This window comes from Streptomyces sp. NPDC030991 (genome assembly GCF_055571235.1).
This window is the reverse complement of sequence record NZ_JBVIFR010000020.1, coordinates 1-56,338: the sequence shown is the minus strand read 5'-3', so window position 1 is coordinate 56,338 and position 56,338 is coordinate 1. Positions and strand designations below refer to the sequence as shown.

At 71.2% G+C, this 56,338-nt stretch carries 51 protein-coding genes; 24 read left to right on the top strand and 27 right to left on the bottom strand.

Going from position 1 to position 56,338, the window contains the following annotated elements; all coding sequences use genetic code 11:
• Positions 1-5: 5 nt before the first annotated feature.
• From ACZ45E_RS30555 to ACZ45E_RS30545, 3 genes are all read left to right on the top strand, one after another.
• On the top strand, positions 6-857 hold the full coding sequence (locus ACZ45E_RS30555; RefSeq protein WP_468226759.1) for a 3-hydroxyacyl-CoA dehydrogenase family protein: 852 nt from the start codon (positions 6-8) through the stop codon (positions 855-857).
• A 192-nt stretch (positions 858-1,049) separates the two neighbouring features.
• Positions 1,050-1,373 (top strand): STAS domain-containing protein, encoded by a 324-nt coding sequence (locus ACZ45E_RS30550; RefSeq protein ID WP_404217455.1) that lies wholly within the window; start codon positions 1,050-1,052, stop codon positions 1,371-1,373.
• 220 nt (positions 1,374-1,593) lie between these two features.
• Entirely contained in the window at positions 1,594-4,137 is a 2,544-nt protein-coding gene (locus tag ACZ45E_RS30545) for an ATP-binding protein (protein ID WP_468226755.1), read from the top strand.
• A gap of 16 nt (positions 4,138-4,153) precedes the next feature.
• On the opposite strand, the gene nucS is transcribed toward ACZ45E_RS30545, so the two are convergent.
• On the bottom strand, positions 4,154-4,825 hold the full coding sequence (gene nucS / locus ACZ45E_RS30540) for an endonuclease NucS (RefSeq protein ID WP_468226752.1): 672 nt from the start codon (positions 4,823-4,825) through the stop codon (positions 4,154-4,156).
• A gap of 295 nt (positions 4,826-5,120) precedes the next feature.
• On the opposite strand from nucS, the gene ACZ45E_RS30535 reads away from it, so the two are divergent.
• A complete protein-coding gene (locus tag ACZ45E_RS30535; RefSeq protein ID WP_404145172.1) occupies positions 5,121-5,513 on the top strand; it encodes an SCO5389 family protein in 393 nt (130 codons plus the stop codon).
• Between the two features lie 86 nt (positions 5,514-5,599).
• Here ACZ45E_RS30535 and ACZ45E_RS30530 read toward each other — a convergent pair whose 3' ends face one another.
• On the bottom strand, positions 5,600-6,634 hold the full coding sequence (locus ACZ45E_RS30530) for an LLM class flavin-dependent oxidoreductase (protein WP_468226749.1): 1,035 nt from the start codon (positions 6,632-6,634) through the stop codon (positions 5,600-5,602).
• Between the two features lie 210 nt (positions 6,635-6,844).
• On the opposite strand from ACZ45E_RS30530, the gene ACZ45E_RS30525 reads away from it, so the two are divergent.
• Positions 6,845-7,174: an ATP/GTP-binding protein gene (locus tag ACZ45E_RS30525; RefSeq protein ID WP_468226746.1), complete on the top strand. Its 330-nt coding sequence runs from the start codon at positions 6,845-6,847 to the stop codon at positions 7,172-7,174.
• A 30-nt stretch (positions 7,175-7,204) separates the two neighbouring features.
• Here the strand turns inward: ACZ45E_RS30525 and ACZ45E_RS30520 are convergent, their stop codons facing one another.
• The 7 genes from ACZ45E_RS30520 to mce all read right to left on the bottom strand — a co-directional run bounded on the left by ACZ45E_RS30520 (position 7,205) and on the right by mce (position 16,927).
• Positions 7,205-8,074, bottom strand: a complete 870-nt coding sequence (locus tag ACZ45E_RS30520; protein ID WP_468226743.1) for an ABC transporter permease — start codon at positions 8,072-8,074, stop codon at positions 7,205-7,207.
• Positions 8,071-9,201 (bottom strand): ATP-binding cassette domain-containing protein, encoded by a 1,131-nt coding sequence (locus ACZ45E_RS30515; protein ID WP_468226741.1) that lies wholly within the window; start codon positions 9,199-9,201, stop codon positions 8,071-8,073. The genes ACZ45E_RS30520 and ACZ45E_RS30515 overlap by 4 nt, the downstream gene beginning before the upstream one ends.
• Before the next feature lie 134 nt (positions 9,202-9,335).
• Complete coding sequence (locus ACZ45E_RS30510) at positions 9,336-10,106, bottom strand: ABC transporter permease (protein ID WP_468226739.1); 771 nt, start codon at positions 10,104-10,106, stop codon at positions 9,336-9,338.
• A 1-nt stretch (position 10,107) separates the two neighbouring features.
• Complete coding sequence (locus ACZ45E_RS30505) at positions 10,108-11,055, bottom strand: ABC transporter ATP-binding protein (protein ID WP_468226737.1); 948 nt, start codon at positions 11,053-11,055, stop codon at positions 10,108-10,110.
• A gap of 83 nt (positions 11,056-11,138) precedes the next feature.
• The gene (locus ACZ45E_RS30500) at positions 11,139-12,074 is read right to left on the bottom strand and encodes a cellulose-binding protein (RefSeq protein WP_468226734.1); all 936 of its coding nucleotides are present in this window, start codon (positions 12,072-12,074) and stop codon (positions 11,139-11,141) included.
• Positions 12,075-12,257: 183 nt separating this feature from the next.
• Positions 12,258-16,244 carry a polarized growth protein Scy gene (scy, locus tag ACZ45E_RS30495; protein WP_468226732.1) on the bottom strand — a complete coding sequence of 1,329 codons (3,987 nt, stop codon included), beginning with the start codon at positions 16,242-16,244 and terminating at the stop codon, positions 12,258-12,260.
• A 242-nt stretch (positions 16,245-16,486) separates the two neighbouring features.
• Positions 16,487-16,927 carry a methylmalonyl-CoA epimerase gene (mce, locus tag ACZ45E_RS30490; RefSeq protein WP_468226730.1) on the bottom strand — a complete coding sequence of 147 codons (441 nt, stop codon included), beginning with the start codon at positions 16,925-16,927 and terminating at the stop codon, positions 16,487-16,489.
• A 138-nt stretch (positions 16,928-17,065) separates the two neighbouring features.
• On the opposite strand from mce, the gene ACZ45E_RS30485 reads away from it, so the two are divergent.
• The 3 genes from ACZ45E_RS30485 (at position 17,066) to ACZ45E_RS30475 (ending at position 20,632) form a co-directional block, all read left to right on the top strand.
• Entirely contained in the window at positions 17,066-18,268 is a 1,203-nt protein-coding gene (locus tag ACZ45E_RS30485) for an acetyl-CoA C-acetyltransferase (RefSeq protein WP_468226727.1), read from the top strand.
• Between the two features lie 39 nt (positions 18,269-18,307).
• On the top strand, positions 18,308-19,264 hold the full coding sequence (gene meaB, locus ACZ45E_RS30480; protein WP_468226725.1) for a methylmalonyl Co-A mutase-associated GTPase MeaB: 957 nt from the start codon (positions 18,308-18,310) through the stop codon (positions 19,262-19,264).
• A 162-nt stretch (positions 19,265-19,426) separates the two neighbouring features.
• Positions 19,427-20,632, top strand: coding sequence for an MFS transporter (locus ACZ45E_RS30475; RefSeq protein ID WP_468226722.1), 1,206 nt, complete (start codon positions 19,427-19,429; stop codon positions 20,630-20,632).
• Positions 20,633-20,698: 66 nt separating this feature from the next.
• Here ACZ45E_RS30475 and ACZ45E_RS30470 read toward each other — a convergent pair whose 3' ends face one another.
• Positions 20,699-21,343 (bottom strand): PepSY domain-containing protein, encoded by a 645-nt coding sequence (locus ACZ45E_RS30470; protein WP_468226719.1) that lies wholly within the window; start codon positions 21,341-21,343, stop codon positions 20,699-20,701.
• 137 nt (positions 21,344-21,480) lie between these two features.
• Between ACZ45E_RS30470 and ACZ45E_RS30465 the strand changes: the two genes are divergently transcribed.
• Both ACZ45E_RS30465 and ACZ45E_RS30460 read left to right on the top strand, forming a co-directional pair.
• A complete protein-coding gene (locus ACZ45E_RS30465) occupies positions 21,481-22,197 on the top strand; it encodes a response regulator transcription factor (protein WP_468226716.1) in 717 nt (238 codons plus the stop codon).
• Complete coding sequence (locus ACZ45E_RS30460; protein WP_468226713.1) at positions 22,194-23,627, top strand: sensor histidine kinase; 1,434 nt, start codon at positions 22,194-22,196, stop codon at positions 23,625-23,627. The genes ACZ45E_RS30465 and ACZ45E_RS30460 overlap by 4 nt, the downstream gene beginning before the upstream one ends.
• 55 nt (positions 23,628-23,682) lie before the next feature.
• Here ACZ45E_RS30460 and ACZ45E_RS30455 read toward each other — a convergent pair whose 3' ends face one another.
• The 4 genes from ACZ45E_RS30455 to ACZ45E_RS30440 form a co-directional block, all read right to left on the bottom strand.
• Positions 23,683-24,159, bottom strand: a complete 477-nt coding sequence (locus tag ACZ45E_RS30455; RefSeq protein WP_468226710.1) for a MarR family winged helix-turn-helix transcriptional regulator — start codon at positions 24,157-24,159, stop codon at positions 23,683-23,685.
• Between the two features lie 128 nt (positions 24,160-24,287).
• On the bottom strand, positions 24,288-25,064 hold the full coding sequence (locus ACZ45E_RS30450; RefSeq protein WP_468226707.1) for an AIM24 family protein: 777 nt from the start codon (positions 25,062-25,064) through the stop codon (positions 24,288-24,290).
• Positions 25,061-25,729 carry an AIM24 family protein gene (locus tag ACZ45E_RS30445; RefSeq protein WP_468226704.1) on the bottom strand — a complete coding sequence of 223 codons (669 nt, stop codon included), beginning with the start codon at positions 25,727-25,729 and terminating at the stop codon, positions 25,061-25,063. The genes ACZ45E_RS30450 and ACZ45E_RS30445 overlap by 4 nt, the downstream gene beginning before the upstream one ends.
• Positions 25,722-26,360, bottom strand: a complete 639-nt coding sequence (locus ACZ45E_RS30440) for an AIM24 family protein (protein ID WP_468226701.1) — start codon at positions 26,358-26,360, stop codon at positions 25,722-25,724. Before ACZ45E_RS30440 ends, ACZ45E_RS30445 begins: the two co-directional genes overlap by 8 nt.
• 127 nt (positions 26,361-26,487) lie before the next feature.
• Between ACZ45E_RS30440 and ACZ45E_RS30435 the strand changes: the two genes are divergently transcribed.
• The 4 genes from ACZ45E_RS30435 (at position 26,488) to ACZ45E_RS30420 (ending at position 28,354) form a co-directional block, all read left to right on the top strand.
• Complete coding sequence (locus tag ACZ45E_RS30435; protein WP_468226700.1) at positions 26,488-26,841, top strand: DUF3817 domain-containing protein; 354 nt, start codon at positions 26,488-26,490, stop codon at positions 26,839-26,841.
• Positions 26,838-27,134, top strand: coding sequence for an MTH1187 family thiamine-binding protein (locus ACZ45E_RS30430; protein ID WP_468226697.1), 297 nt, complete (start codon positions 26,838-26,840; stop codon positions 27,132-27,134). The genes ACZ45E_RS30435 and ACZ45E_RS30430 overlap by 4 nt, the downstream gene beginning before the upstream one ends.
• Positions 27,135-27,212: 78 nt before the next feature.
• Complete coding sequence (locus ACZ45E_RS30425) at positions 27,213-27,722, top strand: MarR family winged helix-turn-helix transcriptional regulator (protein WP_468226695.1); 510 nt, start codon at positions 27,213-27,215, stop codon at positions 27,720-27,722.
• A 221-nt stretch (positions 27,723-27,943) separates the two neighbouring features.
• Complete coding sequence (locus ACZ45E_RS30420; RefSeq protein WP_468226692.1) at positions 27,944-28,354, top strand: hypothetical protein; 411 nt, start codon at positions 27,944-27,946, stop codon at positions 28,352-28,354.
• Positions 28,355-28,398: 44 nt separating this feature from the next.
• Here ACZ45E_RS30420 and ACZ45E_RS30415 read toward each other — a convergent pair whose 3' ends face one another.
• Positions 28,399-28,740, bottom strand: a complete 342-nt coding sequence (locus tag ACZ45E_RS30415; RefSeq protein WP_468226690.1) for a DUF3817 domain-containing protein — start codon at positions 28,738-28,740, stop codon at positions 28,399-28,401.
• Between the two features lie 117 nt (positions 28,741-28,857).
• Here ACZ45E_RS30415 and ACZ45E_RS30410 point away from each other — a divergent pair, with 117 nt between their 5' ends.
• The gene (locus ACZ45E_RS30410; RefSeq protein WP_468226990.1) at positions 28,858-30,558 is read left to right on the top strand and encodes an acyl-CoA mutase large subunit family protein; all 1,701 of its coding nucleotides are present in this window, start codon (positions 28,858-28,860) and stop codon (positions 30,556-30,558) included.
• Positions 30,559-30,774: 216 nt separating this feature from the next.
• On the opposite strand, the gene ACZ45E_RS30405 is transcribed toward ACZ45E_RS30410, so the two are convergent.
• Both ACZ45E_RS30405 and ACZ45E_RS30400 read right to left on the bottom strand, forming a co-directional pair.
• Positions 30,775-32,187 carry a sensor histidine kinase gene (locus ACZ45E_RS30405; RefSeq protein ID WP_468226687.1) on the bottom strand — a complete coding sequence of 471 codons (1,413 nt, stop codon included), beginning with the start codon at positions 32,185-32,187 and terminating at the stop codon, positions 30,775-30,777.
• Positions 32,184-32,897, bottom strand: a complete 714-nt coding sequence (locus tag ACZ45E_RS30400) for a response regulator transcription factor (protein WP_468226685.1) — start codon at positions 32,895-32,897, stop codon at positions 32,184-32,186. Before ACZ45E_RS30400 ends, ACZ45E_RS30405 begins: the two co-directional genes overlap by 4 nt.
• A gap of 89 nt (positions 32,898-32,986) precedes the next feature.
• Here ACZ45E_RS30400 and ACZ45E_RS30395 point away from each other — a divergent pair, with 89 nt between their 5' ends.
• Positions 32,987-34,120, top strand: coding sequence for a UDP-N-acetylglucosamine--N-acetylmuramyl-(pentapeptide) pyrophosphoryl-undecaprenol N-acetylglucosamine transferase (locus ACZ45E_RS30395; protein WP_468226987.1), 1,134 nt, complete (start codon positions 32,987-32,989; stop codon positions 34,118-34,120).
• Positions 34,117-35,124, top strand: a complete 1,008-nt coding sequence (locus ACZ45E_RS30390) for a GDP-mannose 4,6-dehydratase (protein ID WP_468226682.1) — start codon at positions 34,117-34,119, stop codon at positions 35,122-35,124. Before ACZ45E_RS30395 ends, ACZ45E_RS30390 begins: the two co-directional genes overlap by 4 nt.
• A gap of 115 nt (positions 35,125-35,239) precedes the next feature.
• Here ACZ45E_RS30390 and ACZ45E_RS30385 read toward each other — a convergent pair whose 3' ends face one another.
• Complete coding sequence (locus ACZ45E_RS30385; protein WP_468226679.1) at positions 35,240-35,866, bottom strand: TetR/AcrR family transcriptional regulator; 627 nt, start codon at positions 35,864-35,866, stop codon at positions 35,240-35,242.
• A 321-nt stretch (positions 35,867-36,187) separates the two neighbouring features.
• Here ACZ45E_RS30385 and ACZ45E_RS30380 point away from each other — a divergent pair, with 321 nt between their 5' ends.
• From ACZ45E_RS30380 to ACZ45E_RS30365, 4 genes are all read left to right on the top strand, one after another.
• A complete protein-coding gene (locus ACZ45E_RS30380; protein ID WP_468226676.1) occupies positions 36,188-37,156 on the top strand; it encodes a tetratricopeptide repeat protein in 969 nt (322 codons plus the stop codon).
• 645 nt (positions 37,157-37,801) lie between these two features.
• Entirely contained in the window at positions 37,802-38,431 is a 630-nt protein-coding gene (locus ACZ45E_RS30375) for a DUF6230 family protein (protein ID WP_468226673.1), read from the top strand.
• A gap of 145 nt (positions 38,432-38,576) precedes the next feature.
• Positions 38,577-39,137 (top strand): DUF6114 domain-containing protein, encoded by a 561-nt coding sequence (locus ACZ45E_RS30370; RefSeq protein ID WP_468226672.1) that lies wholly within the window; start codon positions 38,577-38,579, stop codon positions 39,135-39,137.
• Between the two features lie 94 nt (positions 39,138-39,231).
• Positions 39,232-40,527 (top strand): hypothetical protein, encoded by a 1,296-nt coding sequence (locus ACZ45E_RS30365; protein ID WP_468226669.1) that lies wholly within the window; start codon positions 39,232-39,234, stop codon positions 40,525-40,527.
• Positions 40,528-40,630: 103 nt separating this feature from the next.
• On the opposite strand, the gene pyk is transcribed toward ACZ45E_RS30365, so the two are convergent.
• The 3 genes from pyk to pta all read right to left on the bottom strand — a co-directional run bounded on the left by pyk (position 40,631) and on the right by pta (position 45,470).
• Positions 40,631-42,061, bottom strand: a complete 1,431-nt coding sequence (pyk, locus tag ACZ45E_RS30360) for a pyruvate kinase (RefSeq protein WP_468226666.1) — start codon at positions 42,059-42,061, stop codon at positions 40,631-40,633.
• Positions 42,062-42,135: 74 nt separating this feature from the next.
• A complete protein-coding gene (locus ACZ45E_RS30355; RefSeq protein ID WP_468226664.1) occupies positions 42,136-43,362 on the bottom strand; it encodes an acetate kinase in 1,227 nt (408 codons plus the stop codon).
• Positions 43,363-43,394: 32 nt separating this feature from the next.
• Positions 43,395-45,470, bottom strand: coding sequence for a phosphate acetyltransferase (pta, locus tag ACZ45E_RS30350; protein ID WP_468226661.1), 2,076 nt, complete (start codon positions 45,468-45,470; stop codon positions 43,395-43,397).
• 292 nt (positions 45,471-45,762) lie between these two features.
• Between pta and ACZ45E_RS30345 the strand changes: the two genes are divergently transcribed.
• Positions 45,763-46,788, top strand: coding sequence for a 6-phosphofructokinase (locus tag ACZ45E_RS30345; protein WP_468226658.1), 1,026 nt, complete (start codon positions 45,763-45,765; stop codon positions 46,786-46,788).
• 28 nt (positions 46,789-46,816) lie between these two features.
• Here ACZ45E_RS30345 and ACZ45E_RS30340 read toward each other — a convergent pair whose 3' ends face one another.
• The 4 genes from ACZ45E_RS30340 to ACZ45E_RS30325 form a co-directional block, all read right to left on the bottom strand.
• Positions 46,817-47,515, bottom strand: a complete 699-nt coding sequence (locus ACZ45E_RS30340) for a helix-turn-helix domain-containing protein (protein WP_468226656.1) — start codon at positions 47,513-47,515, stop codon at positions 46,817-46,819.
• 100 nt (positions 47,516-47,615) lie between these two features.
• On the bottom strand, positions 47,616-48,443 hold the full coding sequence (locus ACZ45E_RS30335; protein ID WP_468226653.1) for a carbohydrate ABC transporter permease: 828 nt from the start codon (positions 48,441-48,443) through the stop codon (positions 47,616-47,618).
• Entirely contained in the window at positions 48,444-49,250 is an 807-nt protein-coding gene (locus ACZ45E_RS30330; RefSeq protein ID WP_468226984.1) for a carbohydrate ABC transporter permease, read from the bottom strand.
• Positions 49,251-49,347: 97 nt separating this feature from the next.
• Positions 49,348-50,715, bottom strand: coding sequence for an extracellular solute-binding protein (locus ACZ45E_RS30325; RefSeq protein WP_468226650.1), 1,368 nt, complete (start codon positions 50,713-50,715; stop codon positions 49,348-49,350).
• Positions 50,716-50,908: 193 nt separating this feature from the next.
• On the opposite strand from ACZ45E_RS30325, the gene ACZ45E_RS30320 reads away from it, so the two are divergent.
• Positions 50,909-51,952: a YncE family protein gene (locus tag ACZ45E_RS30320; protein ID WP_468226647.1), complete on the top strand. Its 1,044-nt coding sequence runs from the start codon at positions 50,909-50,911 to the stop codon at positions 51,950-51,952.
• Positions 51,953-51,959: 7 nt separating this feature from the next.
• Here ACZ45E_RS30320 and ACZ45E_RS30315 read toward each other — a convergent pair whose 3' ends face one another.
• Together ACZ45E_RS30315 and ACZ45E_RS30310 are read right to left on the bottom strand one after the other, a co-directional pair.
• On the bottom strand, positions 51,960-52,637 hold the full coding sequence (locus tag ACZ45E_RS30315; RefSeq protein WP_468226645.1) for a response regulator: 678 nt from the start codon (positions 52,635-52,637) through the stop codon (positions 51,960-51,962).
• A complete protein-coding gene (locus ACZ45E_RS30310) occupies positions 52,634-54,292 on the bottom strand; it encodes a sensor histidine kinase (protein WP_468226643.1) in 1,659 nt (552 codons plus the stop codon). Before ACZ45E_RS30310 ends, ACZ45E_RS30315 begins: the two co-directional genes overlap by 4 nt.
• A gap of 155 nt (positions 54,293-54,447) precedes the next feature.
• Here ACZ45E_RS30310 and ACZ45E_RS30305 point away from each other — a divergent pair, with 155 nt between their 5' ends.
• The gene (locus tag ACZ45E_RS30305) at positions 54,448-55,830 is read left to right on the top strand and encodes a cation:dicarboxylate symporter family transporter (protein ID WP_468226641.1); all 1,383 of its coding nucleotides are present in this window, start codon (positions 54,448-54,450) and stop codon (positions 55,828-55,830) included.
• Positions 55,831-56,338 lie beyond the last annotated feature (508 nt).

The window sequence follows — 56,338 nt, the reverse complement described above, 5'->3', positions numbered from 1 at the left end:
CGCACGTGTCAGGGAAGCTCGCCGTCATCGGAGCCGGTCTCATGGGATCCGGCATCGCCCAGGTCTCCGCCCAGGCGGGCTGGGACGTCGTCCTGCGCGACGTCACCGACGAAGCCCTCACCCGCGGCACCGACGGCATAAAGGCGTCGTACGACAAGTTCGTGAGCAAGGGCAGGCTGACCGCCGAGGACGCCGAGGCCGCGCTCGCCCGCATCACCACGACCACCGAGCTCGACGCGGTCGCCGACGCCGACATCGTCGTCGAGGCCGTCTTCGAGAAGCTCGAGGTCAAGCACGAGATCTTCCGCGCACTCGACAAGATCGTGCGCGCCGACACCGTGCTCGCCTCGAACACCTCCGCCATCCCGATCACCAAGATCGCGGCGGTGACCGAGCACCCCGAGCGCGTCGTCGGGGCGCACTTCTTCTCGCCGGTCCCGATGATGCAGCTCTGCGAACTCGTGCGCGGCTACAAGACGAGCGACGAAACCCTCGCCACCACGCGGGAGTTCGCCGAGTCCGTCGGCAAGACCTGCATCGTCGTCAACCGCGACGTGGCCGGTTTCGTGACCACCCGCCTCATCTCCGCCCTCGTGGTCGAGGCCGCGAAGCTGTACGAGTCGGGCGTCGCCACCGCCGAGGACATCGACACCGCCTGCAAGCTCGGCTTCGGTCACGCCATGGGACCGCTGGCCACCGCCGACCTCACGGGCGTCGACATCCTGCTGCACGCCACCGGCAACATCTACACCGAGTCCCAGGACGAGAAGTTCGCGCCGCCCGAGCTGATGCGCCGGATGGTTGACGCTGGTGACATCGGGCGCAAGAGCGGGCAGGGCTTCTACAAGCACGCCTGAGGCGGGCTCTGACGCGATGTCACCCGTCGGGGTGAATTCGGTATCGGTTCGCTTACAGACGGCAACTTCTGGCCCCCCGGTCCAGTCAGTTGCAGTGACATACCCAGATCACCTGGATCACCTGACCTTCGAACAATCAGCTGAGCGATCACCTCAGTAACCAAGTCCTTCTGCCTTTCACGGGGAGCGCATATGCACATCAGGGGCGACCACGCCGAGCTGGTCGTCGGGGGCCGCCTCGACGTCCGCAGCGCGGCGGACGCCCGTACGGTCCTGCACACCGCCGTCGACACCGGCCTCGGCGACCTCGTGCTCGACCTGTCCGAACTCGACTCGTGGGACGCGACCGGACTCGGCGTCATCATGGGCGCCCACCGGCGCGCCGGACGCTGCGGGCGCCGGCTCGTGCTGCGCGGGGTGCCGCCCCAGATGCAGCGCCTGCTGGTCGCGACCCGGCTGCACCGCATCCTGGCCATCGAAGGCGGCATCGGCGTCGAGTCGCTGCCCCGGGTATGAACCAATCATTCCTGGGGGAAGTGCCCACAATCCTCACGAGACTGTGACGTCTCGGACGGCACGGGACCCCGGCTGTTCGTAGATACTGACCCAAGGTCTAGGGTTCGGTCGCCCGCGGAATGACGAACCCGCCACGCGGGCACCGGACCAGAAGCGACAGCGCAGTGTGCACAGGCCGGGAGGGGCAAGCGGCGCACCACGCTTTTGGGGGGCTTTGACCATGGACCCGATGAACCGGGGACCGGAAGATTTCAGCCAGGACCGGCGCGAGGACATGTCCGCCGGCGGCGGCCGCCAGCGTCCGCCCCGTGATCCGCTGACACCCGACTTCGGCCAGCCGTCGCCCGCGCACGCACGCACCGTGCGGCTCGTCTCCGGCGACTACCTGCTGACCGTCAACCCCGTCGACGGCAGCGAGATCGAAGCCTGCCCGCCGGGGGAGCGCCCCGGCAGACCCGTCAAGTACGACGCCACGGAGCGCGCCGAGCTCGCGCGCGCCGCCCAGCCGCCGCTGCCGCCCGGGCCCACGCTGCCCCGGCTGCCGCTCCTGGAGCGCGAGGAGGAGCGCGAGCGGCTCGTCCGGCTCCTCGCGCGCGGCCGTTCCGTCCGCCTCACCGGCCCGTCCGGCGCCGGGCGCACCGCGCTGCTCGACCAGATCGCCGAGGACTGCTCCGAGATCGCGCCCGACGGCGTCGTCCGCCTGTCCGGACACCGGCGCACGGCCGGCGACCTGCTCAACGATCTGTTCGCCGCCGTGTACGACGCTCCTCTGTACCGCCCCGACCGCGCCCTGCTGCTCGAACTCGTCCACGAGATCGGCGCCGTCGTCGTCCTCGACGACCTCGAATTCGGCGGAGCCGCGCTCGAGGAACTCCTCGACGCGACGCCCGAATGCGCGTTCCTGCTGTCGGCGACGCCCGGGACCGCCGCCCCGTCCGTCGCCTGCCAGGTGGAAGAGGTCGTCCTCGGCGGCCTCGGCCGCGGCAGCAGCCTGGAGCTGCTGGAGCGTGCCGTCGGCCGCGTCCTCACCGACGAGGAGGCGCAGTGGGCCGGCGACCTCTGGTTCGAGTCCGAGGGGCTGCCGCTGCGGTTCGCGCAGGCGGGCGCCCTGCTGCGGCAGCGCGACCTGCTCCGCGCCGGCCTGGGCGCGTTCGACGCGTTCGGCTCCTACGAAGGGACGGACGCCGCACCGGTCGACGCGCCCTTCGACGCCGAGGACGGCCCTGACGTACCGCTGCCCTCGCTCGCCGACGGAGCCGCGCCCGCCGCGCTGCTCGCCTCCCGGCTGAGCGAATCGGCCCGCGCCACCCTGCGGTTCGCCGTCGCGCTCGGCGGTGAACTCCCGCACCAGGCGCACCTGCCCGCGCTCGTCGGGGACACCCACGCCGACGCGGCCCTCGCCGAGTTGGTCTCCTGCGCGCTCGTCACCCCCGTCGGCGGCCACTACCGCCTCGCGTCCGGGGTGCAGGTGCAGCTGGAGGCCGCGGGGTACGGCGACGACACCGTCGAGCTCGCCCGCGCCGCCGCCCGGCACTACGCCTGGTGGGCCGGGCACCCGTCCGTCGGACCCGAGCGGGTCGCCGCCGAGTCCGACGCCGTGCTCGCCGCGCTCTCCGTCCTCGTACCGGTGACGACGCAGCCCACGGAGGAGGAGCCGAGCGCCTCCGTCGAGCTGGCCCGCGCGGCGGCGCCCGCGTTCGCCGCGGGGCTCGCCTGGAGCGCCTGGGAGCGGGCCCTGCGCTCCGGCCAGGAGGCGGCCAGGCTCGCCGGTGACGTACCCGAAGAGGCGTACTTCCTCCACGAGTTGGGCGTTCTCGCGCTGCTCGGCGGCCACCTGGACCGGGCCCGCGCCGAGCTGGAGGCCTCCATCGGCCTGCGCGGCGTCCTCGCCGACAAGCGGGGCACGATCGCGGGACGCCGGGCCCTCGCGCTCGTCGCGGACCGCTCGGGCGGCGCGCTGCCCGGCGGGCGGACACCCGCGGGGGAGGAAGTCCCGGACGCGATGTACGAGGAGTCGGCGTCGCCGCCCGGCGGCGTCCCGGCCGCGTTCGCGCTGCCCGAGCCGCCCCGCGAACCGGACACGGTGGTGACCCGCCGGGCGGCGCCCGTACCCGCCCCCACGGTCGTCGGCGGCGCCGCGCCCACGCGGAAGTCGATCATCAGGGGCACCCGGCGCAATCTGGTCGCGGCCGGGGCCGGCGCGCTGCTCGTGGCCGTGCTGGGCACGGTCGTGACGCTCGGCGCCACGTCCGACAACGACGACCCGTCCTCCGACAAGGTGGGCACGAACCCGTCGGCGACGGCGGGGGAGAGGGACGGGGGTCCTGGCGCCGACAAGGCCGAGCCGGGTGGCACCGGCGGCGGCGCCGGTGGCGGCGGTGCACCGACGCCGACCGATCCCGGCGCGGACGGGGTCCCGGGCACCTCGGACGACCCGACGCCGTCGGCCGGCGCGGGCGGGCCGTCGGACGGACCGAGCGGTTCCAGGACGCCGGACGACCCGACGAAGTCGCCGGACAAGCCGACCTCCGAGCCGCCGACCAGCAAGCCGCCCACGTCGAAGCCGCCGACCAGCAAGCCGCCGACATCGAAGCCGCCGGTGACCCCCGAGCCGCCGGAGACGTCCGCGCCGCCGGTCACCCCGCCGGTGACCCCGCCGGGCACGTCCGACTCGGCCGGCAGCCCGATGAGCAGCGCGCCGGTGAGCAGCAGCGCGGTCGGCTCACCGAGCGCGAGCGGGTCCGGCGGCGGCGCCGTGATGTAGAAAGCGCCCGGAGGGGTCAGAACAGGCGGAGTTTGTCGTCCTCGATGCCGCGCATGGCGTTGTAGTCGAGGACGGCGCAGCCGATGCCCCGGTCCGTCGCGAGGACCCGCGCCTGCGGCTTGATCTCCTGGGCGGCGAAGATGCCGCGGACCGGCGCCAGGTGCGGGTCACGGTTCAGCAGTTCGAGGTAGCGGGTGAGCTGCTCGACCCCGTCGATCTCCCCGCGGCGCTTGATCTCGACGGCGACGGTCTGCCCGTCGGCGTCGCGGCAGAGGATGTCGACCGGGCCGATCGCCGTCATGTACTCGCGGCGGATCAGCGTGTAGCCCTCGCCGAGCGTGTCGATGCGGTCGGCGAGCAGCTCCTGGAGGTGTGCTTCCACGCCGTCCTTGATGAGGCCAGGATCGACGCCCAGCTCGTGCGAGGAGTCGTGCAGGATCTCCTCCATCGTGATGATGAGTTTCTCGCCCGCTTTGTTGATGACGGTCCAGGTGCCGGCCTCGTCCCCGGTGCCCTCCTTCAGGGTGCACGGGGGCGACATCCAGTTGAGGGGCTTGTAGGCCCGGTCGTCCGCGTGGATGGAGACGCTGCCGTCCGCCTTCACGAGGATCAGGCGGGGGGCGAGAGGGAGATGGGCGGTGAGCCTGCCCGCGTAATCCACGGAGCAGCGGGCGATGACAAGACGCATGGTCGGCAACGCTACTCGACGCTCACCGGTCCACGCGATTCGCCCACCTGTCTCCGGTCGACGCCCCGTGGGAGCCTGGAGGAGGCACCCCTTTGATCCTGGAACTCACCTGTTCGTCATTGGCCGGTTGTGTGCGAACCGTGCGCTCCACGCCCTGTTGCCGCCCGGGCGCGTTGCTTACCGTAGAAGCAGGAGGTCGCGGCGCGTGCACGCTGCGTGTTCAAGGGTCGTACGTCCGTGGGCTCCTGGTCTGTCCGTCAACCCCCGCTCCCCTGGGGGTCCGAGAGGAGAACCCATGTCGCTCGACGTCTCACCGGCACTGTTGGAACAGGCCGAGCGAGGCGAGGTCGACGAAGCGGAATTCGTCGACTGCGTCCGGACCTCCCTGCCGTATGCGTGGGAGATGGTCAGCTCCCTGGTGGCCCAGCTGAAGGTGGACGGCGGAGAGTTCGCCGACAACCAGACGCCGCCGCCGGACGAGCAGGCACGTGGGCAGCTGCTGCGTGCGCTCGCGAGTGACGCGATACGGGGCGCGCTCCAGCGCCACTTCGGTGTACGGCTCGCGTTCCAGAACTGCCACCGGGTCGCGGTGTTCCCGCAGGACCCGTCGGTGGACGAGACGCTGGCCCGCTTCACCTCGGTCCGCAACCAGCTGCTCAACCAGTCACCCGAATTCCGTGACTGCTGACGGCTGAACCGGAATGCCTGCCGTCCCGTACGCGGGAGGTGCATCAGTACGGGACGACAGGCAGGGTGGGTCAGGACCCGTCAGGATCAGCCGAGTTGCGGGAGCACCTCGGCGCCGAGCCGCCGCACGTTCTCCTCGGTCGACGCGAGGTCGCCCGAGCCCTCGACGAGGAGCGCGAAGCGGCTGATGCCGGTCCGCTCGGCCGTGGCCGCGAGCCGGTCCGCGCAGGACCGCGGCGTGCCGACCGGGTGGAGAGCGCAGAGCAGCTCCGTGTACGCGAGGGGGTCCCGCATCGCCCGGGCCCGCCCGTCCACCGTCACATGGGCGTCCAGGCCCTGCTTCAGCCAGCCCGGCATCGCCTTCAGGAGCGCCTCCCTGGCCTCCGCGCGCCGGTCCCCGATCTGGGCGACACCGGCGGAGACGTGCGCCGCCGAGGCTGTCTCGGCGGACGGGCGACCGGCCTCGCGCGCGCAGCGCCGCCACAGGCCGACCATGGCGGCCTTCTCCTCGTCGCCGATGTGCATGCCGAGGAGCATCGGCAGACCGCGCTCCGCGGCGAGCCGCACGCTCTTCGGCGACGTACAGGCGACGACGACCTCGGGGCCCGCCGGGTCCGTCTCGCCGATCGCCTCCGCGGGGCGCGGCACGACCGGCACCTCACGGAAGGCGAACCGCTCGTCGTCGCTCCCCACCCGGGTCTCGCGCAGCCAGCGCAGCAGCAGGTCGAGGGAGCCCGGAAAGCCTTGCTCGTACGCTTCGACGCCCGCGCCGAAGACCTCCAGGTCCACCCAGGGCCCGCCGCGTCCGACACCCAGCGAGAACCGCCCGTCCGAGGTGAGGTGCAGCAGCGCCGCCTGCTCGCCCAGGGCCACCGGATGCGCCGTCGGCAGGACGCTCACCGCCGTGCCGATCCGCAGGGTGCTGGTGCGGCCGAGCAGCAGCGCGGCCAGCGTGATCGCCGACGGGCACGTCCCGTACGGCACGAAGTGGTGCTCGGCGAGCCAGGCCGAGTCCAGCCCCGCCTCCTCGGCGACCTCGGCCGACCGCACCGCCCGGTGCAGCGCCTCCCCCTGCCCCTGACCCGGGAACTGGGCCGCCAGTACAAATGTTCCTACGCGCATCGCACTCCTGCCTTCCTTGGCGCCGACGCGGGCACTCCCCCTGAAGGCATTAACGGGTGACAAGTGCCAAGGGCACGGCTGGGCATGCAGATTGGCAGATTTTCCGGAGAACCTCGCCGGGCACGTGGGGGCGGTGACGGGCGTGTACCCCGGCCCCCTCGGCGTACGCTGGACGGGAACCCCCTCCCCGTACACACCGTGAGGTGAGCCGTGTCCCCGCGTCGCAACCGCCCCAAGGCGGGCGGACCGTCCGCAGGCAGCAGCGAGGAGGAGGGGCGGCGCTACGGCGGGTTCCAGTCCACCGAGAGCTGGCAGGGCGAGGAGTGGAGCGTGCGCCACGTGGCGGGCGCGAGCGCGGCGGGCAAGACGTACCGCTGCCCGGGCTGCGACCAGGGGATCCCCTCCGGTATCGCCCACGTCGTGGCCTGGCCGGAGTACGGCGGGGTGGACGACCGGCGGCACTGGCACAAGGCGTGCTGGAACGCGAGGGACCGCCGCACCACGAGGGTGCAGCGGTCCCGGAGCGCGCCGCGGTACTGAGAGCCTGTCTTCGAGCCCTGTCGGCGCTCCCTACACGTCGCGGCTGTTGAGCGTGAGGAAGGCGCCGCCGAGCGCCACCGCCGCGGCTACAGCCATGATCCACAGCGGGTCCCAGCCGGACGGGCCCGAGCCGCCGGCCACCGAGGTGTCGTAGAGCACGGCGAGCTGGCTGGGGATCGAGTACTCGAAGAGGGCCTGCTGGAGGTCCTGCAGCGACTCCGAGAACATGAACATCGCCAGCACGAGCGGGAGCAGCACGATGCCGATCATGATGGTGATGGCGCCCGCCGAGTGCCGCACCAGCGTGCCGACCGCGAGCCCGACCAGGCCGAGCAGCGCGACGAACAGGCCGACGCCGACGGTCGCCTTGAACCACTGCGCACCGGTGGGCGAGCCGGCGCCCAGGATGCCCAGTTGCACCGCGGCCACCAGCACCGCGAGCACCGTGGTCAGCACGAAGACCAGCGCGAAGAAGACGATGGCCTTGGCGGCGAGCACCCGGCTGCGGCTGGAGCAGGCCGTCATCGTCGTGCGGATCATGCCGGTGCCGTACTCCGACGCGATGGTCAGGACGCCGAGCGTGATCACGCAGATGGTGCTGAGGAGCACCCCGAAGAAGCCGAAGCTGAGCACCTCGTCGGGGCGGGGCTGCTCGGTGTCGGAGGCGGCGACGATCGCCGCGGAGGCCAGCCCGATGCCGACCATCAGCAGGATCATCACGCCGAGCGTCCACATCGTGGAGCGCACGGAGCGGATCTTCGTCCACTCCGAGGCCAGCGCGTCGCCGAGGTGGGCCCGGCGCACCGGGATCGGTGAGGCGTACCCGCCCGCGGACGCCGACAGGCCGGGCATCGCCGGGGGCTGCTGCGGGGCGGCGTAGGGCGTGGGCGGCGTACTCATCGGGCGTCCTTGTCCATGGTCGGGGCGGTAGCGGGCGGCTGTGGCGGCGGGGGCGCCGCCGCGTACGGGTTCTGCGCCGGGGCCTGCGCGGGCTGCGCGTGCGGCGGCGGCGGCGCGTACCAGCCCGGCTGGCCCTGCCCGGCGACCGGCAGCTGCTGCGGCGGCAGCACGCCGGGCGGCAGCGGCTGCTGGAAGCCCGTCAGCTGGTCGGTGGTCGAGCGGTAGTCGACGGCGCCCTGCGTCATCCGCATGTACGCCTCCTCGAGCGAGGCCTGGTGCGGCGAGAGCTCCCACAGCCGTACGTCCGCCTCGTGCGCCAGATCGCTGATGCGCGGCAGCGGCAGGCCCGTGACCCGCAGCCCGCCGTCCTGCTCGGGCATCACCTGGCCGCCGGCCTCGGTCAGCGCGGCGGTCAGCTTCTCGCGCTGCTGCGGCTCCGGGTCGGGCGTGCGGACCCGGGCGAAGCCGGCCGAGTTGTGCGAGATGAAGTCCTTGACGCTCATGTCGGCGAGCAGCTGCCCGCGCCCGATGACGATGAGGTGCTCCGCGGTCAGCGCCATCTCGCTCATCAGGTGGGAGGAGACGAAGACGGTGCGGCCCTCGGCGGCCAGCGACTTCATCAGGTTCCTGACCCAGAGGATGCCCTCGGGGTCCAGGCCGTTGACCGGCTCGTCGAAGAGCAGCACCTGGGGGTCGCCGAGGAGCGCGGCGGCGATGCCGAGCCGCTGTCCCATACCGAGCGAGAAGCCGTTCGACCGCCGCTTGGCGACGTCCTGGAGGCCCACGACACCGAGCACCTCGTCGACGCGGCGGGCCGGGATGCCGGCCAGCTGTGCCAGGCACAGCAGGTGGTTGCGGGCGGCCCGGCCGCCGTGCATCGCCTTCGCGTCGAGCAGGGCGCCGACCTGGCGCGGCGCGTTGGGCAGCTCCTTGTACGCGTAGCCACCGATGGTCACGTGACCTGAGGTGGGCCCGTCGAGGCCGAGGATCATGCGCATCGTCGTCGACTTGCCCGAACCGTTGGGCCCGAGGAAGCCGGTGACGGTCCCCGGCCGTACCTGGAAGGAAAGGTTGTACACGGCTGTCTTGGCGCCGTAGCGCTTCGTCAGGCCGACTGCCTCGATCATTCACCGCACCCATCGGAAGGTTCTGAAAGGTTCAGGACGTCGTGGCGCACGCCCCCGTAAGGGTTAGGAGGATATCCGGGCGCTGACGGTTCCGGCCAAGAGTGGGTAAAGGGATCGGCGGGTCCTGCGGTGCGTCAGGCGTCACGCCTCTTCAACAGCGCGTAACCGATGAGCAGCGCGGCCGCCACCCACACGAGCAGGATCGCGAGCCCGCCCCAGGGCCCGTACGGGGAGTCGTCGTTCGGCGCCGTGACCACCTGCATGATCTTCAGGCCCGCCTGGTCGGGGAAGTACTGGGCCACCTTCTTGGTCGCAGAGACGCTGCCGAGGATGGGGGAGACCAGGAAGAAGAACGGCATGAGGATGCCGAGGGAGAGCATGGGGGAGCGGAGCATCGCCGCGACGCCCATGGAGAACATCGCCATCAGCGTCATGTAGACGGCGGCGCCGATGACCGCGCGCAGCACGTTCGGGGCGCCCAGGTCGGTCCGGTGGGCGCCGAGCATCAGCTGGCCGAGGAAGAACGCCGCGAAGCTCGTGACCAGCGCGGTGCCGAGCGCGAGCAGCGCGGCGACGGCGACCTTGGAGAAGAGGAACGTGGCGCGCTGCGGGACCGCGGCCAGCGAGGTGCGGATCATGCCCGTGCTGTACTCGCTCGCCACCACCAGGACACCGAAGACCACGAGGGCCAGCTGGCCGAGGCTGAGCCCGGAGAAGGCGGTGAAGGTCGGGTCGAAGGTCAGCTTGTCCTCGGTGGAGAGGTTCTTGTAGTCGTTCTTCGACAGGGCGCTGATCAGCATGCCGAGGCCGACGGAGACGATGACGGCGAGGCTGAGCGTGAGGGCCGTCGAGTTCACCGACCTGATCTTGGTCCACTCGGACCTGAGGACCTGGGCGACGGCCATCTCAGGCCCCCTTCCTGTTGGCGCCCCACTGGGGGCCTGCGGCCTGCGAATGCGCGTGGTACTCGACCGACTCGGCCGTCAGCCGCATGAACGCCTCCTCCAGCGAGGCCTGCTGCGGGCTGAGTTCGTGCAGGACGAGGTGGTGGCCCGCGGCCAGTTCACCGAGCTCCTCGGCACAGTGCCCGTCGACCTCCAGCGCGCCGTCGCCGGCCTCGACGGCCGGGATCCGGGCCTCGCGCAGCACGTCCAGGAGGCGCTCGCGCTGCGGCGAGCGGAGCCGTACGTACGCGCGTGAGTTCTGCCGGATGAAGTCGGCCATGGACGTGTCGGCGAGGAGGCGGCCCTGGCCGATGACCACCAGATGGTCGGCGGTGAGCGCCATCTCGCTCATCAGGTGCGAGGAGACGAAGACCGTACGGCCGGCCGTCGCGAGGGACTTCATCAGGTTGCGGATCCAGTGGATGCCCTCGGGGTCGAGCCCGTTGACCGGTTCGTCGAACATCAGGATCTGCGGGTCGCCGAGGAGCGCGCCCGCGATGCCGAGCCGCTGGCCCATACCGAGCGAGAACCCCTTGGCCTTCTTCTTGGCGACCGCCGTCAGGCCCACCGTGTCCAGGACCTCGTGCACCCGGCTCCGGGGAATCCCGTTCGACTGCGCCAGACAGAGGAGGTGGTTGTAGGCGTTACGGCCGCCGTGCATCGCCTTGGCGTCCAGGAGCGCACCGATGTGTTGAAGGGGGTTCCTCAGCTGGGCGTAGCGCTTGCCGTCGATACGGACCGTGCCGGCGGACGGGTTGTCGAGGCCGAGCATCATCCGCATCGTGGTCGACTTGCCCGCGCCGTTCGGCCCCAGAAAGCCCGTCACGATGCCCGGGCGCACGGAGAAGGTCAGGTTGTCGACGGCTGTCTTCTCGCCGTACCGCTTGGTCAGCCCCTCGAGCTCGATCATGCGGTCACGGTAGGACGGCCAAAAGCCCCCTGCCACTCAGAAGTGGCAGGGGGCTCCTCGCGTTCGTGCCGACGCGGCTCGCCTCAGCGGGACTGCTGCGCGGGCACGCCCCGGGAGATCGGCTCGTCCTCGGCCGGCGTACCGGCGGCGGCGACCGCGGCGCCCGTGAGCGTCGCCAGCATCTCGCGGACGTTCGTCAGCTGGGCGTTGATCGAGTCGCGACGGTTCGTCAGCGCCGCCAGCTCGCGCTCCGATTCGCTGCGGATACGGTCCGCCTTGGCGTTGGCGTCCGCCACGATGTCCTCGGCCTGACGCTGGGCCGTCTCCACCGTCTGACGGGCCCGGCGCTCGGCGTCGGTACGCAGCTTCTCGGCCTCCAGGCGCAGCTGCTCGGCCCGGTGCTCGATCTCCGCGAGGCGCTTCTCGGCCTTGGCCTGACGGGACGCCAGGTCACGCTCGGACTGCTCGCGCCGCTTGGCCAGGTTCGTCTCGAAGTCGGCGGCGGCCTGGGCGGCCTTGGCGCGGGTCTCCTCGAAGAGGGCGTCCGCCTCCTCGCGCTTCTGCTGCGCGTCCTTCTGGGCCTCGGAGCGCAGCGTGGTCGCCTCGCCCTTGGCCTTCTCGACGATCCGGACGCCCTCGTCCTCGGCCTTGGACTTGCGCTCGGCGGCGAACGACTCCGCGTCGTTGCGCACCTGCTGGGCCGCGGACTCGGCGAGCTCACGGTGCTGCTCGGCGGCCCGGCGGGCCTCCTCGCGCAGGTCCTTCGCCTCCTCCTCGGCGAGACGGAGGATCTTCTCGACGCGCGCGCCGAGGCCGGCGTACGACGGCTCGGCGTCGTTCACCTGCGCCTGGGCGTTCTGCGTCTCGAGGTGGAGCTCCTCGATGCGCTTTTCCAGAGCAGTGATTCGGGCCAGAGCGCTGTCACGGTCGGAGACGAGCTTCGAGATGCGTTCGTCCACCTGAGCGCGGTCGTACCCACGCCGCACAAGCTCGAAGCCGTAGGGGGAAGTGTCGCTCATGGGGTTCCTGTCGAATGAGACCGGTGAGGTGATAGAGGGAATCCTAGGGGTCCGGGCGGCGTGTCATCGAGCAGATGCCCGTTTGATCTGGAGAATGACACTCCTTTTGAGTGGCGTAACGGCGGAGTGCTTGCCAGATACCAGCTCGAAGACCCGTGCGAAGCACGGCAGTCCCCTTCCTGGCTAGCCCTCCGACCCCTTGCCACCCGAACGTGTGGCCCCCGCTGTGGCGCCCGCCTTGACGCCACCGTCCTTGCCCCCGTTGCCGGAGGGCGTCTCAAAGGATTCCAACGCCTCCAGCACGTCCTGGACACGGGAGATCTCGGCATTGATGTCCTCGCGGCGCCTGACCAGGACGTCGAGCTCGCGCCGGCCCTTTTCGACCATGGCCGTGGCCTCGGCTTCCGCGTCGGCCTTGATCTTTTCCGCCTCGCGCGTGAGCCCGGCCTTTTTCTGCTCGGCCTCCTTGAGCAGACCCTCGGCCTTCTTCACCGCGGCGATACGGACCTTACCGGCCTCCGAATTGGCGTCGTTGAGCAGCTCCTTGGCCTTGGCCTGCGCCTCGGCGAGCTGCTCCTCCGCCGCCTTGACCAGCGCGTCGCACCGCTCGCCCGCGTTCTTCATGGCCTCCGACGACTCGCGCCTAGCGTGCTCGTGCAACTCCTCGATCTCGGTCGTGATGCGCTCGCGCAGCTCTTCGGCGCGCTCCCTGATCTGCGTCGCGTCCCGGCGGGCGCCGACCAGCAGCTCGTCGGCGTCCGTACGGGCCTTCTCCACCCGCGCGTTGCCCTCGACGGTGCCCTCGGCGAGCAACCGCTCCGCCTCCCTGCGGGCCGCGCCGACCATCGAGTCGGCCTGCGCCTCGGCGTCGGCGGTCGTCTTCTGCGCCGCCTCCTGCGCCTCACGGAGCAACTTGTCGGCCTCCACGGTGGACTCCGTGATGAGGGTGTCGACCTGCTCCGCGGCCTCCGTGCGCCGCTTGTTGGCGTCCTTGCGGGCCTCGTCCAGGGTGCGCTCGGACTCCTCCCGCGCGGCCGTCGTCAGCCGCTCGGCCTCCGCCGCCGCGTCCGCCTTGACCCGCTCGGCCTCGGCCCGGATCCGCTCGGCGTGCTGCTGCGCGGAGCCGACCGTCTCGGCCGCCTCGGCGCGCAGCCGCTCCGCGTCGCCGGTCGCGTCCGAGATCAGCTTCTCGGCCTGGGCGACGGACTCGGCCCGCACCCGCTCCGCCTCGGCGTGCGTGTCGCTGGTCAACTGCTCGGCGGCGGCCGACGATTCGGCGCGCAGCCGCTCGGCCTCCGTGGCCGCGGCGGCGACGAGCTCCTCGGCCTTCGCGGCCGACTCGGCGCGCACGCGCTCCGCCTCCGCGTTCGTCTCGGTCGTCAGCCGCTCCGCCTCGGCGGCGGACTCGGTGATCAGGGTGTCGGCCTGCGCGGCCGCGTCGGACCGGATCCGGTTGGCGTCCTCGCGGGCGTCCGCACGCGTGCGGGAAGCATCCTGGTCGGCGGCCGCGCGCAGGTCCGAGACCTCCGTACGCACCCGCTGGGCGTGCTCGGACGCCTCCGTGCGCAGCCGCTCCGACTCGGCGATGGCGTCCGAGACGGTGCGCTCCGCAAGGGCCTTGGCGGCCTCCGACTCGGCGCTCGCCTCGCTGCGGACCCGGTTGGCGTCCTCGGTGGCGCGCTCGCGCTCCGCGTAGGCGTCGGAGCGGACCCGGTCGGCCTCCTCCTGCGCCTCCAGCTTCGTGCGCTCCGCCGCGTGCTCGGCGGCGCTGCGCAGCCCGGCGATCTCCTCCTGGGCCTGCTCCTGGAGCCCTGCCACGGAGTCGCGGACCTGCTGGGCGGTCTGCTCGGCGGCCGACACCATCTCGGTCGCCCGGCGGTCCGCCTCCTCGACGAGCCGGGCGGCCTCGGCCTGCGCCTCGTCGACGCGCGCCCGCGCCACCGCGAGCAGCTCCTCGCTCTGCTCGCGGGCCCGCTCGCGCTCCTGGTCGGCCTCCTGGCGCGCGCTGCCGAGCGTCTCCTCGGCCTCGCGGCGGCGGCGTCCCGCCTCCTCCTGCGCGGCGGCCAGCGTCTCGGCGGCCTCCGTGGCGATCCGCTCCGCCGCGTTCTGCGCCTCGGAACGGATGCGGTCGGCGGACTCCTGCGCCTCCGTCTTGAGCCGCTCCGCCTCGGCGGCCGCCTCCGACCGCAGCCGTACCGCGACGTTCTCCGCCTCGGCGCGGGCCGTCGAGGCGTCCGCGGCGGCCTCCGTGCGCAGCCGCTCGGCCTCGGTCTCGGCCTGCGCCTGCAACGTCCGTACGCGCTCGGCCGCCTCGGACCTGAGGCGCTCGCTCTCGTCGGCCGCCTCCTTGCGCAGCCGGTCGGCCTCGGCGCGCGCGTCGTCCAGCGCGGTCTCGGCCGCGGTCAGCCGCTCCTCGGCCTCGGTGTGCAGCCGGGTCAGCTCGCGGGCCGCCTCGTCCTGCCGGGCGCTCATGGCCTGTTCGGTCTCGTCCTTCAGGGCCTGCGCGGCGCGCTCCGCCTCGGACCGGACGGACTCCGCCTGCTCCTCGGCCTCGGCGCGGTACCGCTCGGCCTCCGCGCGCGTGCGCTCCAGCGTCTCCTCGGCCTGCGTGCGCAGGGACGTGGCCCGCTCGATGGCCTCGGTGCGCACCCGCTCGCTCTCGGCGGTCGCCGCGGTCCGCAGCTCGTCCCCGTCCGCGCGCGCCTTGGACAGCAGCTCCTCGGCGGTCCTGGCCGCCTCCTCGATCTGCTGGACGGCCTCGCGGCGGGCCTCGGACCGGATCCGGTCGCCCTCCTCGACGGCCTCGGCGCGCAGCTGCTCGGCCTCGCCGCGCAGCCGCCGCGCCTCCTCCTGGAGCTCGACGGTCTTGGCGCGGTACTCCTTGGTGTCGTCCTTCGCGGTGCCCTTGAGCTGCTCGGCGATGTCGTGCGCCTCGGCGCGCAGCCGGTCCGCCTCCGCCTCGGCCTCGGCGCGGATCCGCTCGGCCTCCTCGGTGGCGGCCTTCGTCGTCGACTTCGCATCCTCGGACGCCTTGTTCAGCACGTCCTCGGCGGTCCTGGCGGCCTTCGCGAGCTGCCCCGCGGTCTCCTCCGCCGTGACCGTACGGGCCTTCTCCTGGGCCTCCGCGATCAGCTGCTCGGCCTCGGCGCGCGCGGTGGCGACGAGCTGCTCGGCCTCCGACTTGGTGGCCTCGGCCTCCTTGGTGGCCTCCGCGACGAGGCGGGCCACCTGCTCCTTGGCCGTACGCGTGCGCTGCTCGTTGGCCGACTCGGCGCCCGAGAGCTGCTTGGCCGCGGCCTCCTTGGCCTCGCTGAGCACCTTCTCGGCCTCGGCGCGGGCCTCGCGCAGCGCGGTGTCGGCCTCGCTGATGCGCTGCTCGGCGGCGCGGCTCAGCTCGGTGGCCTGGCGGCGGGCGGCGTCCGACTCGGCCGTCGTCGTCGACCGCAGCTGCTCGGCGTGGTCGGTGGCCTCCTGCGCCTGCGTCGACGCCGCGTTCAGCAGCCGCTCGGCGTCCTGCCGGGCGCGGGCCAGGATCGCCTGCGCCTGGGCGCTCGCGTTCTCCGCCTCGTCGTTCAGCCTGCGGCGGGCTTCCGCGGCGACCCGCTCGGCCTCGGCGCGGGCGGCGGCCAGCGCCTGGTCCGCCTCGGAGCGTGAGTCGTCGAGGAGGCGCCGGGCCTGCTGCTCGGTGCGGGCGCGCAGCTGCTCGGCCCACTGCACGTTCTCGTTGACGTGGGTCTCGACGGTGCGGCGGCGCTCGGCCAGCTCCTGGTCGAGCTGCTGGCGCCGGCTGACCGCCTCGGCGTGCAGCTCCGCCTGGAGCCGCGACTGCTGCTCCGCGTGCTCCTGGAGGATGCGCTGCGTCTGCGCGCGGGCCTCCCGCAGCTCGCGCTCGGCATCGGCACGCAACTGCTCGGCCTGGATCTGGGCATTGCGAAGCAGCTGCTCGGCCTGGTAGCCGATGTCCGCCCCGTCATAGGCAGGCCGGGTCGCGAGGCTGCGCCGCGCCTCGTGCAGCTTGGCGCGCAACACCTCCACCTGGTAGCCCAGGTCCTCGGCGTGCTGGACGGCCTTCTCCCGCTCGGTCTTCAGCCGGTCCATCTCGGCTTCGAACCGCGAGAGATGGTCGGTCTCAGCCGGCTTGTGGCCGCCTTGGCTCTCGTAGCCCCGCACTGCGCGGTCCCATCCGTCCCCTGGTCGCAAGTACTTCCTTACGAGCCCCGTCCGTCCGCCGAACGGGGGCTCCCGGGGAATGGTGTCAGATCAAGAACGGCGGCGCCCCGGGCTTGCTCTCGGCCAGCCCGACTGCTCCGACCCTCGTCCCCCGATACCCGGACCCCGGCCCACGGCTGTCCCGTCGTCCCGTGTGCACGCGACAGCCGCCCCCCAACCCTACCGGCCCAAGTATGTGGAGGTCAGTGCTCCGCCGTCTCCCCGGGGGCGGCGGTGACGAGTTCGGTCAGTACTCCGTGGCAGTCCTTGGGGTGCAGGAACGTGATGCGCGACCCCATCGACCCCCGGCGCGGCTCGTCGTACAGAACGCGTACTCCCTTGTCCCTGATGTCTGCCGCGTCCGCGTCGACATCCGCCGTGCCGAAGGCGATGTGGTGCACCCCCTCACCGTTCTTGGCCAGCCATTTGCCCACCGCGGAGTCCTCGCGGGTGGGTTCGAGGAGCTGGAGGTAGGAGGCGCCACCGTCGCTCGTCTCGTTGATCTTGAGCATGGCCTCGCGCACGCCCTGCTCCTCGTTGACCTCGGTGTGGAACACCTCGAAGCCGTACGTGGCCCGGTAGAACTCGACGGTCGCGTCGAGGTCGTGGCAGGCGATCCCGATGTGGTCGATTCGCGTCAGCATGGGGTAAGTGCAGCGCGGTTCGCGGCGGTTACGCAACGTGCGCGCGATCACACTTGCCGGGCGATGACGTGCGGCTTACCGCTCAGTACATTCGGGTAAACCCTCGTTCACTCCTCATCCCTCAAGGGGCCGTGCCTCATGTCTGGAACGACCGGTACCACCTCAGTGATCGTCGCGGGCGCGCGGACGCCCATGGGCCGTCTGCTCGGCTCGCTGAAGTCCTTCTCCGGCGCGGATCTCGGTGGATTCGCGATCAAGGCCGCCCTCGACCGTGCGGGTATCGGTGGCGACCAGGTGCAGTACGTGATCATGGGCCAGGTGCTCCAGGCCGGGGCGGGGCAGATCCCGGCACGCCAGGCCGCGGTCAAGGCGGGCATCCCGATGAACGTCCCGGCGCTCACGATCAACAAGGTCTGCCTGTCGGGTCTGGACGCGATCGCGCTGGCCGACCAGCTGATCCGCGCCGGTGAGTTCGACATCGTGGTCGCCGGCGGCCAGGAGTCCATGACCAACGCCCCGCACCTGCTGCCCAAGTCCCGCGAGGGCTACAAGTACGGCGCCGTCGAGATGCTCGACGCGATGGCGCACGACGGGCTGACGGACTCCTTCGAGAACATCCCCATGGGCGCCTCGACGGAGAAGCACAACACCCGCCTCGGCATCGCCCGCCCCGAGCAGGACGAGATCGCCGCCCTCTCCCACCAGCGGGCCGCCGCCGCGCAGAAGAACGGCCTGTACGAGGCCGAGATCACGCCCGTCGAGATCCCGCAGCGCAAGGGCGACCCGGTCCTGTTCAGCAAGGACGAGGGCATCCGCGCCGAGACCACGGCGGAGTCGCTCGGCAAGCTGCGCCCCGCCTTCGCCAAGGACGGCACGATCACCGCCGGGTCGGCGTCGCAGATCTCGGACGGCGCCGCCGCCGTGGTCGTCATGAGCAAGACCAAGGCGCAGGAGCTCGGCCTGGAGTGGATCGCCGAGATCGGCGCCCACGGCAATGTGGCGGGGCCGGACAACTCGCTCCAGTCGCAGCCGTCGAACGCGATCCGGCACGCCCTGAAGAAGGAGGGCCTGGAGGTCGCCGATCTTGACCTGATCGAGATCAACGAGGCGTTCGCGGCCGTCGCGGTGCAGTCGATGAAGGACCTCGGAGTCTCCTCGGAGAAGGTGAACGTCAACGGCGGCGCGATCGCCCTGGGACACCCCATCGGCATGTCCGGCGCCCGTATCGTGCTGCACCTCGCCCTGGAGCTGAAGCGGCGCGGCGGCGGGGTCGGCGCGGCCGCGCTCTGCGGCGGCGGCGGTCAGGGCGACGCGCTGGTCGTGCGGGTGCCCAAGGCGTAACCGAGCTTGTCCGTACGTGCCTGAGTGAACGGAGCTGTGATGCAGGACGTCCCCACGCTGGTCGCCCAGGCGAGAGAGGGCAGGCCGCGCGCCGTGGCCCGGCTGATCTCGCTGGTGGAGGGGGCGTCCCCGCAGCTGCGTGAAGTCATGGCCGCACTCGCCCCGCTCTCCGGGAACGCGTACGTGGTCGGACTCACAGGATCGCCCGGCGTCGGCAAGTCCACGTCGACATCGGCGCTGGTCAGCGCGTACCGAAGGATCGGCAGGCGGGTCGGTGTCCTGGCCGTGGACCCGTCCTCGCCGTTCAGCGGCGGCGCACTCCTCGGCGACCGGGTCCGGATGTCCGATCACGCCTCCGACCCGGGCGTCTACATCCGCTCGATGGCCACCCGCGGGCACCTCGGCGGACTCGCCTGGGCCGCGCCCCAGGCGATCCGCGTCCTGGACGCCGCCGGCTGCGACGTCGTCCTGGTGGAGACCGTCGGCGTGGGCCAGTCCGAGGTCGAGATCGCCTCGCAGGCCGATACGAGCGTCGTACTGCTCGCCCCCGGCATGGGCGACGGCATCCAGGCCGCCAAGGCCGGGATCCTGGAGATCGGTGACGTGTACGTGGTCAACAAGGCCGACCGGGACGGCGCCGACGCCACCGCGCGCGAGCTGAACCACATGCTCGGCCTCGGCGAGGCGCGGGCCCCCGGCGACTGGCGCCCGCCGATCGTGAAGACCGTCGCGGCGCGCGGCGAGGGCATCGACGAGGTCGTCGAGGCGCTGGAGAAGCACCGGGCGTGGATGGAGGAGCGCGGGGTGCTTCTCCAGCGCCGGGCGGCGCGGGCCGCCCGCGAGGTCGAGACGATCGCGGTGACCGCCCTGCGGGAGCGGATCGGCGACCTCTCCGGCGACCGCAGGCTCGGCGCACTGGCCGAGCGGATCGTCGCCGGGGAGCTTGACCCCTACCGTGCCGCGGACGAACTCGTCGAGGGACTCACCGGGAACTGAACGGAACCGAACCGGGCTGAACCGAGCCGAGCCGGTTTCCGCTGTGCCCTTCTGTGGTCCCTGAGCCACTGCTAACGTGTCCGCATGACTTTCCTCCGTGCATAGAACTCCGGTGCGTCGACGCCCCGTTGAGTTCTCACCCGTGCCCGGAGGAAATCCATCATGTACGCCGCTGTCCTGCGGACCCCGTATGCCCTGCGCACCTTTGGCGCCGCCCTGCTCGGACGGCTGTCGTACGGGACCGTCTCCCTCTCCCTGATGCTCGCGGTCAAGGCCGCCACCGGCTCCTACGCCGTCGCCGGCACCGTCATGGCGGTCTTCGGCGCCGCCAGTGTCTTCCTGTCGCCGCTGCGCGCCCTGTTCATCGACCGGTACGGGCCGCGCCGCGCGCTGACCCCGATGGCCCTCGGCTACGCGGCCCTGCTCGGCGTGCTCGCCGCCCTGACCTGGCGGACCGGGGCGCCAGGGTGGCTGCTCGTCGCGGTGGCCCTGTGCGCCGGGGCCGCGACGCCGCCGCTGGGTCCGACGATGCGTACCGTCTGGTCTCAACTGCTGCCCGACCGCAGGCTGTTGCAGCGCGCCTACAGCCTCGACGGGGTCGCCGAGGAGCTGCTCTTCGTGTCCGGGCCGCTGCTCGTGGGCGTGCTCGTGCTGTTCGCGCCCGCCGCGCTCGGTGTCGCCCTGAGCGCCGGGCTCGTCGCGGTGGGCACGCTGGTCTTCGTGGCCTCACCCATGGTCGGGGCGGTGGTCCCGGCCGGTCCGCGGCGCCGGGAGCGGACCCGGGTCGTGGGCCGGATCGGGCGCCCCGTGCTCGTGACGCTCGGGGTCGGCATCGCGCTCGGCGCGGCCGATCTGCTCGTGCTGGCCTTCGCCGAGGAGAGCGGGCGGGCCGACGCGGCGGCCTGGGTGCTGGCGGCCCTGTCGGCCGGCAGCGCGGTGGGCGGCCTCGTCAACGGCGCCGTCGACTGGCGGATCCCCGCCCGCAGGCGGCTGACCCTGCTGGCCTTCGGTCTCGCGGCCGCCCTGGGGGGCGCGGCCCTCGCCCCCGGGCTGCTCGTCCTCGCGGTGGCGGCGGCGGTCGTGGGCCTGTTCGTCGCGCCGGCTCTGACGACCGCCTACCTCATCGCGGACGAGGCGGTGGACCCGGGCCTGCGTACCCAGGCGGGCGCCTGGGTCAACACCGCCGTGAACGCGGGGAGTTCGGCCGGCACCGCCGGTGTGGGGCTCCTGGTGGGCCGGCTCCCGCTGTCCGTCTGCTTCGCGGTGGCGGCGACGGCCCCGCTGCTGGCGGGGCTGGTCACGATGGTGCGGCGGGCACCGAAGCCGCTGCCCGCCACCGCCACCGCCTCCAGACCCTCCGGCGTCTGAGGGGCGGGGGCCGGGACCAGGCCCCCGTGACCCGCGCGCCGGCTCGGGGCGGGCGCCCCGGGCGGGTCAGTCGTCGTCGCCGTCGTCACCCTCGTCGTCCGCGGAGTGGTCCACCGTCACCGCGCCCGACCGGAGGTCCACGTGCCAGTCCTGCTGCTTCCCGTTGGCCGAGACCGTCTCGGCCTCCCAGGTCGTGACCGAGCCGTCGTCGTCCGCGTCCACCGAGGTCACCGTCCCCTTGGCGGCCGCGGCGCGGGCCGCGTCCTCGGCGGAGGTCGACGTGCCCTTCAGCGCGGCGGCGACGCGGGCCGCTTCGGCGGCGTCGTCGGAGTCGGCCTTCTCGACGTGCGAGCCGAGCACCTTGCCCGTGCCGGGGTCGACATCGACGTGGTGCCAGGTCCTGCCGCCGCTGATGACGTCGATCTCCCAGACCAGGCGGCCGTCGTCGGAGTCGAGATCGGCGCCCGACGCCGTGCCCGGTGTGTGCTTCAGGGCGGCGGCGATCGCGCCCTCGGCCCTGACCTTCGCGCCCTTCACCTCGTTGGCGTTCTCCTGCGCGTCGCTGACACCGTCGTCCTTGACCCGCACGCTCGACTGCGGGCCCGACGAGTCCGACGGCGCGCTGTCGGCGACGGCCACCGTGGTGGCGGTGCCCGCGCCCAGCAGAGCGACGGCGGCGATGGCGGAGACAACGGTCGTACGGCGCTTCATGAGGTGCTCCAGTTCGTCGTCCGGTGGAGTGCACCGGTCGGGTCCTTGCGACAGGAACCAATCTGCCCGAGCGATCCTGAAGCCCCGCTGAAGGAGCCTGAAGAGGTCTTCAGGTTCGGCCTGAGACCCTGGCTCACATGCCCCCACCCGTCTCCCACCACCACCCCGCCCTAGGCGCTGCGCGCCACCCCTCTCGAATCCTGATCGTCGAGGACGAGAAGCGGCTCGCCCTGTCGCTGGCCAAGGGGCTCACCGCCGAGGGGTACACCGTCGACGCGGTCCACGACGGACTCGAAGGGCTGCACCGCGCGACCGAGGGAACGTACGACCTGGTCGTCCTCGACATCATGCTGCCCGGCATGAACGGCTACCGCGTCTGCGCCGCCCTGCGCGCCGCGGGCCACGACGTGCCGATCCTGATGCTCACCGCGAAGGACGGCGAGTACGACGAGGCCGAGGGGCTCGACACGGGCGCCGACGACTACCTGACCAAGCCCTTCTCGTACGTCGTCCTCGTCGCCCGGGTGAAGGCGCTGCTGCGGCGCCGGGGCAGCGCCTCGCCGCTGCACACCGTGGGGCCGTACGAGGTGGACACCGCGGCCCGCCGGGTCACCCACGCCGAGCACGGTGAAGTCGCCCTGACCGCCAAGGAGTTCTCCGTCCTGGAGCACCTGGTGCTGCGGGCCGGCGAGGTCGTCTCCAAGGGCGACATCCTCGAACACGTCTGGGACTTCGCCTACGAGGGCGATCCGAACATCGTCGAGGTCTACGTCAGCGCCCTGCGCCGCAAGCTCGACGCCTCCCTCATCCACACCGTGCGCGGCGCCGGTTACCGGCTGGAGCTTCCCCGGTGAGGCGGGTCCTCGGCTCGGTGCGGGCGCGCGCGGCGCTCGCCGCCACCCTCGTCGTCGCGGTCGCCCTGGTCGCGGCCGGTACCGCCGTACTGCTCGCGCTGCGCACCAACCTCACCGAACAGGCGGGCAGCGCCGCCGACTCGGGCGCGCGCCGCGTCGCCACGGCCCTGGCCACCGGGGCCGCCCCCGACACCCTGGACCTGGACGACGAGGACCAGCCGGTGCAGGTCCTCGACGAGGACGGGAGGCTGCTGGCCGCCTCCGACGACCTGGAACGGATCGCCGGGGCCGGCACGAGCGCGGTCGAGCCCGTCGAGGCCGCGGCCGGCGACGAGGACGGGGGCGACGACGGGGCGGGGCGCGGCAAGGTCTCCGATTCCACCGGGTACAGCGGGGGCAGTGCGACCGTCGACGGCGAGAGCGCCGACTACCGGTTCGCCGCGGTCGAGGTGGAGGACACCGCGTACGGCGAGCTGACCGTGTACGCGGGCGCCCCGCTCTCGGCCGAACAGGGCGCCGTCTCCACGGCGTTGACCGCCATGCTGATCGGGTTCCCGGTGCTGCTCGTCGTCGTGGGCGGCGTCACCTGGCTGGTGACCCGGCGCGCGCTGCGGCCGGTCGAGGGCATCCGCGCCGAGATGGCCGCCGTCACCGCGTCCCAGGACCTGGCGCGCCGGGTGCCAGAGCCGGAGACCCATGACGAGGTGGCGCGGCTCGCGCGGACGACGAACGAGACGCTCGCGGCTCTGGAGGACTCCGTCGAGCGGCAGCGCCGGTTCGTCGCGGACGCCTCGCACGAGCTGCGCAGCCCCATCGCGAGTCTGCGCACCCAGCTCGAAGTCGGCGCCGCGCACCCGGAGTTGCTCGATGTGGAGGGCGCCGTCGAGGACACCGTACGGCTCCAGGAACTGGCCGCCGATCTGCTTCTGCTGGCCCGTCTCGACGCGGGGGAGAAGCCGGGCGGCGCGCAGGTCGACCTCGCCGCCCTGGTCCGCGAGGAGCTGTCCCAGCGGACCGGCGACCGTCTCCCGGTCGCCGTGGAGCTCCGAGGCGGGGCCCAAGTCACCGGGTCCCGTGGCCAGTTGGCGCGGGTGCTCGGAAATCTGGTGGACAACGCGCAGCGGCACGCCCGTACCGGCGTCCGGGTCACGCTGGCCCCGCGCGACGCTTCGGGGCGCTGGGTGGTCATCGGGGTCGCCGACGATGGGGACGGCGTACCGGAGGGTGAGCGGGAGCGGATCTTCGAGCGGTTCGTACGGCTCGACGACGCACGCTCCCGGGACGGCGGCGGGGCCGGTCTCGGCCTCGCCATCGCCCGGGATGTGGCCGTGCGGCACGGCGGCACGCTGACCGTGCGCGCCGCGCCCGGCGGCGGAGCCCTGTTCGAACTCGGGCTGCCTGTTGATCAGTTGGGGAAAACGGTGCGTTAGAAGGGGGTCACGGAGAAGGTCGGCGTTCCTCCGTGACCCAGGGGATTCGCAGCTGTCACGGTTTGCCGCGCTGCGAACGCAGATGGTCGGCGATGGGTGCGAGGGCCTTCTCCAGGTTGCCCAGATCCTCCGGCGGGACGAGGTCGACGAAGTGCTGGCGCACGGACGCCACATGGTGCGGGGCGACCTTCTGCATGGTCTCCAGGCCGAAGTCGGTCAGCACGGTGTAGAGGCCGCGCCGGTCCGACTCGCAGTTCTCGCGGCGCACCAGGCCCGCGTTCTCCATGCGGGTGATCTGGTGCGAGAGCCGGCTCTTCGACTGCAGGGTCGCCGCAGCCAGGTCGCTCATCCGCATCCGGTGGTCATCGGCCTCGGAGAGGTTCACCAGGATCTCGTAGTCGTTCATCGTCAGGCCGAAGGGCTGGAGATCCTTCTCCAGCTGGTAGTTGAGCAGCCTGTTGACCTCCAGGTGGGTGCGCCAGGCGCACTGTTCCGCGTCGGTCAGCCACTGCGGGGCCGTTTCGGTCTCCATGGAATCGATTCTACCTAAGAAGTTGAAAGGTGAACGAATGTGGGGGTTGTGACGCCTCCCACCCCCCGTGTTCAAGGACCGCACGGAAAGGGGTCACGCGTTCGACGTCACACTCCGCAGACTACCGCTCACAGCCCGAAGCGACGCTGGAGGTCTCCCAGCTGTCCGGGAAGACGCGGTGCCGGTGGCTGACCTGCGCCCGCACCCGGACCGCCGCCGGGGACGCCCGCCTGGTGAGGCACGTCACCCGTCATCCGCTCCGGCATCAGCGCCTCGCTCGACTGGAGCAGCACCGTCCCGGCGCCGACGAACTCGAACTGGTGCTCCTCGCCGGAGACCCCGCCGACGCCCGTCATCGCACGTAGACCGCCGATCACGCCGGTCAGATACGCGTGGTCGTAGTGGTGGCACGGCGAAGGACAGTCCGCCCAGCCGACCAGGGCCTGCGGGTCGACGCGGACGGGCGGTTCCATGAAGACCACGGGCCCGTTGGAGGCCGCCACGAATTTGCCGGTGCCAATGAGCGTCAGGAAGCCCGGCACGATCGACTGCTTCAGCGCGAGAGTTGGCTGAAAAGCAAGCAGATTGCCCGCTCGGATGGTCAGATTGCCGTCATCCAGGTCGTACGAGTTCACGTCGAAGGCCCGGTCCGCGAGGAGCATCTTGCCGCTGCCCTCCGCCACCACCCAGTCGCTCGCGTGCAACGGCGAGTGGAACGAGGTGCGCACGAGCCGGTCGAGCCGGCCGTGCCCGATGCCGTTGAACTCCATCCGCCCGTAGTAGGCGATCATCTTGCCCTTCTGCAGGAACCACTGACTGCTCTTGAGCTCCACACAGAAGGTGTACGCGTTCACGTTGTCGTCGACCGGCAACGTCAGGGGGTCGAAGACCACAGGGCCGCTCACAGCTTCTCCTCCGACGCCTGGACGTACACCGCGCCGCTCCCGCTGAGCTCCAGCTGGAACGCCTCGCCGCTGCCGCGGCCCACCATGTCCCGCCAGCCGAGGGCCGTGGACAGCTTGTTGCGCACGTCCCCGTGGTGGGCGACGTACGCCTGCGGATCGACGTGCACCGGGCTCTGCGGCGTGATCGGCACCTCAATGACGCCGCCGTGCGCCATCACCGCCACGGACCCCTGGCCCTTGAGCGTCGTCGTGAACAGCCCCTGCCCGCTGACCTGCCCGCGGACCATGCCCATGACGCCGCCCTGCGCGCCCATGAACATCGTCCCCTGCTGGAGCGAGCCGTCGAAGGCGAGCAGCCGGTCCGCCTCCACGTACAAGGTGTCGCCCGACAACGTGATCACCTGCACGTGATGCCCGCCGTGCCCGAACAGCACGGTCCCGCTGCCCTCCACGGTCATCAGCGGCGTCGCCTCATTGGCCACCCGCCGGCCGAGCATGGACATCACCCCGCCCTGCCCGCCCTGCACGTTGGGGGTGAAGGAGACGTCCCCCTTGTACGCGAGCATCGCGCCGCGCTGGCTGTAGAGGCGCTGCCCGGGCAGTACGGTCGCCTCGATCATCTTCGAGTTGATCTCACGGAAGTTCGACGGTGGCATCTCACACATCCCCGGCGATCGTGTTGCGCTCACTGGGCTGTACGTAGACGAGCCCGTCGCCCTCGAACCGGATCTGGAACGCCTCGCCGCCGCCCTCCCCGAAGAACGTACGGAAGGTGACGCCCGACTGGAACGTCTGGTGCAGGCTGCCCTGGTGCGCGATGTACGCGCCCGGGTCGACGGTCAGCGGGTGCTCGCGGCTGACCCGGAGCGCCACGGCGGGGCCGTCGCTCATGATCGCGGCCTGCCCGTGCCCCTCCACGGTCGTGGTGAACAGCCCGTTGCCCTGCGAGGCGCCGCGCATCCCGGTGAAGCTCGTGCCGGTGCGCAGCGCGGCGTCCGTGCACAGCAGATTGCTCGACTCGACGAAGAGCTTGTCGCCGCGCAGCTCCACCAGGTTGATCTCACTGGCCCGGTCCGCGAACCAGCAGGTCCCCTGCCCCTTCACCTCCATCACCACCATCTGCTCACCGGTGATGCGGCGCGTCACCATCCCGCGTATCCCCTCACCGCCGCCGCTGAGCTTCTTGAACGCCATCCGGCCGTCGTACGCGACCATCGATCCGTTCTTCGCCTTCACACTGTCGCCCGTCATGGAGACGGCGAGCATCTTGCTGCCCTGGAGCCGGAACGTTGCCACGGACCGAAGGTAACCGCCCCGGGGAGCCCGCCGACAGGCCCCGAGGGCGGCGATGCCACAATGAGGAACGCTTGTGCGCAGGTTCACAAGATCAACGCCCGCCCGCCGCTTCTGCCGAAGGTGCCCCGTGGACATCAAGACCGCCTCCGCCCTCCGCCGCCTCCGTCTGGTCTCCGCGCCGGAGGCCGTCTCCTTCCTCCTGCTGCTCGTCTGCTCGGTGCTGAAGCGGACGACCGAGTTCAACGCGGTGCCGGTGATGGGCGCGGTCCACGGCATCCTCTTCGTGCTCTACGTGGTCTTCTGGCTGGACGCCTGGAACCGTACGAAGTGGAGCTTCGGCCGGGCGGCCCTCTACTTCGTCCTCTCCGTCCTGCCGACCGGCGGCTTCTTCGCCGAGCGCAAGCTCAAGCGCGAGGCCGACCACGCGGTCAGCACGGTGATCGCCGCCCGCGCCCGCCAGGAAGGGATCGTCAACGCATGATCGTCGCCTTCTCCGTCACCCCGCTCGGCGTCGGCGAGGACGTGGGGGAGTACGTGGCCGACGCGATCCGCGTGGTCCGCGACTCCGGTCTGCCGAACCGCACCGACGCGATGTTCACCTCCGTCGAGGGCGAGTGGGACGAGGTCATGGACGTCGTCGGGCGCGCCGTCGCGGCGGTCGAGGCGCGGGCGCCCCGGGTGTCGCTGGTGCTGAAGGCCGACATCCGGCCCGGCGTCACCGACGGCCTGACGTCGAAGGTGGCGACGGTCGAGCGGCACCTTGCCGACGGCTGAACGGACTCCCGGCGCGGCCGACCGGCCAAAGAGCGAGACGGGGCTGACCACCATGTGACCGGCCGGTAAGGTCGAAGCGTGCCGAAGCCGCTCAGTCTTGCCTTCGATCCGATCGCCCGCGCCGACGAACTCTGGAAGCAGCGCTGGGGGTCCGTGCCCTCCATGGGCGCGATCACCTCGATCATGCGCGCGCACCAGATCCTCCTCGGCGAGGTCGACGCCGTCGTCAAGCCCTACGGACTGACCTTCGCGCGCTACGAGGCGCTGGTGCTGCTCACGTTCTCCAAGGCGGGCGAGCTGCCCATGTCGAAGATCGGCGAGCGCCTCATGGTGCACCCGACCTCGGTGACGAACACCGTCGACCGGCTGGTGAGGTCGGGCCTGGTCGACAAGCGCCCCAACCCCAACGACGGCCGCGGCACGCTGGCCACCATCACCGAAAAGGGCCGCGAGGTCGTCGAATCGGCGACGCGCGACTTGATGGCGATGGACTTCGGCCTCGGGGTCTACGACGCGGAGGAGTGCGCGGAGATCTTCGCGATGCTGCGACCGCTGCGGGTCGCGGCGCGCGACTTCGACGAAGAATGACAGCGCGCGTGGCGCGAGTGTGCGCTCCCACCTACAGGTGAACCCCCTGCCCTCCCGGCCCGCAGGAACGTTGGCCCTCCAGGAGCCCGTGGAACGCTCGGGGTCGGCTGTCGCCCGGCAGCCGGTAGCGACGTACCTCGCAGGGGGACACTTTGGTCGGCATTCCGCGTTTCGCGCGCCGTGCTCTCACCGCTGGAACCGCAGCCTTGATCGCGGCGGCCGTGACTCTGGGAGGAGCGGGCGCGGCGCAGGCCAGTGCCACCGGGACCACGGCGGTCGGCACCTTCAGCTATGACATGCACGGCGTCGGCGTCAAGGTCCCCGTCGGGTGTTTCCTGACCCACACCATCAAGGGGTCCGGGAGGCACATCAGAACCGAGTTCGCGGGGGTGGACTGCATCGGCCTGGCCGCCACGTTCTCCAAGTTCTGCAACTGGAGGATGGACTTCACGTACGCCGACACGAACGGGCGGACGTACCGGTCCTCGCGTGGCAGGACGCACAACGAGTGCAAGGGAGACCCGTTGCGCAGCAACGCGCCGCAGACCCTGCCGAAGTACGGCAAGGCGTGCGCGCGGTTCTACGTCAACGGCCGGCAGCGCGCGGCGCAGTGCCACTCCATCGTGCGGTGAGGTAGCAGAACAGCGCTATGGTCCGGCCGTCGGACGCCCGGCGGTCAGGCCGTGGCGGGACGGTGAGCGCTGTCCTTGCGGACGAGAGGCTCGACCTCGCGCGTCACCTTGCGCTCCACGAAGAACGCCGCGGTGGGAATCGTGCCCGCCAGAAGGACCCAGCCCATCCGGGCCAGGGGCATCTTGGCCTTCGTGCAGACGTCGAACGCGCACACCAGGTAGATGACGTAGAGCCATCCGTGAGCGATGCCCACCACCGTCACGAACGGGCCGAAGCCGTCCAGATGCAGCAGCCGCTTGCCGATGACACCCAAGGTCAGCAGGACGAGCAGAACAGCGGTGACATAGGCCATCACTCGGTAACGGGTCAGGACGCTCTTCTTCATGCGAACGAGACTAACCGGTCGCCTCGGACTCGCTGTCCCGGGTGCTGTCTCGCCGGTATGGCCGTCGCCCATCGACATTTACTAGGACGTCCAAGTAAATTGGTCGGCATGGGAAGCATGGACGCTGACGCCATCGCAGAGGGCCGCCGTCGCTGGCAGGCCCGGTACGACTCCGCACGGAAGCGGGACGCCGACTTCACGACGCTCTCCGGGGATCCGGTCGAGCCGGTCTACGGGCCCCGGCCCGGGGACACGTACGAGGGGTTCGAGCGTATCGGCTGGCCCGGGGAGTACCCGTTCACGCGCGGCCTGCATCCGACCGGGTACCGGGGGCGCACCTGGACCATCCGCCAGTTCGCCGGGTTCGGCAACGCCGAGCAGACCAACGAGCGGTACAAGATGATCATGGCGGCGGGCGGCGGCGGGCTCTCCGTCGCCTTCGACATGCCCACGCTGATGGGGCGCGACTCCGACGACCCGCGCTCGCTCGGCGAGGTCGGGCACTGCGGCGTCGCCATCGACTCGGCCGCCGACATGGAGATCCTCTTCCAGGGCATCCCGCTCGGCGAGGTCACGACGTCGATGACGATCAGCGGCCCGGCCGTCCCCGTCTTCTGCATGTACCTGGTCGCCGCCGAGCGGCAGGGCGTCGACCCGGCCGTCCTCAACGGCACGCTCCAGACCGACATCTTCAAGGAGTACATCGCGCAGAAGGAGTGGCTCTTCCAGCCCGAGCCGCATCTGCGCCTGATCGGCGACCTGATGGAGCACTGCGCCACCGCCATCCCCGCGTACAAACCGCTCTCGGTCTCCGGTTACCACATCCGCGAGGCGGGCTCCACGGCCGCGCAGGAGCTGGCGTACACCCTCGCCGACGGGTTCGGATACGTCGAGCTGGGCCTCGCGCGCGGCCTCGACGTGGACGTCTTCGCGCCTGGCCTCAGTTTCTTCTTCGATGCGCACCTCGACTTCTTCGAGGAGATCGCCAAGTTCCGCGCGGCCCGCAGGATCTGGGCCCGCTGGATGCGCGACATCTACGGGGCGCGGACCGACAAGGCGCAGTGGCTGCGCTTCCACACCCAGACCGCCGGTGTCTCGCTGACCGCCCAGCAGCCGTACAACAACGTCGTACGGACCGCGGTCGAGGCCCTCGCCGCCGTGCTCGGCGGCACCAACTCCCTGCACACCAACGCCCTCGACGAGACCCTCGCCCTGCCCAGCGAGCAGGCCGCCGAGATCGCGCTGCGCACGCAACAGGTGCTGATGGAGGAGACCGGCGTCGCCAACGTCGCGGACCCGCTGGGCGGTGCCTGGTACGTGGAGCAGCTCACGGACCGGATCGAGGCCGACGCGGAGAAGATCTTCGACCAGATCAAGGAGCGCGGGCTGCGGGCGCACCCCGACGGGCAGCACCCCATCGGCCCGGTCACCTCCGGCATCCTGCGCGGCATCGAGGACGGCTGGTTCACCGGCGAGATCGCCGAGTCCGCCTTCCAGTACCAGAAGTCGCTGGAGAAGGGCGACAAGCGGGTCGTGGGTGTCAACGTCCACCACGGCTCCGTCACCGGCGACCTGGAGATCCTGCGGGTCAGCCACGAGGTGGAGCGCGACCAGGTGCGGGCCCTCGCCGACCGGAAGGCGGCCCGGGACGACGCCGCGGTGCGCGCCGCGCTGGAGCGGATGCTGGGCGCGGCCCGGGACGGTTCCAACATGATCGCCCCGATGCTCGACGCGGTGCGCGCGGAGGCGACGCTGGGCGAGATCTGCGGGGTGCTCCGCGAGGAGTGGGGCGTGTATACGGAGCCGGCCGGGTTCTAGTCCGGGGGGCGGGCGATCCGCGCCGCGGGGGTCCGTGGTGCGGGTGTCCGTGGTGCGTGGGCGGCCTTCCGCCCGGTGGGGTTTCTCGCGCGGTTCCCCGCGCCCCCAGGGGCCGCGGCGAGCCGCACGCCCCAGGAGTGCGGGGGGACTCGCGATCAGCCCCCGCCGGGCCGCAGACGCAAGCCGACCCAACCCCGCGCCCCTGGGAGGGGCGCGTCACAGCGATCGGACCGCGTCGGCCGGGAACGTCACGCGGAACAGCGCCCCGCCCCCCGGCGCCTGTTCCGCCGTCAGCTCCGATCCGTGCGCCCGCGCGATCTGCCGGGCCATCGCCAGGCCGAGCCCCGAACCGGGCAGCGCGCGGGACGCCTCGGCCCGGTAGAAGCGGTCGAAGACATAGGGGAGGTCCTGGGCGGCGATGCCCGGGCCGTGGTCCCGGACCGTGATGTCCCGCGCCGACAGCGTCACCTCGACGGGGGCGCCGCCCGGCGGGGTGAACTTGGCGGCGTTGCCGAGCAGGTTCGCCAGGAGCCGGGAGAGCCGGGACGGCACGCCGGGCAGCGTGACCTGCGCCGCCTCCGGCAGCACCGTGAGCCGGAACGCGACCTGCGGCCAGTGGGCGTGCGCCGCCTCCACCGCGTGCGTCACCAGCGGGGCCAGCGCGACCTCCTCGACCAGCGGGCGCGGCTCCTCGTCGCGGGCCAGCTCGATCAAGTCGTTGACCAGGGACGTCACCTCATGGATCTGACGGCCCAGCGCGGCCGAGGCCCGGTCGCGCTGCGCGGGCGTCAGCCGCTCGGCCCTGGCCAGCAGCTCGGCGTTGGTGCGCAGGGCCGTCAGCGGCGTACGCAGTTCGTGGGAGGCGTCCGCGACGAGACGGCGGCGAGCCGTCACCGAGTCCTCCAGCTCACCCAGCATCGTGTTGAACGAGGCGGCCAGCCGCGTCACCTCGTCCCGCCGCCCCGGCGGCAGATCGATCCGCGTACGGGCGTCGCGCGTCGCCGCGATGCGCTCCGCCGTCGCCGTCAGCCGGGCGACCGGCGCGAGACCCCGCCGCGCCACCCAGTACCCGCCCGCCGCCGCGACCGCGACCCCCGCCGCGCTGATCGCGGCCAGCAGCGCCGTCGCCTGCCGCAGCCCCTTCGCCGTCGTGTCCGAGCGCAGCGCCACCTGAAGGGCCTGGTCCGCGCCCCCGGCCGGGTACGGCGTCGTCAGCATCCGCACCCGATGCCCCTGGAGGGCGAGGTCCGTGTAGTACGGGGCGCGCGTGCCCGCCGCGACCGCGCGCGTGGCGCCGGTGACCGGCAGCAGGTACGGCGGCCCGGGATCGTCCGCCGGGTCGGCGGGCACGAGCTGGGCGCAGGCCGGCGCCGCCAGGTAGCGGCACTCACCGGCCAGCACGCCCGGCGGCTCGCCCCGGTTCTGCCGCGTGGCCAGCGTCGCCGCCTGCGTGAGCTGCAGATCGAGCTGGTGGCCGAGCTCGTAGCGGATCACCGCGTACGAGGCCGCGCACACGCCCACCGTGATCAGCGCGACCGTGCCGCAGGCGAGCAGCGCGAGCCGGGTGCGCAGCGGCGTACGGTCCTTGATCCGGGCCCGGCTCCCGCCCCGGCCGCGGCCCCGGCTCACGGTGTGCCGAGCCGGTAGCCGACACCGTGGACCGTGTGCACCAGACGCGGTTCCCCGGGGCCCTCCAACTTCCGCCGCAGATACCCCACGTACACGGCGAGGGAGTTGGAGTCGGGCCCGAAGTCCCGGCCCCACACCGCCTCCTGGATCAGCTCGCGCGGCAGCACCTGCCCGGCGTTGCGCACCAGGACCTCCAGGAGGGCGAACTCCGTGCGGCTGAACTCCAGGGCCCGGCCGCCGCGCCGGCCCGTACGCGTCTGCGGGTCGAGGGTCAGGTCCCCGTGGGCGAGCGTGCCCGGCGAGTCGTCCGGCAGCGGATCGGGGGCCGCCCGCCGCAGCAGCGCCCGCACCCGCGCCGCCAGCTCGTCCAGCGCGAACGGCTTCACCAGATAGTCGTCCGCGCCCGCGTCCAGACCGTCCACCCGCTCGCTCACCGAGTCCAGCGCGGTGAGGACGAGCACCGGCGTGCGGTCCCCCACGGCCCGCATCCGGCGGCACACCGCGAGCCCGTCCAGGACCGGCATCATCACGTCGAGCACCACCGCGTCCGGTTCCCAGCGGGCCAGCGCGCTCAGCGCCCGCTGACCGTCCGGCGCGGACGCCACCCGGTAGCCCTCCACCGTCAGCGCGTCCTCGACGGCCGAACGGACCTCCGGGTCGTCGTCCACGACCAGGATCCGGGACGCGCCGTGCGCGCTCGCTGTTGTCATGGCACAAAGGCTGCCAAACCCCGCTCTTAAAACCCTCTTAGAGCGCCCCGCGACGCTCACTTCTCATGCGAAGCGACTCGCGCAGCGCCCTGCGCACCCCTCTGTCCGTCGTCATCGGCGCGGGCGGCACCGGCGGACACATCTACCCCGGACTCGCCCTCGCCGACGCGCTGCGCCGGGCCGCCCCCGACGCGGTGATCTCGTTCGTCGGCACCGAACGCGGCCTGGAGACCCGGCTGATCCCGGCCGCCGGGCACCGCCTCCACACCGTCGACATGATCCCGTTCGACCCCTCCCTCGGCGCCCGCCGCTACCTGCTCCCTGCCGACCTCGTGCGCTCCGGCGCCCAGTGCCGGACCATCCTGCGCGAACAGGGCGCCCAGGTCGCCGTCGGCATGGGCGGCTACCCGAGCGCACCGGTCATCGTCGGCGCCCGGATGGCCGGGCTGCCCAGCCTCATCCACGAGTCCAACGCGGTCCCCGGCCGCGCCAACCGGTTCGCCGCCCGCCTCACCCCGCACATCGCCGTCGCCTTCGACCGCAGCAGGGCCCATCTCCCGGGCGGCGAGCGGGCGTTCACCACCGGCATGCCGATCGCCGCCGCCCTCGCCGACCTCGACCGGCCCGCGCTGCGCGAGGCCGCCCGACGCGAACTCGGCGTCCCCGTCGGCGCCCGGCTCGTCCTCGTCAACGGCGGCAGCCTCGGCGCGGCCCGCCTCACGGAAGCGGCGGTCGGCCTGGCCGCGCGCTGGCACGGCCGCCCCGACCTCCACCTCCTCATCAAGACGGGCCCGGCCGCCCTGGAGGAGACCCGGCGCAGGCTGTCCGGCACCGACGCCGTCGCCGTGCCCTACCTCGACCGGATGGACCTCGCCTACGCAGCCGCCGACCTGGTGGTGTGCCGGGCCGGCTCCGCGACCGTCGCCGAACTCGCCACGGTCCGGGTCCCGGCCGTCCTCGTCCCCTATCCGCACGCGCCGGGCGACCACCAGACCCACAACGCGCGGGTCCTCTCCGACGCGGGCGCGGGACTGCTGCTGCCCGACGCGGACACCACGCCCGAGGCCCTCGCCGCCCTCACCGAACCGCTCCTCGCCGACCCGGCGCGGCTCGCGGCGATGTCGGCGGCCGCGCCATCGGGCCCGCACGCCAGGGCGGCCGACCTCCTGGCCCGACACGTACTCGAACTGGCAGGACACTCAAGGGAGTTGCAGCACATATGACCATCCGACCCACCACCTCCGCCTGGGCAGGCCGCACGGTTCTCGTCACCGGGGCCGAAGGCTTCATCGGCTCGACCCTCGTCGACCTGCTCCTCGACGCGGGCGCGCACGTCCGCGCCTTCGTCCACTACAAGCCGTACGCCGAGAAGGGCCACCTCGCCCACCTCCTCGACGACCCCCGTGTGGAACTCCTCGCCGGTGACGTCCGCGACCCGGGCCGGGTCTGCGACGCCGTCGCCGGCTGCGACACGGTCTTCCACCTGGCCGCGCTGATCGGCATTCCGTACTCGTACGACTCCCCGGGCGCCTACGTCCAGACGAACGTGGTCGGCACGGAGAACGTGGCCGAGGCCTGTCGCCGCCACTCCGTCCGCCGCCTCGTCCACACCTCGACCAGCGAGGTCTACGGCACGGCGCTCACGGCCCCGATCTCCGAGGACCACCCCCTCCAGCCCCAGTCCCCGTACTCCGCGTCGAAGATCGGCGCCGACATGACGGCGCTCTCCCACTGGCACGCCTTCGAGCTGCCGGTGACCGTGGTGCGGCCCTTCAATACGTACGGGCCACGGCAGTCGGCGCGGGCCGTGATCCCGACGATCCTGGCCCAACTGCACGCCGGGGTACGGGAGATCAAACTGGGCTCCCTCACCCCGACCCGCGACTTCACGTACGTCTCCGACACGGCGCGGGGGTTCATGGCGGTGGCCGCGTGCGACCGGGCGCTGGGCCAGGTGGTCAACCTGGGCACCGGCCAGGAGATCTCGATCGGCGATCTGGCGCAGGCGCTCATCGAGGCGTCGGGCCGCGACGCCCGGGTCGTCGTCGACCCGGCCCGGCTCCGTCCCTCCGGGAGCGAGGTCCACCGGCTGCTGTCGGACAACACGCGGGCGCGCGAGTGGGCCGGGTGGGAACCCGAGTTCTCGCTGGAGGAGGGGCTGAAGCGGACGTCCGCGTGGGTGGCGGAGAACCTCGGGCTGTTCGCGCCGGGGCGCTATCAGGTCTGAGCCGGGAGGGGGCACCGGACGCCGTTCACCGTCCGGTGCGAACCGTCGGGGAGGGCGGAACGACTCCCGGTACGCCGACGTGTGCCGGGGTTCTCCGGTGCCGACACCCGGGGCGTCAGCCCGACGCCGCCGCCAACCCGCCCAGCAGCAGCGCAGTGAACCGGCGTACCCACTCCCCGTCCACCGGCTCCGCGCTCACCAGCGTGCGATGGACCACCGCGCCCGCCGCCACATCGAAGATCAGGTCCGCCGTCGCCGCGGCGACGCACGGGTCGGGCGCCGCGGGCAGCTCGCCGCGGCGCTCGGCGCGGGCCCGTCCCTCCAGGACGAGACGTTTCTGCCGGTCCACGATCGAGGTCCGGATGCGTTCGCGCAGGGGTTCGTCCCGGGTGGACTCGGCGACCACCGCCATCAGCGCCGTCTTCGTCTCCGGCCGGTCCAGGATCGCCGCGAACTGGAGCACCACGCCCTCGATGTCGGCGGCCAGGGAACCTCTGTCCGGGAGTTCGAGTTCATCGAAGAGCACCGCCACCGCGTCCACCACGAGCTCGTTCTTGCCCGCCCACCGTCGGTACAGCGTCGTCTTCGCGACGCCCGCCCGCATCGCCACATCGCCCAGCGTCAGCTTCGACCAGCCGAGATCCACCAGCGCCGCACGCGTGGCCTCGAGGATCGCCTCGTCCGCCGCCGCGGACCGCGGTCGGCCGAGTCGACCTGGCGGGGACGGCGTGCGGCTCTGCATGGTCACCGACCATACCGGCCAGTAGGAAAGATGGCGCGGGTGAGGCAGATCACTCCGGGGGGCCCTCCGGTGCCGCACCCCGGACCAGTTACGCTACGACTCGTAGCGAAAGCTCGATCTCGTACGGCTGTCTCGGATCTGCACCCCGAGTCGTGGACGAACGAGCGGCAACCACTGGTGCCGGGTGGGGACCCGGTGCCGAAGCATCAGGAAGTATCAGGCCGAGTCCGCTCCGTGTCTCTTATTGCGTCTCGCAATCCGGCGGGAGGCGACGGAGGGGACCCGGCCCACAACCGACCGCGGAAGGGGGAGAATGCACGCATGCAGCCACGGAACATGTCCATGAGCGGAGTCGTCGATCTCGCCGCGGTGAAGGCGGCCCAGGAGGCCAAGGCCAAGGCGGAGCAGGCGCGCGCCGAAGCGGCCCGCCAGGGCGGTGGCGGGGCCGTCTCCCCGTCGAGCCTCGTCTTCGACGTCAGCGAGGCCGACTTCGAGCGCGATGTCCTGCAGCGCTCCACCGAAGTGCCCGTCGTCATCGACTTCTGGGCCGAGTGGTGCGAGCCCTGCAAGCAGCTGAGCCCGCTGCTGGAGCGCCTCGCAGGCGAGTACAGCGGCCGCTTCGTGCTCGCCAAGATCGACGTAGACGCCAACCAGATGTTGATGCAGCAGTTCGGGGTCCAGGGGATTCCGGCCGTGTTCGCCGTCGTCGCCGGGCAGGCGCTGCCCCTCTTCCAGGGCGCGGCGCCCGAGGCCCAGATCCGCGGCACCCTCGACCAGCTGATCCAGGTGGCCGAGGAGCGCTTCGGACTCACTGGCATCGTCGTCGACGGGGACGCGGAGGAGGCCGCACCGGTCGCACAGGTGCCGGTCGGTCCCTATGACGCGCTCCTCGAAGCGGCCGTCCGGGCCCTCGACGCGGGCGACCTCGCGGGCGCCGTCCAGGCGTACAAGAACGTGCTCAGCGACGACCCCGCGAACACCGAGGCCAAGGTCGGCCTCGCCCAGGCCGAGCTGCTCCAGCGCGTACAGGGCCTGGACCCGCAGGCGGTCCGCAAGGACGCCGCCGACAAGCCGGGTGACGTGGCCGCGCAGATCGCCGCCGCCGACCTCGACCTGGTGGGCGGCCATGTGCAGGACGCCTTCGGCCGGCTGGTCGACGCCGTGGCCCGCTCGGCCGGCGACGACCGGAACGCGGCACGGGTCAGGCTCCTGGAACTGTTCGAGATCGTCGGGGCCGACGACCCCCGGGTGACCACCGCCCGTACGGCTCTGGCCCGGGTTCTCTTCTGAGCTGGCAGTGACCTGTTCCTAAACCCCACGGCTTGTGATGCCGGGGTGAAAATTCTGCCCTCAGAGACGCACAGCGGCCGCGCTTTACCAAAACTTGGTAAACGCGGCCGCTGTTACTTGGAGTAAGTCGGAAGCGTCCTTCCGCCCGACTATGTACCGGAATCAACCACTTTAAAGTCTCCGTCGGGGGCACCCTGCGTTGCCGACCGATGTCGGCCAGTCGATGTTCGGTTATCCGTCCGTTACCCGTGAGTAACGATCCCCCTTGTGCGAGCGCCTGGAATGCACCACGATCGGGCACGCTCGGTCCACTCCCCACCATCCGACAGCCAATCGGACAAGTGGAGGTGGTGGGTCCCCACCGGGCAGGTCGGCGGTGAAGCCTTGGGGAGCGCCGTCGGTCTGGGACAGGGGGGTCTCGGCCATTTTTGGTTGAGCCTGTCCAGCGGGTTGCGCGTGATGGTTCAGGTGCGACCAGTGGTTGTCGCTCGGGGGTGATCGCCGGTGATCAAAAGGTGCGGATGCGCGCCTCCGATACGGGCGCTCTCCTTTCCGAGGACGTAGCACTTCTCCCATCCCTGCCCGGCTGAGCCGCCGAAAGTGGCAGTCAGGGCCGGAGATGTACGTCCGAGAAGGAGGAAAGTCATGAATTCCGTGACTCGTGGTGGAACCAGATGGAAGCGGTTCGCCGTAGTCATGGTGCCGAGCGTCGCGGCTACAGCCGCGATAGGTGTCGCCCTCTCGCAGGGCGCGCTTGCGGCATCGTTCAGTGTGTCGGGTCAGTCCTTCAAGGTGAAGGTCAAGGAGCTCGACGCCGATGGCATGATCCAGTACGGCGCGATCGACGCCGAGAAGAACGGGACCCCTCACCCGGTCTCGGTCTCCGCGTTCAACTCGGCCGACCTCACCGACATGTGCCAGTCCGTGGTGACGCACGTGCCGGGTCTCGGTGATGTCACGCTGAAGCTGAAGGCCGGTGGCGGCGGTAAGCCGGCGCACGCCGACACGATCTACATCGACGTCGCGCAGCTCAAGGCGGACGCCGAGTTCAGTGACATCAACATCGGTGTCGCCGCCGGGTCCTCCAGCAAGGGCCCCGGCATGAAGGGCGGCAAGGAGCAGTCCGACCCGAACGGATTCGCTCAGGAGGCGACGCACGCCAACCTGAAGGGCGTCGAGCAGACGGCCTGGGCAACGAGTGCCGGCACCTTCAAGCTCAACGGGCTGAACATGAGCCTGCACAGGGGCAGCGGCAAGGGCATCGAGTGCTTCTAGGCCTCACCGCCTAGCGATCCCTCAGCCGTAACGCGTCTCACGCAAGGGCGCGGGGGCACGGCCCGCACGATTCGGCCGAGGTCCCCGTGCCCGGAGCGCGCACATCACCACCGAACAAAACGCCAGTCCTGAGGAGCTGTACGACATGAGCGCCGAAGCGCAAGCAGGAATGGGCGACAGGTTCGGCCACGCACGCCGGACGTTCCGCACTTGGCGCGGGCAACGGCCCTTCTGGGCAGGCCTGTTGACCGTGCTCGGCGGCATCCCGATCATGTACTTCCCGTACGCGAACCTGACGCTCGGCACGATGACGATCCGGATGGCCACCACGGCCGGTGCCGGTTCGCTGATCATCGGTGTCCTGCTCGTCGTGCTCGGCCTCACGATGTGGTTCCAGTACCAGTCCCGCGTCTTCGCGGGCGTCGCGGCGATCCTGCTCGCCCTGGTCTCCCTTGTCGTCTCCAACTTCGGCGGATTCGTCATCGGCTTCCTGCTGGCCTTGATCGGCGGCGCCCTCGCCGTCTCCTGGACCAAGGACAAGCCGCAGGAGAAGGCGCCGGCAGCGGACGCCGACGATGCCGGGCCGGAGGATGCGGCCGCCGTGCCGCCCGTCAAGGGCGCCACCTACCGGGTCGCGGGCGCACACCACGACGAGTCAGGGATGAGCCCGGACAACGGGACGAACGGGAGGCACCGTGCCGGCTGACGAGGTGCACCACGAGGACTCCGCGGGGGAGTCCCGTGCGAGAACCGGGCCGCGGCATGCAGCACCGAGGAAGCATCTTTTCACCAGGTTGCACATGCCCGCGGGCAAGGCGATAGCCATCGCGGCCATGCCCACGGCCGTACTGATGGGGATCGGACTGACGCCCACACTGGCGTTGGCGGAGGACAACCCCACCAAGCTCTCGGTGGACGACTACAAGGCGTGCGCCGACGCGGTACAGGCGGAGCGCGACGCCAAGGACGGCAAGGCCGCCACCGACAAGGCCGCCACCGACAAGGACAAGGCCGGGGAGTCCGCGACCCCGACGCCGTCCGCCTCGGCGTCCCCCGAGAAGGACGCCGGCAAGGACAGCACCAAGGGCGAGGGCAAGGACGAGGCCACCTCCACGCCCGCGCCCACGGCCACCGCCGGGACCAGCTCCGCGGACGCCACGGAGAGCAAGGGCGCCACGGAGAACAAGGGCACCGCGGAGAGCAAGGACAGCAAGGCGGCTCAGGACACCGCCACGCCGTCCCCCTCCGCCTCCGAGACCAAGAACCCGCTCGATCCCCTGGGCCTCGGTGACGCGCTCAAGGACCTGTTCACGCCGAAGGACAAGGAGACGGCGAGCCCGGCTCCGACCCCGTCGGCCTCCCAGTCGCAGTCCTCCTCGACGGCCCCCGAGGACACCGGGGACACCAAGGACACCAAGGGCACCGAGGACTCCAAGGGGCTCGGCTCCGCCGTGAAGGACACCGTCGGCGGCGTCGGTGACGCCGTCGAGGGCACCACCGGTAAGGCCGGTGACACGGTCGAGAAGACCAAGGACGGCCTCGACAAGGCCACCGAGGACGCCAGGAAGAAGGCGGAGGAGGCGGCGACCCCGTCCCCGAGCGCCAGTGGCATCCCCGAGAACTGTCCTGTCGCCACCGACGCCGAGGGCGCCGACGAGAACACCCCGGTCCAGCTGCCGGACAAGTCGTGGCAGCTGGAGGCCAGCTCGCTCCTGCTGAAGGGCGCGGACTACCAGGGCCTCGTGGACGTCCGGATGGCCGACGGCTCCACCAAGCGCGTCATGAAGTACGTCATCTCCAACGGTACGGACATCGGGGACCTGCACCAGATCGCCCCCGGCCCGAACGGCAAGTCCTTCCACATCCGCTCGGACAAGGGCTCCACGTCCACCATCACGGGCGGCAAAACGACGATGTACACGGAGGAGCTCTCGGGCAATCTGCTCGGGCTCATCCCCGCGACGTTCAACGCGGAGAACCCGCCGCCGATCAACCTGCCGATCCTGTACTTCACCAACGTGAAGGTCACGCAGGCCGCGCAGTTCGGCGGGAACCTGCACGTGCCCGGTCTGCGCTCCACCATCGAGGACAGCTGACCCGCGCACCACCAAGAGCCCGTTCCGGGAGCCGCAGAAAACACCGAGGGCGCCCCCTGTTCCGTACAGGAGGCGCCCTCGGCGCGTGGTGCGCGGCTCCGCGTCAGTCGCGGGCGACGCCGCCCAGGTGGTGCACCCGGACCATGTTGGTGGTGCCGGGCACGCCGGGGGGCGAACCGGCCGTCATGACCACGACGTCGCCGTCGTTGAAGCGGTTCAGCTTGACCAGCTCGGCGTCGACCAGCTCGACCATGCCGTCCGTGTTGTCCACGTGCGGCACGACGTACGACTCGACGCCCCAGCTCAGCGAGAGCTGGTTGCGGGTGTCCTCGTCCGTGGTGAACGCCAGGATCGGCTGCGCCGCGCGGTAGCGGGAGAGCCGGCGGGCCGTGTCACCGGACTGCGTGAAGGCGACCAGCGCCTTGCCGTCCAGGAAGTCGGCGATCTCGGCGGCGGCACGGGCCACCGAACCGCCCTGCGTACGCGGCTTCTTGCCCGGGACGAGCGGCTGGAGGCCCTTGGAGAGCAGCTCCTCCTCGGCCGCGCGGACGATCTTCGACATCGTCTTCACGGTCTCGATCGGGTACGCGCCCACGGACGACTCGGCGGAGAGCATGACCGCGTCGGCACCGTCCAGGATCGCGTTGGCGACGTCGGACGCCTCGGCGCGCGTGGGGCGCGAGTTGGTGATCATCGACTCCATCATCTGGGTCGCGACGATCACCGGCTTGGCGTTGCGGCGGCACATCTCCACGAGGCGCTTCTGCACCATCGGGACCTTTTCGAGCGGGTACTCGACGGCCAGGTCGCCACGGGCGACCATGACGGCGTCGAACGCCGCGACGACGCCCTCCATGTTGGCGACGGCCTGCGGCTTCTCCACCTTGGCGATGACGGGGACCCGGCGGCCCTCCTCGTCCATCACCTTGTGGACGTCCTTCACGTCGGCGGCGTCGCGCACGAAGGACAGGGCGACCATGTCGCAGCCCATCTTCAGGGCGAAGCGCAGGTCCTCGATGTCCTTCTCGGACAGGGCCGGGACGTTGACGGCCGCGCCGGGCAGGTTGATGCCCTTGTGGTCGGAGATGACGCCGCCCTCGACGACGATCGTCTTGACGCGGGGGCCCTCGATCTCGACGACCCTGAGCTCGACGTTGCCGTCGTTGATCAGGACCTGGTCGCCCTTGGAGACGTCACCCGGCAGCCCCTTGTAGGTGGTGCCGCAGATCGACTTGTCGCCGGGCACGTCCTCGGTGGTGATGGTGAACTCGTCACCGCGCACCAGCTCGACGGGGCCTTCGGCGAAGGTCTCCAGGCGGATCTTCGGCCCCTGGAGGTCGGCGAGGACGCCCACCGCGCGGCCGGTCTTCTCGGCGGCGGCCCGCACCCGGTCGTAGCGACCCTGGTGCTCGGCGTGCGTGCCGTGGCTGAAGTTGAAGCGGGCCACATTCATACCGGCTTCGATCAGCGAGACGAGCTGCTCTTCGGAGTCGACGGCGGGGCCCAGCGTGCAGACGATTTTGGAACGGCGCATGGGGGCGATCCTATCGGTTTGTTTCGCTACGGAATATTCCGTCTGGTGGAATCTACAAATGGGCGGGCGGGTGCTCAGGCGTGGCGATTCTCCGCCGGGGCGACCAGTGCGTAGGTCTGCTGCGCGATCTCCAGCTCCTCGTCCGTGGGCACCACAGCGACGGCGACCCGGGCGTACTCGGGCGAGATGATCCGGGCTTCGTCGGAACGTACGGAATTGAGCGCGCCGTCGACCGCGAGCCCCAGCTCCTCCAGGCCCGCGACCGCAGCCTCCCGCACCGGGGCCGCGTTCTCACCGACCCCCGCGGTGAACACGATCGCGTCCACCCGGCCGAGCACCGCGTAGTAGGCGCCGATGTACTTCTTCAGGCGGTGGATGTAGATGTCGAAGGCGAGCCGCGCCTCCTCGTCGCCCGCGTCGACACGGCGCCGGATCTCCCGCATGTCGTTGTCGCCGCAGAGACCGACCAGGCCGCTCTTCTTGTTGAGAAGGACGTCGATCTCGTCCGCGGACATGTTGCCCACCCGCATCAGATGGAAGATGACGGCCGGGTCGACGTCTCCTGAACGGGTACCCATCACCAGGCCCTCCAGTGGCGTAAGACCCATGGAGGTGTCCACGCACACCCCGCCGCGCACTGCGGAGGCCGAGGCCCCGTTGCCCAGGTGCAGGACGATGACGTTGACCTCCTCCGGCTCCTTGCCGAGCAGCTCCGCCGCCTTGCGGGACACGTACGCGTGCGACGTGCCGTGGAAGCCGTAGCGGCGGATGCGGTGCTCGTCGGCGGTCTTCACGTCGATCGCGTAGCGCGCCGCGGACTCCGGCATGGTCGTGTGGAACGCCGTGTCGAAGACCGCGACCTGCGGCAGGTCGGGGCGGAGCGCCATCGCCGTGCGGATGCCCGTCAGGTTCGCCGGGTTGTGCAGCGGCGCCACCGGGATGAGCCGCTCCACCTCCTTGAGCACGGCGTCGTCGATCACGGTCGGCTCGCTGAAGAAGAGACCGCCGTGGACCACGCGGTGGCCGATCGCGGCCAGCTCGGGGGAGTCGAGGCCGAGCCCGTCCCGGTCCAGCTCGTCGGCGACCGCCCGCAGGGCCTCCTCGTGGTCGGCGATCGGCCGGTTCTGCTCACGGGGCTCCTCGCCCCCGCCGAGCAGCGGCGTGTGCTTCAGGCGTGAGGTCTCCTCGCCGATGCGCTCGACGAGGCCGGCGGCGAGCCGGGTGCCGTCGCGCATGTCGAGCAGCTGGTACTTCACCGACGAGGAGCCGGAGTTGAGGACGAGGACTCGGGTGGCGGTCACGGAAAGGATGCCTTTTCGTCGGGTACGAGGGTTCAGTTGGCCGGCGTCTGGGCCTGGATCGCCGTGATGGCGACGGTGTTCACGATGTCCTGCACGAGCGCGCCGCGGGACAGGTCGTTGACCGGCTTGCGCAGCCCCTGGAGGACCGGGCCGACGGCGATCGCGCCGGCCGAGCGCTGCACGGCCTTGTACGTGTTGTTGCCGGTGTTGAGGTCCGGGAAGATCAGCACGCTGGCCTGGCCGGCGACGTCCGAGCCGGGCAGCTTGGTGGCCGCGACGCTGGGCTCGACCGCGGCGTCGTACTGGATCGGGCCCTCGATGCGCAGGTCGCCGCGGGCCTCGCGGACCAGCTCGGTGGCCGCACGGACCTTGTCGACGTCGGCGCCGGAGCCGGAGGTGCCGGTCGAGTAGGAGAGCATCGCGATGCGCGGGTCGACACCGAACTGCTCGGCGGTGACCGCGGACTGCATGGCGATGTCGGCGAGCTGCCGGGCGTCCGGGTCCGGGTTGACGGCGCAGTCGCCGTAGACGAGGACCTTGTCGGCCAGGCACATGAAGAAGACGGAGCTGACGATCGCCGCCTCCGGCTTCGTCTTGATGATCTCGAAGGCGGGCCGGATGGTGGCGGCGGTGGAGTGCACGGAGCCCGACACCATGCCGTCGGCCAGCCCCTCCCGGACCATCAGCGTGCCGAAGTAGTTCACGTCGGCGACCACGTCGTGCGCCAGCTCCACCGTGACGCCCTTGTGGGCGCGCAGCTCCGCGTACGCGGTCGCGAAACGGTCCCGCAACTCGCTGGTCTGCGGGTCGATGAGCTCGGAGTCCGCGAGGTCGACGCCGAGGTCCGCGGCCTTCTTGCGGATCTGCTCGACCGGGCCGAGCAGCGTCAGGTCGCAGACGCCGCGGCGCAGCAGCACGTCGGCGGCGCGCAGCACCCGCTCCTCGGTGCCCTCGGGCAGGACGACGCGCCGCTTGTCCGCGCGGGCCCGCTCCAGGAGCTTGTGCTCGAACATCATCGGCGTGACGCGGTCCGTGGACGGCGCCTGGATGGTCCTGAGCAGGCCCGCCGTGTCGACGTACCGCTCGAAGAGGCCGAGGGCGGTCTCCGCCTTGCGGGGCGTCGCGGCGTTCAGCTTGCCTTCCAGGGCGAAGAGCTCGGCCGCCGTGGGGAACGAGCCGCCGGAGACCGCGATCACGGGCGTGCCGGGCGCCAGCCGGTCGGCGAGCTTCAGGATCTCCTCACCGGGCCGCTCGTTCAGGGTGAGCAGGACGCCCGCGATGGGCGGGGTGCCTGCGCTGTGCGCGGCGAGCGAGCCGACCACCAGGTCCGCGCGGTCGCCGGGGGTGACGACCAGGCAGCCGGGGGTCAGGGCGTTCAGGAAGTTCGGCAGCATGGCGCCGCCGAACACGAAGTCCAGGGCGTCCCGGGCGAGGCCCGCGCCGTCGCCGAGCAGCACCGTGCCGCCGAGGGCGTGGGTGATCTGCGAGACGGTCGGCGCGGAGAGCGCGGGCTCGTCGGGCAGGACGAAGGCCGGCACCGGGACGTGGGCCGCCAGCTGCTCGTGGATGGTGTCGCGGTCCTCGGCGGCGACCCGGTTGGCGATCATCGCCAGGACGTCGCACCCCAGGTCGTCGTAGGCGCGGTAGGCGTTGCGGACCTCGGCGCCCACCGACTCGGCGGTCTGCTTGCGGCCGCCGACGACCGGCAGCACGGCCGCGCCGAACTCGTTCGCGAGCCGGGCGTTGAGCGCCAGCTCGTCGGGGAGCTGGGTGTCGGCGTAGTCGGTGCCGAGCACCAGTACGACGTCATACTCCCCGGCCACCGCGTGGAACCGGTCGACCAGCCGCGACAGCAGCTCGTCGGTGCCCTGCTCGGCCTGGATCGCGGCCGCCTCCTGGTACCCGAGGCCGTACACGCTCGCCGGGTCCTGGGAGAGCCGGTAGCGGGCCCGCAGCAGATCGAAGAGGCGGTCGGGGCCGTCGTGGACGAGCGGGCGGAAGACGCCCACCCGGTCGACCTGGCGGGTCAGGAGCTCCATGACTCCCAGCTCGACGACCTGGCGGCCGTCGCCCCGGTCGGTCCCGGTCACGTACACGCTGCGCGTCACGCGTGCTCTCCGTTTCCTTCATGGTCCTCGGCGGACATGGGGTCCTCGGTGGACGTGGTCCTCGGCGGGCGGCCGAAAAAAATGGCCGTAATGAAAGCCCTGCCCTCTTGACAATACCTCCGGCGGTGGGTAAGTCGCCCCCCGGCCGAAGGTCCTGTACAGCAGGGTCCCAGTGCCCTCGGACAGCATGCCGAAGCGCCCGGCGCCGCCGGGCGCGAACGCGGCTGCTCCCGGAGCGTGGAAGAATCGCAGTGGCTCACACGTACCGGCAGCGAGCAGGAGACACAGCACGATGCGCATCGGAGTTCTGACCGCAGGCGGCGACTGCCCTGGACTGAACGCAGTGATCCGGTCGGTCGTGCACCGAGCCGTCACGCACTACGGCGACGAGGTGATCGGCTTCGAGGACGGCTACGCGGGCCTGCTCGACGGCCGCGCCCGGCCCCTCGATCTCAACGCGGTCAGCGGCATACTCGCCCGCGGCGGCACCATCCTCGGCTCGTCCCGTCTGGAGCGCGACAAGTTCCGCGCGGCCTGCGAGAACGTCAAGCAGCTCGCCGACGGGGCCGGCTTCGACGTCCTCATCCCGATCGGCGGCGAGGGCACGCTCACCGCGGCCCGGATGCTGTCGGACGCGGGCCTGCCCGTCGTCGGCGTCCCCAAGACGATCGACAACGACATCTCCTCCACCGACCGCACCTTCGGCTTCGACACCGCCGTCGGCGTCGCCACCGAGGCCATGGACCGCCTCAAGACGACCGCCGAGTCCCACCAGCGGGTGATGGTCGTCGAGGTCATGGGCCGGCACGCGGGCTGGATCGCCCTGGAGTCCGGCATGGCAGGCGGCGCCCACGGCATCTGCCTGCCCGAGCGGCCCTTCGACCCGGCCGACCTGGTCAAGATGGTCGAGGAGCGGTTCGCCCGCGGCAAGAAGTTCGCCGTCATCTGCGTCGCCGAGGGCGCGCACCCCATCGACGGCACGATGGACTACGGCAAGGGCGCCATCGACCAGTTCGGCCATGAGCGCTTCCAGGGCATCGGCACCGCCCTCGCCTACGAGCTGGAGTCCCGCCTCGGCAAGGAGGCGCGGCCCGTCATCCTCGGCCACGTGCAGCGCGGCGGCACCCCCACCGCGTACGACCGGGTGCTCGCCACCCGGTTCGGCTGGCACGCCGTGGAGGCCGCGCACCGCGCCGAGTTCGGCAAGATGACCGCGCTGCGCGGCACCGACATCACCATGGTGCCGCTCGCCGACGCGGTCACCGAGCTCAAGACGGTCCCCCGGGACCGGATCGAGGAAGCGGAGTCCGTCTTCTAGTTCGCGCGGCTCGCGCAGTTCGCTCGGCTCACGGATTGCGGATCCTGGACCAGAACTCGTCCAGGATCCGCTCCAGGAAGTCCCGCCCCGCGTCCCCCGAGGCGGCCGACGGGCCGCCGCCCCAGGTCAGCGTGGACGTCATCAGCGCCTGGTACTCCAGGTGCATCTCGTGCAGCACGTCCTCCGCCTCGCGCCGCTGCACCGGCACGAGCCGCGTCACCGGCCGCACGTACGCCTGCCAGCGCGTGGTCGCCGCGCTGCGCAGCAGCTCCACCAGCTGACCGTCCCGCCCGGTCACCGTCGTGAACGCGCGCGGCGCGAGCCGCAGCACCCCGGCGAGCGCGCTCGACTGGCGGTCGTTGCCCCGCCACTCGCCGGTCTCCTCCATCCGCAGATACGCGTGGATCTCGACGCCGACGTCCCGGGCCACGTCCTCCGGAGCGAGGCCGAGCGAGAGCCGGTGCTCGCGCAAGGTCCGCGGCGCCCCGATGAGCTCACCCGGCGAACACCACAGCGCCCCGGCGAGCGCGGTGAGCTCGCCTGCCATCGGCGCCGCGTCCCCGCGCTCCCAGGCAATGATCATCTCGGGGGTTATGTGGGCGAGCCCGTAGGAGGCGCGCATGCCGTACGCGACATGGCCCGGTGCCATCCCGAGCGCCTCGCGGAGGCGGCGGGCGGCAGGGGCGTTGAAGGGCGGGGTGGGCTGATGCGCCGCGGCGGTGTGCACGGGCACAAAGTAAGGGGGAACGCGCCGTTTGGCTACGGTGCGTTCGTCGTGCGTCACATGTCGTAGGAAAATACGGAGGAAGGTACAGGCGCCGGCGCTCTCACCCCTTGACGGCGCCGCCGAGCGCGAAGCCCCCGCCGAAGCGCCGCGAGACCAGCACGTACAGCAGGATCACCGGCGTCGAGTAGATGATCGAGAAGGCCGCGAGCTGGCCGTAGACGACCGTGCCGCGGTTGCCGAAGAAGTCGTTGATGCTGACCGACGCCGGCATCTGGTCGGGGGAGAGCAGCAGCATGAACGGGACGAAGAAGTTGCCCCACATCATGGCGAAGCAGAACACCGTGACGACGGCGACGCCCGGCCCCATCAGCGGCAGCACGATCCGGACCAGGGACTGGAAGGTGCCCGCGCCGTCCGTCCAGGCCGCCTCCTCCAGCTCCTTCGGGACGCCGTCCATGAAGTTCTTCATCAGCCAGACGGCGAACGGGAGTTGGGAGGCGGTGAAGAAGTAGATCGTCCCCGCCATCGTGTCGATCAGATTCACCTGCACGAACAGCGCGTAGACCGGGACCATGATCGCTGTGATGGGCAGACACGTCGCGAAGAGGATCGTCGCCAGGTACGGATTGTTCAGGCGCGAGCGGTAGCGGGAGAGCGGATACGCGGCGAGCGCGGCGCTGACGACCGTGAGGGCCGTCGCGCCGCCGCACAGGATCAGGCTGTTCAGCAGCGGGGTGAAGGTGATGTCCGGCTTCAGGACCGCGTCGAAGTTGTCCAGCGTCGCGTGCGCCGGCAACTTGACCTTGAGGTTCGCGTCGGCGTCCAGGGACGACAGCACCACCCAGGCCAGCGGGAGCACGAAGGTGAGGGCGACCAGGGTGAGGCCGGCGTCGGCCGCGAGCCGGGTTCTGGTGCGGCGGCGGGTCACTCAGTCCTCCGAGCGCAGCAGGCGCATGTAGACCAGCGAGAACAGGGAGCCGACCACGAGAAGGAGCAGGGCGACCGCCGTGCCGTAGCCGATCATGCTCTTCTGGAAGGCCTGCTCGTACATGAACAGGGGGAGCGTCTGGCTGTGGTTGCCGGGCCCGCCGCGGGTCATCACCCAGATCAGCCCGAAGACGGAGAGCGTCTGCAACGTGTTGAGCATCAGGTTGGTGCCGATGGAGCGGCGGATCATCGGCAGCGTGACGTGCCACAGGCGCTGCCAGGCGTTCGCGCCGTCCACCTCGGCGGCCTCCGTGATCTCCTTCGGGATCTCGGAGAGCGCCGCCGAGTAGACGAGCATCGAGAAGGCCGTGCCGCGCCACACGTTGGCGAACGACACGGCGAGGATCGGCAGCGTGAACAGCCAGTTCTGGCCGGGCAGATGGAGCTGGTCGAGGATCGCGTTGAGGGTGCCCTCCCGGCGGAAGAACGCGTAGAGGAGGAACCCGGCGACGACCTCCGGCAGCACCCAGGCCGTCACGACCACCGCGCCGGTGACCGTGCGGACCGGTTTCGAGGCGCGCTGCATGAGCGCCGCGAGGGCCAGGCCCAGGGTGTTCTGGCCGACGATCGACGACAGGAACGTGAAGACGAGCGTCAGCCGGACGGCGTTGAGGAAGGCGTCGTCCCGGAACGCGGCCGTGAAGTTGTCGAACCCGACGAAGGAGGACTCCGCCTGGCCGGTGAGCTGGAGGTCGGTGAAGGCGATGTAGGCGCAGTAGGCGATCGGGCCCGCGAGGAAGAGGGCCATGATGACGGTGGCCGGGGCGACGGGCAGGGCGCGGAGTACCGAGCGGTGGCGGATCACGTGGTTGTGGTCACCTTCCAGTTTCTCAACGGCGCCCGGGTCAGGGCTTGTTGACCACCTTGCCGTCGGCGGCGGTCTTCAGCTGCTCGTCGTAGGCCGACGCGGCCTCGTCGACCGAGGAGTCCCCGGTGGTCACCGACTCCATCGCCTCCTGGATCGCGGTGGAGACCTTGGGGTACGCGGGGTAGGCCGGGCGGTAGTGCGTGGTGGCGACCAGGTCGGTGAAGAACTTGATGCCCGGCTGCGCCTTCACGTACGCGGGGTCGGCGGCGACGTCCTTGCGGACCGAGATACCGGAGTTGGCGATGTACCAGCGCTGCGCGTTGGCCTTCGTCTGCATCGTCTTGACGAAGTCGAAGGCGAGGTCCGGGTTGCCCGACTTGGCCGGGACGGCCCAGGTCCAGCCGCCGGACATGCTGACCTTGCCGGGCGCCTGGCCGTCTTGCGTGGGCATGTGCGCGAGGCCCAGCTTCCGCGACCACTCGGGCCACTCGTGGCCGCTGCCCTTCAGCCAGTCCTGCGGGAGCCAGGAGCCGTCGAGGTTGATGCCGAGCTTGCCCTCGGGCAGCATCTCGCCGCGCACCCGGGTGGCCCAGTTCGGGTCGAGGGCGTCGGAGACGTCGGGCCCGAGCTTCTCCCGGAAGACCGTGTCCACGAAGCCGAGGCTGTCCTTGAACGCCTTCGAGCCGGTGATCCACTTGTTGGACGAGCTGTCGTGGAGCGGATCGCCGCCGCCGCTGCCCGTCCCGTACAGCAGCATCTCGAAGCCCTGCATGGTCGCGGCCTCGCCGTTGGGCTTGCCGGTGTAGACGTTCAGCGGGATCGCGCCCGGCACCTTCTTCTTGATGGTGCGGGCCGCGTCGAGGATCTCGGCCCAGTTCTCCGGCTGCCAGGGCGTGGCGATGCCGGCCTTCTCGAAGATGCCCTTGTCGTACCAGAGGCCGCGGGTGTCCGTGCCGTCCGGGACGCCGTACGTCTTGCCGTCCTGGGCCTTCGCCGCGGTCTTCGCCGTGCCGATGAACTGGTCCCAGTCCGACCACGTGTCGAGGTACTGGTCCAGGGGGCGCAAGTAGCCGCTGGTGATGTCCGAGTTGATGAGGAACGTGTCCTCGTAGACCAGGTCGGGGGCCGTCTTCGGGGAGCGCAGCATCTGCTGGAGCTTCGTGTAGTACTCCGAGTCCGGGGCCTTGATCGGGACGAGCTCGACCTTCTTGCCCGGGTGGGCCTTCTCGAACTGCTTCTTGATCGCGGCCAGATAGGTGTCCATGACCTTGATCTGGTTGTCCGTGGACTGCTTGAACGAGACCTTGATCGTGTTCGAGTCGCTGCCGGAGCCGCCGCCGCAGGCGGTGAGCGTGCCGGCGGCCAGCAGGGCGGTGGCGACGAGGAGAGGGGCGGTGGGGCGCACGGGCACGACCTCCTACGGAGCTCACGGGCATCGTTGCCTCGCGGGGCTGCCCGGAAACGTACGGGCCGGTCCGGAGCAGGGTCAATGGGTGTGCGGCGCACCGGGGTCGAAGTAGAAAGTTAGGTTAGGCTAAGCTAAGTTAATCTTCGGGTGGTCACACAACGCCCCTGCCTCACAAGGAGATTGACGCCGCATGCCTCGCATCACGCCCAGGATCCGCCGTTCCGCCGCCGTCGTGGTGGCCCTCGTGGCGGGTGCCACGACGGCCCCGGCCGCCGTCGCCTCCACCGGCAGCGGAGCCCCCGCCTCCGTCACCGCGCCCGTCACCAAAGGCCTCTACCAGTCGGCGTACTCGGAGCGGAACCACGTCCTGTGGACCGCGTCGGCCGTGGGCCGCCCCCCGGTGACCACCTCCGCCCTGACCAAGGTCGACCCGAAGACCCTCAAGGTGCTCGCCACCTACACGCCGCCGGTCACCGACGCGGCCACCGGCGCCGTCGAGGCCGTCTACGGCGTCGCCGTCGACGACGAGCACAACACCGTCTGGACCACCAACACCCGCGACAACAGCGTCGCCGTCTACAGCCAGCGCGACGGCTCCCACCTCGCGACCCTGCCGAACGTCGCCCACGCCCGCGAGATCGTCGTCGACGAGAAGCACGACACCGTGTGGGCGAGCGGCTTCGGCGACGGCAGCCTGGTGGCCTTCGACAGCCGTACGTTCAAGGAGAGGAAGCGCGTCACCGTCGAGGGCGCCGGCCCCACCGGGATAGCCGTGAACGAGCGCACCGGCACGGTCTACGCCGCCGACCTCACCAACGACCAGCTCATCGTGGTGACCGCCAGGTCCACGACGCCGCGGCTCGTCCCGACCGGCGACGGCCCCATCTCCGTCGCGCTCTCCGCCAACGGCCGCACCGCCTACACGGCCGACAACACCGCGGGCACCGTCTCCGTCGTCGACCTCGACAAGGGCCTCGTCACCAAGTCCGTGGCGACGGGCGCGGGCCCGCTCTCCGTGGCCACCGACGACCGCTCAGGCGCCGTCGTCGCCGTCAACCGCACGGACGCCACCGCCACCGTCGTCGACCCGCGCAAGGGCACGGTCGTCAAGACGGTCACCACCGGCGCCAACCCCAACCACGTCGAGATCGCGAACGGCACCGCCTACGTCGTCGACAAGTCCGGCACGGGCCCCGCGGCCGAGGACCAGCTCACCCGCTTCCGGGTCCGCTGACGGCGGCTCACTTCCAGGAGTAGACCAGCTCCGGCCGCCCGACCTGCCCGTACTGCGGGCTGCGCACGGCGAGCCCCGCCTCCACCAGGTGCTCCAGGTAGCGGCGCGCGGTGATGCGCGAGATACCGACCGACCCGGCGGCCGACGTCGCCGTCAGGCCGTCGGGCGCGGCCTCGCGCAGCACCTGCGTGACCCGCCCCAGGGTCGGCGCGCTCAGCCCCTTGGGCAGGGCGGCCGGCGCGGGGGAGCGCAGGTTGGCCAGAGCCCGGTCGACCTCGTCCTGCCCGGTCGCCTCGCCGCTCGACGTGCGGTACTCGGCATAGCGCGCCAGCCGGTCGCGCAGCGTGGCGAACGTGAAGGGCTTCAGCACGTACTGGACGACGCCCAGCGACACACCTTCCCGTACGACGGTCAGATCGCGGGCCGACGTCACCGCGATGACGTCGGCCTGGTGCCCCGCGGCCCGCAGCGACCTGGCCAGCGCGAGACCGTGCCCGTCGGGCAGGTGCAGATCGAGCAGGATCAGGTCGACGGCCGCACGGTCGAGGGCGCGGCGCGCCTCGGCCGCGCTGCGGGCCTTGGCCACGGTCACGAACCCGGCCACCCGGTTGACGTACAGGGCATGGGCGTCGGCGGCGACAGGATCGTCCTCCACCACCAGGACTCTGATCCGCGGGTCCGTCATGGTGTTCCGTCCTGAGAAGTCGTCACGAGGCCGGCGCCTGCCGCCGGCGGTGCGGCGTCCGCCTCCGCCCCCAGCGGCAGCAGCGCCGTGAACTCGGCCCCGCCCTCCGGCGGCCGGGTCAGCTCCAGTGTGCCCCCGTTGCGGCGCACCGCCTGCCGTACGAGCGCGAGCCCCAGGCCGCGGCCGCCCGGCCCCGCCGGCTTCGTCGACCAGCCGCGCTCGAACACCGCGTCCGCGTGCTCCGGGTCCACCCCCGGCCCGCTGTCCGTGACCCGCAGCAGCAGGGCGTCGGCCGTGGCGCGGGCCATGACCGTGACCCGGGCGCGCGGGGAGCCCTGCGCCGCGTCCACCGCGTTGTCCACGAGATTGCCGAGCACCGTCACCAGATCGCGGGCGGTCAGTGCCTGCGGCAACAGCCCGTCGTCGATCCGCGTGTCACCGGAGACGACCAGCTCCACCCCGTGCTCATTGGCCTGCGCCGCCTTGCCGAGCAGCAGCGCGGCCAGCACCGGCTCGCTGACGGCGCCGACGACCTGGTCGGTCAGCGCCTGGGCCAGCTCCAGCTCCGCGGTGGCGAAGTCGACGGCCTCCTCCGCGCGGCCCAGCTCGATCAGCGACACCACCGTGTGCAGCCGGTTCGCCGCCTCGTGGGCCTGCGACCTGAGCGCCTGCGTGAACCCCCGCTCCGAGTCCAACTCGCCCATCACCGACTGGAGTTCGGTGTGATCGCGCAGGGTGACGACGGTGCCGCGCCGGTCACCGCTGGCCACCGGCGAGGTGTTCACGACCACCACCCGGTCCGCCGTCAGATGCACCTCGTCGACCCGCGGCTCGGCGGCCAGCAGAGCACCCGTCAGCGGCGCGGGCAGCCCCAGCCCGGCGACACCCCGCCCCACCGCGTCCTGGGCCACCCCGAGCAGCTCACGGGCCCCGTCGTTGATGAGCGCCACCCGCCGCTGCCCGTCGAGCATGACGAGCCCCTCCCGGACGGCGTGCAGCGCGGCCTGGTGATAGGCGTGCATCCGGCTCAGCTCGGCCGCGTTCATCCCGTGGGTATGGCGCCGCAGCCGCGCGTTGATGACGTACGTGCCGATACCGCCGAGCACCAGCGCGGCGCCCGCCACCCCGGCCACGGCCAGCACCTGCCCGCGCGCCTGCGCGGTGATCTCGTCGATGGTGATGCCGGCGCTGACCAGCCCGACGACCCGGTGCCCGGGCCCGAACACCGGCGTCACCACCCGCACCGACGGCCCGAGCGTGCCCGTGTACGTCTCCGGGAACGTCCGGCCACGGAGAGCGGGCCCGATGTGCCCCAGGAACCGCTTGCCGATCTGCCGCTCGTCGGGGTGCGTCCAGCGGATGCCGTCCGGGTCCATGATCGTCACGAAGTCGACGCCGGTGTGCCGCTGCACGGCGTCGGCGTACGGCCGCAGCCGCCGCGACGGATCCCCCTGCTCCGCGATCGCCGCCCGCACCGACGGCGAGTCGGCGACCGCCGTGGCCGCCGCCGTCGCCTGCCGCCGCGCCGCGCTCTCCGCCTGACCACGGTCACTGACGTACGTGAACAGCGCGCACCCCGCGACGACCACCGCCACCAGGACGGCCTGCATCGCGAAGAGCTGGCCGGCGAGGCTGCGGGGCAGGGGGAGGCGCATGCCCGCCAGTCTGCCCGGCCGTACAAGCACGAACTAAATGAACGGAAGGGTGACGGTCCTCACGCCCTGGGAGATAGTCACCGGGATCCGCAGACCGTGAGCCGCACCGTCTGAACCGTTCCAGTACGCCGCCGTCGTCGTCGTCAGGAGGAACCGTGGCTGAGTCCGGGACCGCAACCACGTCCCCCGCCCCCAAGCGGGACCGCACGCATTATCTGTACATAGCCGTCATCGTGGCGGTGCTCCTGGGCATCGCGGTCGGCTTCATCTGGCCCGACTTCGCCAAGGAGCTCAAGCCCATCGGCACGGGCTTCGTGAACCTGATCAAGATGATGATCTCCCCGATCATCTTCTGCACGATCGTGCTCGGCGTCGGCTCGGTACGGAAGGCCGCGAAGATCGGCAAGGTCGGCGGCCTCGCCCTCGGCTACTTCATCGTCATGTCGATGGTCGCCCTCGCCATCGGCCTCGTCGTCGGCAACATCCTGCACCCCGGCGACGGCATGCACCTCACCGAAGCCACGAAGGAGATCGGCCACACCGCGGCCAAGGACGCCGCGGAAGGCCCGGTCGACTTCATCCTCGGCGTCATCCCCACGACGATGGTCTCCGCGTTCACCGAGGGCGAGGTCCTCCAGACCCTCCTCGTCGCCCTCCTCGTCGGCTTCGCGCTCCAGGCCATGGGCCGCTCGGGCGAACCGGTCCTGCGCGGCGTCGAGCACATCCAGAAGCTGGTCTTCCGCGTCCTCGGCATGATCATGTGGGCCGCCCCGGTGGGCGCCTTCGGCGCGATGGCCGCGGTGATCGGCGAGACGGGCGTGGACGCACTCAAGGCACTCGCCACGATCATGATCGGCTTCTACGTCACCTGCGCCCTCTTCGTGGGCATCGTGCTGGCGGCGATCCTGCGCTTCGCGGCCGGCTACAACATCTTCGCCCTGCTGAAGTACCTGGGCCGGGAGTTCCTGCTGATCCTCTCCACGTCGTCCTCCGAGTCGGCGCTGCCCCGCCTCATCGCGAAGATGGAGCACCTGGGCGTGAGCCGCCCGGTCGTCGGCATCACGGTGCCGACCGGCTACTCCTTCAACCTCGACGGCACCATGATCTACCTGACCATGGCCTCCCTGTTCATCGCCGACGCCATGGACCAGCCGATGAGCGTGGGGCAGCAGATCGGGCTGCTCCTCTTCATGATGGTCGCCTCGAAGGGCGCGGCCGGTGTCTCCGGTTCCGGCATCGCGGTGCTCGCGAGCGGACTCCAGTCGCACAAGCCGGCGCTGGTCGACGGGGTCGGCCTCATCATCGGCATCGACCGGTTCATGAGCGAGGCCCGCGCGCTGACGAACTTCGCGGGCAACGCGGTGGCCACGCTGCTCATCGGAACGTGGACCGGAGAGGTCGACCGGGACCGGGTCGAGCGGGTGCTCGCCGGGAAGCTGCCGTTCGACGAGCGGACGCTCCTCGACACGAGCGAGGACGACGACACGGAGGTACCGACGCCGCGCGGCGGCGAGCCGAGGGAGACCGCCAAGGTCTGAGCGGCTTCTGGGCGGGGTCCGGCACACGAGTGCCGGACCCCGCTTTTGTACTACCGGCGTCGGTGGCGTAGGGTCCTTCGAGTTGTCACGGAGCCGATGGCTCCGCGACGGCACCTCCCGCCGCTCACGCGGCACCCAACACCAGCACGATCTCCCACCGGGAATGATTTCGGTATGCCCGAATTCTTTTTCGTTATTGGGTTGCGAACGACCTGATCGCTCCGATTAGGAACTGCCGCGAGGATCCGCTAATGTTTGGGAGGTCGGAACGGCCCAACGGCCGGGAAGACAAACCCGGTTGACAGGGAATCAGGCCCGAAAGGATCTGATAGAGTCGACACCGCAGGAAAGCCGAAAGGCCGGAAAGCGGAGCAGGACCCCGAGGAAATCGGATCGGAAAGATCTGATAGAGTCACAGCAGGACCGAAGGGAAGCGCCCGGAGGAAAACCCGAGAGGGTGAGTACAAAGGAAGCGTCCGTTCCTTGAGAACTCAACAGCGTGCCAAAA

Excerpts from the sequence above, each read along its gene's own strand:
- ACZ45E_RS30550 (WP_404217455.1), top strand. The coding sequence starts at position 1,050 with ATGCACATCAGGGGCGACCACGCCGAGCTGGTCGTCGGGGGCCGCCTC.
- ACZ45E_RS30545 (WP_468226755.1), top strand. The coding sequence starts at position 1,594 with ATGGACCCGATGAACCGGGGACCGGAAGATTTCAGCCAGGACCGGCGC.
- nucS (WP_468226752.1), bottom strand. The coding sequence starts at position 4,825 with ATGCGTCTTGTCATCGCCCGCTGCTCCGTGGATTACGCGGGCAGGCTC.
- ACZ45E_RS30535 (WP_404145172.1), top strand. The coding sequence starts at position 5,121 with ATGTCGCTCGACGTCTCACCGGCACTGTTGGAACAGGCCGAGCGAGGC.
- ACZ45E_RS30530 (WP_468226749.1), bottom strand. The coding sequence starts at position 6,634 with ATGCGCGTAGGAACATTTGTACTGGCGGCCCAGTTCCCGGGTCAGGGG.
- ACZ45E_RS30520 (WP_468226743.1), bottom strand. The coding sequence starts at position 8,074 with ATGAGTACGCCGCCCACGCCCTACGCCGCCCCGCAGCAGCCCCCGGCG.
- ACZ45E_RS30515 (WP_468226741.1), bottom strand. The coding sequence starts at position 9,201 with ATGATCGAGGCAGTCGGCCTGACGAAGCGCTACGGCGCCAAGACAGCC.
- ACZ45E_RS30510 (WP_468226739.1), bottom strand. The coding sequence starts at position 10,106 with ATGGCCGTCGCCCAGGTCCTCAGGTCCGAGTGGACCAAGATCAGGTCG.
- ACZ45E_RS30505 (WP_468226737.1), bottom strand. The coding sequence starts at position 11,055 with ATGATCGAGCTCGAGGGGCTGACCAAGCGGTACGGCGAGAAGACAGCC.
- ACZ45E_RS30500 (WP_468226734.1), bottom strand. The coding sequence starts at position 12,074 with ATGAGCGACACTTCCCCCTACGGCTTCGAGCTTGTGCGGCGTGGGTAC.
- mce (WP_468226730.1), bottom strand. The coding sequence starts at position 16,927 with ATGCTGACGCGAATCGACCACATCGGGATCGCCTGCCACGACCTCGAC.
- ACZ45E_RS30485 (WP_468226727.1), top strand. The coding sequence starts at position 17,066 with ATGTCTGGAACGACCGGTACCACCTCAGTGATCGTCGCGGGCGCGCGG.
- meaB (WP_468226725.1), top strand. The coding sequence starts at position 18,308 with ATGCAGGACGTCCCCACGCTGGTCGCCCAGGCGAGAGAGGGCAGGCCG.
- ACZ45E_RS30475 (WP_468226722.1), top strand. The coding sequence starts at position 19,427 with ATGTACGCCGCTGTCCTGCGGACCCCGTATGCCCTGCGCACCTTTGGC.
- ACZ45E_RS30470 (WP_468226719.1), bottom strand. The coding sequence starts at position 21,343 with ATGAAGCGCCGTACGACCGTTGTCTCCGCCATCGCCGCCGTCGCTCTG.
- ACZ45E_RS30465 (WP_468226716.1), top strand. The coding sequence starts at position 21,481 with ATGCCCCCACCCGTCTCCCACCACCACCCCGCCCTAGGCGCTGCGCGC.
- ACZ45E_RS30455 (WP_468226710.1), bottom strand. The coding sequence starts at position 24,159 with ATGGAGACCGAAACGGCCCCGCAGTGGCTGACCGACGCGGAACAGTGC.
- ACZ45E_RS30445 (WP_468226704.1), bottom strand. The coding sequence starts at position 25,729 with ATGTGTGAGATGCCACCGTCGAACTTCCGTGAGATCAACTCGAAGATG.
- ACZ45E_RS30430 (WP_468226697.1), top strand. The coding sequence starts at position 26,838 with ATGATCGTCGCCTTCTCCGTCACCCCGCTCGGCGTCGGCGAGGACGTG.
- ACZ45E_RS30415 (WP_468226690.1), bottom strand. The coding sequence starts at position 28,740 with ATGAAGAAGAGCGTCCTGACCCGTTACCGAGTGATGGCCTATGTCACC.
- ACZ45E_RS30410 (WP_468226990.1), top strand. The coding sequence starts at position 28,858 with ATGGACGCTGACGCCATCGCAGAGGGCCGCCGTCGCTGGCAGGCCCGG.
- ACZ45E_RS30400 (WP_468226685.1), bottom strand. The coding sequence starts at position 32,897 with ATGACAACAGCGAGCGCGCACGGCGCGTCCCGGATCCTGGTCGTGGAC.
- ACZ45E_RS30390 (WP_468226682.1), top strand. The coding sequence starts at position 34,117 with ATGACCATCCGACCCACCACCTCCGCCTGGGCAGGCCGCACGGTTCTC.
- ACZ45E_RS30385 (WP_468226679.1), bottom strand. The coding sequence starts at position 35,866 with ATGCAGAGCCGCACGCCGTCCCCGCCAGGTCGACTCGGCCGACCGCGG.
- ACZ45E_RS30380 (WP_468226676.1), top strand. The coding sequence starts at position 36,188 with ATGCAGCCACGGAACATGTCCATGAGCGGAGTCGTCGATCTCGCCGCG.
- ACZ45E_RS30375 (WP_468226673.1), top strand. The coding sequence starts at position 37,802 with ATGAATTCCGTGACTCGTGGTGGAACCAGATGGAAGCGGTTCGCCGTA.
- ACZ45E_RS30370 (WP_468226672.1), top strand. The coding sequence starts at position 38,577 with ATGAGCGCCGAAGCGCAAGCAGGAATGGGCGACAGGTTCGGCCACGCA.
- ACZ45E_RS30365 (WP_468226669.1), top strand. The coding sequence starts at position 39,232 with ATGCCCGCGGGCAAGGCGATAGCCATCGCGGCCATGCCCACGGCCGTA.
- pyk (WP_468226666.1), bottom strand. The coding sequence starts at position 42,061 with ATGCGCCGTTCCAAAATCGTCTGCACGCTGGGCCCCGCCGTCGACTCC.
- ACZ45E_RS30345 (WP_468226658.1), top strand. The coding sequence starts at position 45,763 with ATGCGCATCGGAGTTCTGACCGCAGGCGGCGACTGCCCTGGACTGAAC.
- ACZ45E_RS30330 (WP_468226984.1), bottom strand. The coding sequence starts at position 49,250 with ATGGCCCTCTTCCTCGCGGGCCCGATCGCCTACTGCGCCTACATCGCC.
- ACZ45E_RS30320 (WP_468226647.1), top strand. The coding sequence starts at position 50,909 with ATGCCTCGCATCACGCCCAGGATCCGCCGTTCCGCCGCCGTCGTGGTG.
- ACZ45E_RS30315 (WP_468226645.1), bottom strand. The coding sequence starts at position 52,637 with ATGACGGACCCGCGGATCAGAGTCCTGGTGGTGGAGGACGATCCTGTC.
- ACZ45E_RS30310 (WP_468226643.1), bottom strand. The coding sequence starts at position 54,292 with ATGCGCCTCCCCCTGCCCCGCAGCCTCGCCGGCCAGCTCTTCGCGATG.